This is a genomic window from uncultured Desulfobulbus sp. (genome assembly GCF_963662935.2).
Lineage (GTDB): Bacteria > Desulfobacterota > Desulfobulbia > Desulfobulbales > Desulfobulbaceae > Desulfobulbus.
In genome coordinates this window covers 288,358-345,910 of the sequence record NZ_CAXXTL010000003.1, presented here as the reverse complement: position 1 = coordinate 345,910, position 57,553 = coordinate 288,358, and the positions used below count along the sequence as shown (strand labels likewise).

The following is a 57,553-nucleotide window of genomic DNA, read 5'->3' as shown; positions in this document are numbered from 1 at the left end:
TCTGCAGTTGATTGTCTACGCAGGGGCGATCATGTCGCTTATCGTCTTTATCATCATGTTTTTAAACATCCAACCAGATGACTTGCCCAAGGAGGAAACCAAGCTGCTGTATATTCTTGGAGGAGGCATAGTTGTTCTCCCCATAGGTCTTTTCCTGGCTAAAATTGTAAAAAGTCTGCCAGATCGTTCGACCGAGATTATTGGCAACAATTTTGGTGGAGTCAAAGAGGTTGGATTGCTCCTTTTCAAAGATTGGCTGGTGCCATTTGAAATTGTCTCAATCTTGCTTTTGGTGTCTTTAGTTGGAGCAGTTATCCTCGCGGGCAAAAGGGGGACCATTAAATGATTCATAGCTATCTTTATCTCAGCATTATCCTTTTTTGTCTTGGAATTGTTGGTGTTATTTCGAGAAGGAATGTTTTTACGGTCTTTATGTCCATTGAATTGATGTTGAATGCTGCCAATCTCGTTTTTGTCGCATTCGCCAGAGTTCATGAAAGCATGGATGGGCATGTTCTTGCAATGATGGTTATGGCAGTCGCCGCGGCAGAAGCTGCTTTGGCACTGGCCGTCGTGATTTTACTGCACAAACATAAGGGCAAACTCGACACCAACGTGTTCAGTCTGCTGAAAGGGTGATTCCATGGAACAAAGTGTAAATTATTTGGGTCTAATTCCGCTTTTTCCATTGATGGGAGCGGTTTTTATCGGCCTCCTTCATGTTTTTACCTGCAAGAGGACCAAGCTTCCGGAGAAAATATACGGAATACTTGCATGCATTGGACCGGTTCTGTCTTTTGTCATGGCATTGAAGGTCTTTGTCGCCCTTAAAGCCTTGCCTGCAGATTCCCGATTTCTGAGCCATAAAGCCTTTACATGGTTTAGCGTCGGCGACCTCCATATAGATATGGGCTTCCTTGCCGATCCTCTTAGTTGTTTGATGTTGCTGTTTGTTACCTTCATTGGTTCGCTCATCCATATCTACTCAATTGGGTATATGGGCGGCGATAAGAACTACGGCAAGTTTTTTGCCTACATGAACCTCTTTCTCGGCAGCATGCTGGTGTTGGTCCTCGGTGACAGTCCAGTTGTTATGTTTGTCGGTTGGGAAGGTGTAGGGCTTTGTTCGTACTTGCTGATCAGTTTTTATAGCGAAGATACCAACAATGTACTGGCTGGAAATAAAGCTTTTATTGTCAATCGTATTGGTGATCTCGGCTTTGTTCTGGGCATGGCCTTCCTTTTTTGGGGAATTGGTGCCCAAGGCTTCGATTATCTTTCGCTTAAAGCAAATGTCCAACATCTTGAACCCGCCATCGCTTTGACGGTCTGTTTGCTCCTTTTTGTCGGCGCCACCGGTAAATCAGCGCAAATCCCACTCTATGTGTGGCTTCCTGATGCTATGGCTGGACCCACACCTGTTTCAGCTCTCATCCACGCCGCCACCATGGTCACCGCTGGTGTCTATATGGTGGCACGCTTCAGTTTTCTTTATGCGGGTGTTGAACTGGCGGGCAACATTGTCGCTTGGGTCGGTATCCTTACAGCTTTACTGGCTGCCATCTTTGGTATGTTTCAGGAAGACATCAAAAAAATTCTGGCCTACTCAACCGTCAGTCAGTTGGGCTACATGTTTGCCGGAGTTGGTGTGGCCGCCTATTCCGCCGGTATATTTCACGTCTTTACGCACGCTTTTTTTAAAGCCCTCCTCTTCCTAGGTGCTGGTTCAGTTATTTACGCTCTGCATCACCAGCAAAATATTTGGAAGATGGGCGGTTTGAAGTCTAAATTACCCAAGACCTATATCACCATGGTTATCGGTGCATTGGCCTTATCAGGATGTCCACCGTTTTCCGGTTTTTTCAGTAAAGACGAAATCCTCTACAGTGCATTGGCCAGCGGGCATTATGGTATCTGGGCTGTAGGCGTACTCGTTGCCGGCATGACGGCTTACTACACATTCAGAATGATTTTCGTCGTCTTTCATGGCACACCTCGTGATCAGCATGCCTTTGATCATGCCCATGAAGCACCATCAGTCATGACTGTTCCTTTGATCATTCTGGCGATTGGAGCCCTTTTAGCCGGTTTTCTCAATCTTCCCGCAATTTTTGGTGGCAACCAGATGGTCTCGCATTGGCTGGCCCCTAGCTTGACTGAACAACATCCTCATTCCAGTCTATTTGTCGAAATCATTGCTATTGGGGCCAGTGTGGTCGCCTTTGTCATTGGTATCAAGATTGCCTACGCAAAATTTGCTCAAGGTGCTGCTGAGCCATCCTTCAAAGGATTTGCAGATTTTGCGTATCATAAATTTTACGTTGACGAGTTGTACAACGCCATCATAGTTCAACCGTATAAAGCAATCGGTACCAGTATTTGGAAATTGATCGAACCGAATGTCACTGATGCTCCTGTTCAAGGGGTGTCAAGACTGTATATGCTTCTAGGAGCAGCCTTCAAAGTATTCCAGGTCGGCTACGTTCGAGTGTATGCCATATACATGGTTGTAGGGCTGAGTCTCATGAGCCTGATCCTCTCTCAATCGTTGAACTGATAAGGTGAAAGAATGTTCGAACATGTCCTTTCTGTCATAATTTTTTTACCCATGCTTGCAGGGTTGTTGCTGCTTGCCACCCCTGCGAGCAAGACAATTGCTCGCTTTACAGGGCTGGTTATTTCTTTGGCAACACTTGTCTTGAGCCTTGACTTGTATGCTGGATTTGCGGCGACTGGTCACTTGGAATTCGTTGAGAGCATCGCGTGGATACCGTCTTTGGGGGTTTCCTATTTCCTTGGAGTGGATGGTATCAGTCTTTTTATCCTGATGTCCAGTTCCGTACTTCTGCCGATGGTCTACTTCATCTTTGCGACCAAGGAAAAAGGCTACTATGCTAATCTCCTCATCGTCCAAGGAGCCATGGCCGGAGCTATTTGTGCTGCTGACATGATTTTGTTTTACATTTTCTGGGAAGTCATGCTGTTGCCGGTTTTTTTCATGCTTGGATTATATGGCGGGCCCAAGAAATTACCAGCCACTTTGAAAATTACTCTTTATACCATAGCCGGCTCCTTGCTCATGCTAGCCGCTATTGTCTATCTAGGGGTCAGTTACCATGCCCAGTTTAACGAGTGGAGCTTTGCAATCGACAAAATGGCGCAGCTGAACCTCTCAGGCAGGGTAGCCGCGATTGCTTTCTTTGGTTTCATGATTGCCTTTGCCATCAAAATCCCACTTTTTCCTTTTCATACCTGGTTGCCTGATGCCTACACCGAGGCGCCTACAGCTGCAACCTTTGTGCTTTCTGCTATCATGGCCAAGATCGGTGTGTATGGCGTTATCCGTTTTGTGGTCCCGGTCTTTGATCTTGAGTTTGCCCGTTTCGCCATCTTGTTGGCCTATTCCGGGGTGATCGGTATGATGTACTGTGGCTTTGCTGCGATCACGCAAAAGGATTTCAAACGCATGCTCGCCTTTTCTTCCGCCTCTCACATGGGGATCATTGCGCTGGGTGTTTTTTGTATGAACGTGCAGGCATTAACCGGTAGCATCTATCAAATCGTCGCCCATGCTACAAGTACAGGCGTTCTTTTTCTTTTTGCCGGCATCCTTGAAGAGCGCACGAACACTCGGACTATTGCGGACCTCGGCGGCATAGCCGCAAAAGCCCCTATTTTTGCGTTGTATTTTGCCATCGCCATGCTTGCTTCCGTCGGGCTTCCCGGGACAAGCGGATTTATCGGTGAATTTATGATTATTCTTGGAGCCGTTAAATTCAACACTGTGATTGGTGTGCTTGCCGGTACCACTTTGATTGTCGGCGTCTGTTATATGTTATGGATGTTTCAACGGGTTTTCTTTGAAAAACCGACTCACCGCTCCGAGAATTTTAAGGATTTGAGCCTTGTTGAAGGTTTGACCTTTTTGCCGGTGATCATCTTGATCATCCTGATGGGTGTTTATCCTCAGCCTTTTCTCAGCAAGATTACTCCATCGACTGCGTTACAGTTTACACAATCTCAACCAGTCGTCGCGCATGCAGCAGCAACTAACGCTCAGAATTTTGGGCTCACCATTGAACAGAAATAAGGCCGGATTTTAATCATGACGAACGATTTAATGTTATTAATGCCACTGATCATTGTTGGTGCCGGGGCGATTCTGTTGATGATTGCCTCTACCTATGACAAACTCAATCATGAAATAGCGGCCTACGGAAGCGCTGGCATTTTTGCACTGGCCTTCCTCGTTCAGTTAACCTCCTGTATTTCAGGAAACGCCGCCCTTTTCTCCGAAACGTTTAACGGCATTTTGGTTGTAAGTAATTTTTCCAAGGCTGCCGGACTGATTATTCTTGCCTGCGGATTTTTTACCTCAATGAGTTCGCAAACCTATTTCAAACAGAATTCCTTCTGTACTTCGGAATTTTATAGTCTGACTGTTTTTGCCGCATCCGGGATGCTGCTTCTGACCATGGCGCAAGAATTGATTTCTGTATTTATCGCTCTTGAAATCATGTCGCTGGCCATCTACATCCTCGTTGGGTATGACCGGAAAAACGTGATTAGCACCGAGGCTGTCTTGAAATATCTCCTTCTCGGAGCCTTCGCCGGTGCTTTTTTTACCATGGGAAGCGCTTTTGTTTATGGGGCTGTCGGCAGCACTAAATTTGTCAAAATAGGACAATTCCTTGCTGCACATGGTTTCCTCCACTCTTCGGCCATGGTTGGTGGCGCCTTTTTTATTTTGGTTGCCTTTCTGTTCAAAGCTGCCGCGTTCCCCTTTCATGCATGGGTGATTGATGTTTACGATGGCGCCTCAGTTCCGGTAACCGGTTATATGGCGACTGGGTTAAAAACTGCCATTTTCGCAGTGTTTGCCAATTTTCTTGTTCTCGACGACTCACTGCAGAAGGGGTGGGTCACGTATCTGTTTTACATATCGGTTTTCACCATGTTTGTTGGCAACCTCATTGCCATTGGCCAACAGTCGTTGAAACGGATGTTAGCTGCTTCTGGTATTGTCCATACCGGATATCTTCTCATTGCTCTAGTGGCCATCAGCAGTAGGGCCTTTACCGGCAGTGTCATAGCTTTTTATCTTGCCGCCTACGCAATCGGAACATTGGGTATCTTTTGTGCACTGTCCTATCTTGGCGGAACCGGTGAGTCGCGGAAAACTTTTGAAGATTTTAAAGGTCTTGCCCAAACCCGACCCTACTCTGCGGCAGCGATTTCTATCTTTTTATTGTCTATGGCTGGCATTCCTCCGACAGCTGGTTTTATGGGTAAATTTTACATTATTACCAGTGCAATTGATTCCGGTCAAATTACATTGGCTGTACTTGGAATAATCAGCAGTATTATTTCCATGTGGTATTATTTGCGCCTCATTATCAATATGTATTTTCACGAAGCTGAGGATCAGTTCAACGAACCAGTGGCTTCTCTAATGGCTCCGATCTGTACCTTTGTTCTTGTTATCTGTGTTTTTGCTATCAGTCTCTATCCTATAGTGATCTGAAAATAATCTTGTAACTTTTTTTGCCTATTCGGTCAGGTAAAAGGCTTAACCTACTCTTTAGAGGAGTTTTAATATGAAAGTTAAAGACATACTCAAGGTGAAAGGCAGTAAAGTTTATACAATTTCTGAGACCAGCACCCTTATGGCTGCGACCGCGAAATTTTTTAGCAATAAAATTGGTTCGCTTGTCGTTGTCGATGATAATGGGATCATTACCGGTATCGTTTCTCCCAATGATATCCTCAAAGCTATTCACGAAGGATGCACCGAAAATTGTGCCTTGCAAAAAGTTGGTGAAGTCATGAGCAGGAACATTATCTGTGCCTCTGAAGAAGATAGCATTGACTATATCCAGGCGGTTATGACCGAAAACAGGGTTCGGCATATACCCATAATGGATAAGAAAGAATTGAAGGGGCTTATTTCTATTGGAGACGTCGTCAGTGCGCAGATCACGATTCGAGAAGTTGAAAACCGTTACTTGATAGATTATATAGAAGGAAAATATCCGGCCTGAGGCCGACGAACGATCACCTTTTTTTAGCTCTTTATGAAGGAAGAAGATGCACTAGCACCTTCTTCCTTCTTTTATTTTTCTCTCTTCTCAAGCAGGACTACCAAATCGTACTGTTTCTAACCTTCATCTGCCTGAATAGCCCCTTCAATTCACACTGATGGATGCCTATGTTAAGGTCCTCTTGTAGGTGTATGAATGCAGCAAAAAACAGCAGAACTTCCTCAAAAGAGCAATCAATCCTCGTACTATAGTTCTCGTTCCAAAATCAGGGTAGTTATTATAACCCTCCTCACCCTCCTAGTCACGATTCTTGTTTATTTTACCTGTGATCAGGTTTCGTTGATGATGCATCGTCGGCAGCAACAACCCCTCACTGAAAACCTTGCGGTTGAGCTAAACACCTTCATCATTCAATTTTTTTCCGATGCTGTTCAAAAAATAGCTGCAAGTGAAGATGTTGCAGCGGTTTGTTCCGGTGCAACCCTTACCGATAATGCTTCTCTACTCCGTGTCCTCAACACGGCCCAATGTGCATTGAATGTGTCATTGGTGTATGTCATGAATCGTGAGGGAACTGTGGTCGGCAGTTCCAATGCTCCTGAAGAAATGAGCTTAACAGGTCACAATTATCGTTTTCGCCCCTACTTTGTTCATGCCATTTCCGGTATGCCCCACCTCTTTCCTGCAGTTGGTGTCACCACCAATAGAAAAGGCTTTTATTTTAGTGCCCCGGTTTATGGCATAGAAAAAGATAAACCCATTGGGGTGATGGTCATTAAAACCAAGAGTAATGCTCTTGATTTATTTTTGGCGTCCAGGCGGGGAAAAATAGATGCTTTTCTTCTTTCTCCTGACGGGGTTATTTTTGCTTCCACCCAAGACCAATGGAATTTCCGGACAGCATGGCCAATTCACCCGAACAGAGTTCAAGAAATCAAAACATCCAAGCAATTTGGTAACGACGAACTGTCGCCACTTCCTTTTTCCTTAGAGCATGCAATCGTTCATTATAACGGTCTTCGGGCTACCGTTGATTTTCATCCTCTCAATATCAATGGTTGGAACTTGGCCACCTTGGAGTCAGTTCCCTTTCCCTGGCTTGCTGTCATTTTGCTTTGGTGCGTTGTTTGGTCTTTGGGAGCGATGACTGCAGTTATCGCCCTGCATGCTCACAAAGAAGAGCAACTAGCCGGACAGGTATTGGCCGGCATGGAAGCGAGCCATCTCGCTCAGGCTGCACACCGGACATCAGTTTTAGAGTTAGAAACAATTTTCAGTACCAGTCTCGTGGGTATTATTTTGGTTCGAGAAGGGCGAATTGTGAACGCCAATAAACGCATGTGTGAAATGTTCGGCTATGCCCGAGAGGAAATGATCAATGGCGATGTTCGGCAATTCTTTTCTGGTCGCCGCGCTTTTCGACGATTTATCCGCAGGCATTTACATCTCTTGATTGATAGCAATATAGAACAAGTGGAATATGATCTCAAAAGGAAAGACGGTTCTTTTGTTGCCTGCACTCTCAGCGGCAAGGCCATTGATCAATCCAACCTTGCCCAGGGAACGGTGTGGGTCATTGAAGATATTTCGAGAAGAAAGGCCGCCGAGTACGAGCTCGAGCACGCCCGAGAGGCTGCAGAGGCGGCAAGTGTGGCCAAGGGAGAATTTCTTGCTAATATGAGTCATGAGATCCGTACTCCCATGAATGGTATTATCGGATTAACCAATATTCTCCTCCAACAAAACATGCCAGACTCGCAACACGAACATTTAGTTTTAATTCAGCGGTCCGCGATTAGGCTTATGACCATCATCAACGATATCCTAGATTTTTCTAAACTTGAGGCGGGGCGTTTTGAACTCGAGCACCAGCCTTTTTCTCTGCGTGACCTATTGCGCGAAGTTATCCAGCCAATGGAGCCTACCGCGCGAAAAAAGAACGTGCAGCTCACTTTAGAGGTAGACCCGGCTGTTCCGAATATTATTCAGGGTGATCAGACCAAGGTCATGCAGGTGTTAACCAATTTGATAGATAATAGTTTGAAATTTACTAAACTTGGGTTTGTGCGTGTTGAAGTCCTGCTGAATCAGCAAGATGCATCTTTTTCCGGCAACCTCTTGTTCAAGGTGGCCGATAGCGGTATTGGTATTGCTCCATCTTATTGCACCAAGGTTTTTGAATCATTCTCTCAGGCGGACTCCTCTCACAGCCGCAAATTTGGTGGCACTGGCCTTGGTCTTTCCATTTCTAAAGGTCTGGTTGAGTTGATGGGAGGAGAAATTTGGTTTCAGAGTGAACCCGAGAGAGAAACTTGTTTTTATTTTACCTTGCCATTGACAGCACCGGAGAAAAATGCGGCACAATCTACGGACAGGAGCACAACCTATCAATGGAACGACAGTGTCCCGGCACAAGGAAACGGCAAGCGAATATTGGTTGCCGAGGATGAGTATATTAATACAATCCTTATCAGTACCCTGCTCAAACAGGCCAACTACCGCGTCACTATGGTGCGAAACGGTCGTGAAGCGGTTGATGCTTGGCGAGGCGGTGTCTTTGACTGCATTCTCATGGATATTCAGATGCCGGAAATGGATGGCTATGAAGCAGTGGCCCGTATCCGGGAGGCGGAACCGGCCGATGAACACATTCCGATAATTGCCATGACCGCACATGCCATGGTTGGTGATCGACAAAAGTGTCTAGCCGCAGGCATGGATGACTATATCAGCAAGCCAATTGACGGCGTCATGGTGTTGCAACTGCTGCGGCAACACCTTGATGCTCCCAACGAGAGCCAATCTGTCATGACCCCATCGGCCCGGTTATGACCCGTCTGCTAGGCTTGCTCCTCTTGTGTTTGGTCGCAGGCGGGAGCAGTTATCTGCTGATCGTCCATCCCTCCCCTGCTGTTGAAATTACAGAGTATCTTCCGGTAGACACACTTGCATTGGCCGAATGGGAAAACTTTGCCCAATCATGGGAGGGGGGGCAGTACAGTGCAGTCGGTGAGAAATCGTACCGGTCGCATTTTTTTAAGGTTTTGGCCCAATTCGGTTTGCCGGAAGCCTTTATCGAGGAAACGAAGAAGACCTCTGCTTTTCTGGAGAATTTCACCCAGCAAGCTTCTTTTCAACGCCTCTTCGGCAAAAAAGTGGTGCTGGCCCTTCTACCCACCTCAGTAGATCCCTCAACCGTCTCTTCACTTTTGCTTAAAAACCTGGTGGTCATTCTTCAGTTCGAAAATGATATCGCCCCCCAGCAGGGGTTGCAGGAATTTTTGGGACCCGTCCAATCGCAAAAAGTCACCGTTTACCAAGGCGAATCCTTGGTGACCCTTGTTTTCAGAGAAGGATACACCCTGTCCTACTGGCTGCAACCGGGAGTGTTGATCTGTGCCCAGGATGCCGCTCTTGTGCAGCGGTGTATAGATCAGACCTTGCAACGGAAGGTGCGGGCGCATTCAGGGCTCCAGTTGAATGCAGCGTATCAGCGTCTGAAACAACAGAACAACACGAATGTATTTTTCTATACCGATTTGGCAAGACTGCAACACCAGTTGCCGATCCTAGGGGAAATTGACACCGGTAGTGGCGGGTGGCTCCCTCGGCATCTTGCCCTTTTTCATCATACCGAGGCGGGAGTTGTCCGGTTAGGACTCATTGCTCTGGTCGGCGAGGAGGCGATGGCTGCCTTTACTGCTCAGCACCAGTTGCCGGCGCCGGCAGATGAGTCGGCAACCCTGCAATTTTTCCCGGAAACTGAGTTTTCGCTCTGGACCAATTGGTTCAAGGCAAAGAAATTATGGGATTTCGGCCTGCAAAGCAGCGACCCCGATGTCAGTGCTTTGTTGACCTCGGTGGCGCAGCAACTTTCCGAAGCAACAGGTAGGCCCGGTGACACTTTTTTTAATGTATTTGGCAGTGGATTAGGGGTATTCATAAACGAACAGGTCGTCCCACACCAGGCGAATCGGTCCATGGGCTGCCTCGCCATTGAAGTACGGGATAGACCCGCAGTCCTCGCCATGATCAAACAGTTGGTTGCCAACCTGCAGGTGATTACTGTGAAGTCCGAGGAAACGGAAATATCCTCTGTGATGTTGGCTGAGGGGCTGCTGCAACCGGCCTATGCGCTGGTGGGCAACTATTTGCTCCTTGCCGACAGCGTGGAATTGATTGAGCAGGGGCGGCTGCAGATCAGACCGTATTTGGATGGTGGAAAGAAGGAGGAGCATCGGGTTGACGGGAGAGGCGACAATCTGTTTTTGTTTGTTCGGACCGGGGATATGGTCAAGCGATTGATGCCGTTTCTCACCTTATTGGCCAAGGAGAACGGTGAACGAACCCGGATATTGCCGCCTGAGAGCAGGCTGCTGGTCCGGGAGCTTGGCCTCCCTCTGCTTTCAAGCTTGCTCGACATTACGACCAGCCGTCTTCGGGGCTCCGCCGCCGGCGATACAATCCGCTTAGAAGTCGACTACTCCTTGCGCCAGGAATAAACCGCTCTTCCCATGGGGCAAGACCCTTCAACAACGAACATCCAGATTTCGGACAAAAGCCATTATGGAACAACTGGTAGCTGAGCTTAAGAAAATTCTTCCTTTTAAAGAGACGACCGTCTCTGGTGACATTGTATTGGTCGTCGCCAAAAAACCGCAGATGCTCCTCTACGCTGCAGTCGGAGATATTGAACGCGACGAGACCCGCAAGGAAGAGTGGTGGCATGTGACCCTGCACCTGCTCTCCATCCCGATGCAGAGTGTGACCTGGACCCTGCGCACATCTCAATTTACCGGCCAGGAGATCTTTACCATGGGCGGTGAAGGGCGTTTTATCAAGGCAGTGCGGTTTGATGACGTGCGGTCCGGGCCTTCGCCCAGCCCCGGAAAGGAGGACAAGGGAAGGGGAGGGGAGCGAAAGCCGGGCCTGCGTATTGTCAAATGATCCAGCAGAAGAGAGATCTGATTGTCGGCAATAGGCGGGGAGTTCATGGCCGGGTGGCCACCCGATTGGCGGAAATCGCCCTGGAATATGACGTAATTTTTCGAATTCAACGAGGAAAGAAGAGCGTCGAGTGTTCTTCCATCCTCGATGTGCTGGCGCTGGCTTTGGTGGAAGGGACAGCGATCAATCTGCAGGCAGAGGGCGCACGCGCCGAGGCGGCACTGGCAGTGGCCGCCCATCTTATAACCGCTCAGGACGATCCGTAATATGACGAGCACGGAAAAAGACGAGAAGAACGCATCCCTTTCCCGCACGCTGCAGGGCATCGGCGTTTCTCCCGGAATAGTGGCTGCCAGGGTTGTGGTGCTCAAACGCCAGACCATGAGGGCCGGCTGGTATCATCTGCCGGCTGAGCATATCGAAAAAGAGGTGGAGCGCTTTTCCGGGGCGATCAATGCCGCGGTTGAGGAGCTCGTCCAGGTACGGGAGAAACTCGCCGGCGATCTGGCCGACGCCCTGTCGATCATCGATTCTCATCTGTTGATGCTCAAGGATCGGATGATCCTTGAGCGCACCAAAGTGATTATCCGCCGCAACAATGTGAATGCCGAATGGGCTTTGGCTCAGGCCCTGAACGAGATCAAGGAACGTTTCGACCGGATCAACGACGTCTACCTCAAGGAGCGATACGCGGACATCAAGCATGTGGCGGATCGGGTCTTCGGGTTGCTCGCCGGCCGGGAACACGACCCGCTTATCGAGGGTGATGAGCCCGTCATTCTGGTGGCCAATGATTTTTCTCCCGAAGACACTCTCCGGATGCAGGCCGGCAATGTTCAGGGATTCCTTAGTGAAAAAGGCGGCACGACTTCCCATACCGCCATCGTCGCCCGGTCGCTCAGTCTCCCCGCAGTGGTCGGGATTGAACATGCAACCTCCATTTTTGCCACCGGCGACCTGATTGTTATTGATGGGGGTACGGGGCGAGTCATCCTCCATCCTGCGCCCGCCGAGATCCAACACGGCCAGGAGAATGACCGGCGCAACCGGGCCTTGGCCGGTGAGTTGGATCGCTATATCCATCTTGCCTCGGAGACCGTGGATGGCTATGCGGTCAGATTAAGCGCCAATATTGAGATGCGGGAGGAGCTGCCCGCTGTGCTTCGCTACGGCTCCGAGGGCATTGGCCTCTTCCGCAGCGAGTTCGATTATTTTCATGGCCGCCGGCCGCCGACCGAAGAACAGCTGCTTGCCACCTACCGCCAGTTACTGGAAACTATGGCGCCGCATCCGGTGACCGTCCGTACCCTCGATGTTGGCGGCGATAAATTTCTCAACCGATTTCCGGGCAACAAGGCGTGGCTTGACCGGGAACGGAACCCAGCTCTTGGGCTTCGTTCGATTCGTTTTTCGCTCTATGAACGAGACCTGTTCCGCATCCAGTTGCGGGCCTTGCTCAGGGCCTCGGTGTACGGCCGCTTGCGGATTCTGCTCCCCCTGATTTCCGCTCCAATCGAATTGCGCCAGGTCAGGACCATCCTCCAGGCATTGATGGCCGAATTGGAAAAAGAAGGGCAGCCCTTTGCCGCGGATGTCGAAGTCGGCATGATGGTCGAGGTGCCCAGCGCCGTGGTCATGGCTGATATCTTTGCCGCTGAAGTCGATTTCTTTGCCATCGGCACCAATGATCTGATCCAGTATTCGCTGGCCATTGATCGGGGCAACCAATATGTCGCCCATCTCTACGATCCCTTTCATCCAGCGGTGCTGCGGATGATCAAGCAGACAGTCGACGCCGGTCATGCCTGTAATATTCCGGTTTCGCTCTGTGGTGAGATGGCAGGTGACCCGCTGTGCGCCCCAGTGTTAATGGGCTTGGGGCTGGATGAGCTGTCGATGCGGCCAGCTGTCATTCCCCGGATCAAACGACTCCTCCGGCATGCCCGCAGCAACGAGTTACAACAGTTGAGCAAACAGATTCTGCAATGCCCAGACAGCGACCAGGTTCGCGAGTTTCTGGCAGCGGCGCTGCCCAATTTTTACCCCAAGGACTTTTATCAGTCGTGAACGAGCGTCAGATTATCGAGTACATTGCAGCACTTGCCGGTCCGGACGATGCACGCCTGCTCAAGGGGATCGGCGACGATTGTGCCGTGATTCAAAAAGACGGCAATCATGTCTGGCTCCTGACCATGGATACCCTGATCGAAGGCGTGCATTTTGATTGTGCCTTTCATCCGCCTGAGAAGCTCGGCCGTAAAGCGGTTTCGGTCAATGTCAGCGATATCGGGGCCATGGGTGGCAAGCCGATGTTTGTTCTGCTTTCGGTGGGGATGCCCAAGGGGTTTGATCCCTCCTGGTTTCATGACTTTGCGCGAGGATTGACCGATGCCTGCCGGGAATACGGCTGTCTGCTGATCGGCGGTGACACGGTTGCCAGTCCGCTGGGGCTCACTTTTACCCTGACCGTCATCGGCGAGACGGCGACCGGCCGGGTCGTCTATCGCAGCGGGGCTCGTCCCGGCGACACCATCTGGGTGAGCGGTTCCTTGGGCTTTGCCAACGCCGGTCTGGAGTTGTTGCGCCGGGGGATTGATCCCGGTAACGCCGCCTTTAAACTCTTTTATGAACAGCATCTCAATCCTCGGGCCAGGGTTGAACTCGGTAGCCGCCTGGGCGCCAGCGGCCTGGTTCAGGCGATGATGGACCTCTCCGATGGTCTGGCCACCGATCTGGCCCATCTCTGCAAACAATCCGGGGTAGGGGCGCACCTGTTAGCCCACGATTTACCTGGTGTCACCGCCCTGGTCGAAGCAGCGCGCTTGACCGGTGGCGATCCCGAACAATGGGCCATCGGCGGCGGTGAAGATTATGAGTTGTTGTTTACCGCCCGGCCGGAGGCGCATTCACGTCTGCTCGACCTTGGCCGTCAGTGCGGGTTGCCGCTCACGCCGGTTGGGACCGTGGTCGAGGGCGAGGGCGTCACCCTGATCCGGCAGCGGCCTGAGGGAGGGCGGGAAGAGATCGCCATCGCCTATCAGGGGTTTGATCATTTCCGCAACAGGGCAGGGGGGTAAGATGCCGGTCGGCGCCCTGTTCAAGCATTGGTCGCTGCGGCTGCTCGCCCCAGATCGGGTGTTGCAGCACACCTACGAGGCCTTTAAGCTCCTGCTTGGCTTTGACGCGAGAAGCCATGAACTGATGGCCGAATTCGAGGCCCTCTACCATGAAGGCAGACGGGAAGATCTGGCCCGAACCCGGATCCGGTACCGGCATTTTGCCGAGGCGGTGGCAGGCATGATTGCCGCCTTGGAGGCAATGCACCCCGGTCAGGCCGGTGCACTCCGCGACTATTTCAACAAATACGATTTTTACGTCCGCCTGCTGCTGGCCCCGCCCGAAGAGTTTCTTATCCCGCCTTATGCCCTCGCCCACGACAGCCTGGTCGAACCCTCACTTGTGGGCAATAAGAGCCATCACCTGTTGCTCCTTAAACACGCTGCTAAGGCACATATACCGGATGGATTTACCATCGCCGCTCCCACCTTCGGCCTGTTGGTGGCACATAACCGGTTGCGCCCGGCCCTTGACCTCCTTCTGTCCGGGATCGATCCGGATTCGGCCGCCAGCCTGGAAGAGGTCTCGCAGGCGTTGATGACTCTGGTGCGGCGGATGGAAATTCCTGACCAAGTGGGGCAGGCCGTGTTTGCCGAATATGATAGGCTGGCTGTCCTGTCGTCCGACAAGGCTCCGCGAGTGGCCGTCCGCTCCTCGGCTCTGCACGAGGATGGCGCCCACAGTTTTGCCGGTCAGTATCACTCTGTGCTCGGAGTAGACCGGGAAGGGCTACTGACAGCCTATCTTGAAGTGGTGGCCTCCAAGTACACGCCCCAGGCCCTCCTGTACCGGATTCACGCCGGAATTGGCGATGAGGAGGCGGCAATGGCGGTGCTGGTTCTGGTCATGATCGATGCTGTGGCCAGTGGTGTTGTTTACACCCGGGACCCGGCCGTCAGTGATAACGCGGCCCTGCTTGTGCATTCCATCCATGGTTTAGGCCTACCCTTGGTGGGTGGCGAGACGGTACCGGATATCTTTGTGTTTCCACCGGAGAGCGATGTGCCCGTCCAGGTGGTTGCTGGTTCGCAACAACGGCAATTGGTCCTGCGCGGGGGGCATACCATTGAGGAACCGCTCAATGGGAGGCAAAGGCAACAACTCTCGCTCAGCCGGGAGCAGGCCACGCACCTTGCCGCCGTCGCCCGAGAGGTCGAGGGGTTTTTCAAATTACCCCAGGATATCGAGTGGGCCCTGGATGCCGAGCACAACCTGTTTATCCTACAGTCGCGTCCGTTGCGGCTGGAAAGCGACCTGTTGCCTCAAGGGGAGGCGATTGCCCTTCCCGACGATCTCCTGCCGTTGCTCACCGGGGCCAGACGGGCCGCTGGCGGAGTTGCCCACGGGATAATTCATCATCTCGACAAGGGTGTGATGGCACCTCTTGCCGATGGGGCTGTCCTGGTCACCCGCCACATTGCCCCTTCTCTGGTTCGCTACATCGCCAAGCTGGGGGCAGTGATCTGTGAACAGGGATCGGTCACCGGCCATTTTGCCACGGTCTGCCGGGAATTCGGCGTGGTCTTGCTAGTGGAGGCCTCCGACGCACTCGCCCTGCTGCCTCAGGGCCTGGGGGTGACTGTGGATGGCTATGCGGGGAAGATCTACGCCGGCAAAGTCTCCAGCCTGCTGGTTCGCCAGCAGGAAAGGCGGAAGACCGATGATTCAGCCTATAGCCGCAAACTCCGGGCCTTGCTGGACCATATCACTCCGCTGCATCTTCTTGATCCTGGCGATCCCGGCTTTCGGCCCCAATCCTGCCGTTCATTGCACGACATCATCCGCTATGCCCACGAGAAGGCGGTACAGACTATGTTCGGTCTGGGGGATATTGCTGGAGGTGCCTCTTCCCGCTGCCGCAAATTGGCCACCACTCTGCCGCTCGACATCTACCTGCTCGATGTTGGCGGAGCTTTTACCGACGGCGGCCAGGGGGCAGTGGCACCGGAAACCCTCCGGTCTGCCCCCTTTCTCGCTCTCTGGCAGGGACTGAGTCACTCGGAGATCGACTGGCAAAGCCACCTCCATTTTGACTGGAAGGGGTTTGGCGATATGGCCCTGTCCGGTGGTATCGCCTCCGGCGGCTCCAAGGATTTCGCCTCCTATGCGGTGGTTGGCACCGACTATCTCAACCTCAACATGCGTTTTGGTTTTCATTTTACTCTGATCGATTGCCTGTGCGGTGGTGAGAGTCGAGCCAACTACTGCCAATTGCGCTTTGCCGGCGGTGGCGGCGATTACCAGGGCCGGTCGGTGCGGATTGACCTGCTGCAGCGGATTCTCTGCCGGTTGGGATTTGAGGTTAGTGTCCGAGGCGATCTGCTCGATGCCCGACTGATCGGCTACCCCGCCGAAGAACTCCGCACCCTGCTGGTCGAGGTTGGCCGCCTGCTCGGCATGACCAAATTGCTGGATATGGTGGTGCGCGAAGAGGAAATCGAACAGCGAGTCGAACAGTTTTTTCATGGGGCCGGTCGCTTCGACGGTCCCTCCACCTCTTGCCATGAAGAGCCATGTACCAACTGAACTGGATCACCGATCATTTGGCCACTGGCCACGCTCCCATGTCCTACGAGGATCTGGACTCCATTCGTGAACAGGGCATTCGCGCCATCGTCAATCTCTGCGGTGAATTCTGCGATCTCCATCAGGTCGAGGAGGGCAGCGGTTTTGAAGTGTATTACCTGCCGGTGGTCGATGAATGCGCTCCAGACCTGGGAGCTATGGAAAAGGCCTTGGACTGGATGGATGAGAGCATCTACCTCGACAAAAAAGTGCTGGTGCACTGCCGTCTTGGTCATGGCCGCACAGGCACCTTCATTGCTGCCTACCTGCTGCGTCGGGGCTTTGATTTCAAGCTGGCCGAAAAGACCATGAAGGGCAGGAATGCCAAGCCCGCTACCTATGAACAACGCAGTTTTTTGAAAAAGTACGGCAAGCAGGTGGGGGCGCTGCAAATCGCGCCTCCCAAGATCGACAACCGTCCGGCCCTGGATGTTTCACCCCTGCTTCAAGCGTATGAGCAACTGATCGCGCGTCTCGATGCGCAAATCGGCCTCACGGAACGGATGGAGTGCTGCGGTCGCGATCTGAACGAATGCTGCCGGCAACCGTTTGATCTCGTGTTGATTGAAAGCATGCATCTCAGTCAGGCGATCAACAGGAGCCTTAAGCAGGAGCAACGGCAGGCAGTGATCGAACGGGCGCTTAACCTGGCGCACCGCCTGCAGGAATTGCATCATCGGCAACCAGGTCTGGGCACCGCTGCAGTGGCTACAAGCTTTCCCGAAGAACCGCTCCAGTGTCCGCTCCTGGAAGAAGGCCAATGTTTGATCTTCGCCGAGCGGCCGCCGCGTTGCCGTTACTGGGGCGGACTCTCCAGTGAGGCTCAGACACAAGAAATCGACCAGGCTGTCGTCGATCTTTCCCGGCAAGCCTATCAAACCCTCACCGGTAGGATGGCACCGCCGGGCGATCTGCGGTTTTCCTCGGCCGACACCATCTCCGGCAAGTTCGTTCAGCTCTATTTTCAAGCTATGACCGTTGAAAACGGGTAGAGCAAGAGCATGAGCGAGATAATCCAACCCAAGATCCTGGTCGTTGACGATGAGCGCGACATGCTCAATTTTTTGGCCAAGATGCTGACCAAGAAAGGCGGCTACATCGTCGAGACCGCCGTTTCGGCCGAGGAGGCCCTGGCAAAGGTCCAAGCCGATCCGCCCGATGCTGTGCTCACCGACATCAAGATGCCGGGCATGGATGGGCTTGAATTTTTACAGCGGATGAGCATGGTTGATCCGGCCGTCACCACCATCCTCATGACCGGCTACGGCACCATCGAGATGGCGGTGCAGGCCCTTAAGGACGGGGCCTATGATTTCATTGAGAAGCCCTTTGACAACGAGCGGATTCTCCGCACTCTTGGCCGGGCAATTGAACGGACCCGGCTCTGGCGGGAGAATGTCCAACTCCAGCACAAGCTCTCTGTTCAGGATACCCTCTATGGTTTCATCGGCCGTTCGCGCCGGTTGGTGCAAACAATGGAACGGCTGCGCCGGATCGCCCAAAGCAATGTTACCGTGCTGATTCGCGGTGAATCGGGCACTGGCAAGGAACTGGCGGCTAAGGCCCTGCATGCCATGTCGCCCCGGGCCAGCCGGCCGATGATCACGGTCAACTGCCCGGCCCTGCCCGAGCATATCCTGGAAAGCGAGTTGTTCGGCTACCGCAAGGGGGCCTTCACCGGTGCCGACCGGGATAAGACCGGATTGTTTGTCGAAGCTGAAGGATCGACCATTCTTCTTGATGAGATTGCCGATATCCCGGTGAGCGTGCAGACCAAGTTGTTGCGGGTCTTGCAAGAAAAAGAAGTACAGCCTCTGGGGCAAAACAAGACCTTCAGTGTTGATGTGCGCGTGATCGCCTCCACCAATCAGGATCTGGAGGCCAAGATCCGACGGGGTGAATTCCGTGAGGATCTCTTCTACCGGCTCAATGTCATGTCCGTCACCATGCCGAATCTGGCGGCCATGGCTGGAGATATCCCCCTGTTGGCCCAACATTTCCTGGAACGTTACAGTCGGGAGCACGGTCGTGAGAATCTGGAATTTAGTGCCGAGGCCCTGCAAGCCCTGATGCAGCATCCATGGCAGGGCAATGTTCGTGAATTGCAGAATGCGGTCAATCGGGCGGTTCTTCTCTGCGAGCATGCGGTCATTGAGGCGGACGACCTCTGGGATGCCCCTGAAAATATGGAACCGCCGGATGATGAAGCGGTTTCGGCAGCAATCGATGCGGCGGCATTGAGTCAATTGCCCTACCGGGAGGCCAAAGAAAAACTGTTGCACCGGTTCAACGCTGCCTATCTCGCCCAAGCCCTGCAAGCGGCGGGCGGCAACGTCACCGTGGCAGCCCGCGCCTGCGATATGGAACGGCAGGCTTTTCAACGTCTGTTGCGGCGTTATAACATTGAATCGAGGAGTTTCCGCTGATGCAGCATCCACCGGCAGGCTACATCCTGGCCCGCAACAAGTTGTTTTGCAACTACTGTCCTGGATACTGCTGTTACCGGCTTCCCGGGGCCACGCTCTATCTCGACGCCGAAGACATCAATCGCCTAGCCCGTCATTTGAGCATCAGCGACGGTGAGGTGCGCCGCCGCTTCCTGGAAAACAAAAACACCTTTAAAACCAGGGAAGACGGCTCCTGCATCCTGTTGGCCAACGGCCGTATGTGCAAACGCTGCACCATCCATGAGGCCCGGCCCAGACAATGCCGTGACTTTCCCTATGAAAAGCCCTGCCCCTACCTGGAGAATCCCGGCCTGCTCGAGATCATCCAGTCCCGGGTGGAGCAGAGTCTCTTCGGCAAGAATAGCGACCTTTAGTTTCCGGATTATCTCCCCTTCAGAGCACCTTGACGCCCGCCCGGCGCAATCTTTTTGTTTCACCTGCAACATTTTTGTTGCACTTGGAGTGGACTTCGAGCAGCCACTCAGCGTTTCCTGCTGGTCGGTATCCCCCAATAGAGCCTGTTTTTAGGTGGATACCCCGTCTTTGTTCTGTGCTCATTTTCTGGCACTCGATATGCTATGGGCAAGCAAAGGACAATTGTGCAGTGAACGACATCTCTTCGGACGGGTTGATGATTAAGGGAACACTCAACAGTGCATGGCTTTGTTTGCTGCTGCTTCTTGGCATTCTGCTGCCCGGCGAGGCTCTTGCCCTCCAGGTGCACGGCGAGCCCGAGGGCTTGTATGTCCACCAGATGGCGCATCTGTTTTATATTCTGGCGCTCGGCTATTTTTACTGGGATATCAGGCGCACCTCTTTTACCGGCCGCGGGTGGCGATTTCTCCAGATGTTCTGTGTTCTTATGGCATGCTGGAACACCCTTGCCTTTACCGGGCATCTCGCCGGGTTGTATTTGGATCCGCAGTCACTGGCCCAAACCGACTGTTATCTGCAAACCCAACTGCTCAGCCCCTTTACCCTTAACAAATACCTGTATTTCATCACTAAGCTGGATCATCTCATCTATGTGCCGGCCCTTTTCTGCCTGTTCCTCGGCCTGCGCTCCTTCTACCATTGCGCGGCAAAAACAACCCTTGGGGAAAGCAAATGAATGGCTTGCCCATGTTGCCGACCATTATCGTCGACATCATCGGCTCGGCCGCCAATATTCTTTTTTCCTTTCTTTCTCTTTGGTATGCCTTCCGCCTGACCCGGCTTAAGCCCGACAATTTTCTGTGGGGCTATCTTTTCTACGTCACCTTGGCCATTACCGCCTTTGCTATCTCCAGGGCTGTCGGCCATATTGCCAAGGAATTTCTCTCTATCGCCGGCAGGGCCGATCTCTGGCAGTTGCTGGCCCCGTATTCCGGCGGGTTTAATACCCTGTGTATGATTTCGGTGTCGGCGGTCATGATTTTTTATCATAAGGGCGTGCAGGCCTATGAGGCCATTGAGCAGGAAGCGGCAAAGCTGAAACAGTCAAAGGTTCGCTTGACCCAGGCCGCCAACGAACTCAAGGCGTTGAATCTTAGCCTCGAGGACAAGGTCGAGGAACGGACCGCAGAGCTGTCCAAGTCGGAAAAGAAATTCCGCCACCTGTTCACCGCTTCCAAGGATATGGTGTTTTTTTCGGACAGCAAGCACGCCATCCTCGATATGAACGCCTCCGGTTCAGAAATGCTCGGCTATTCGCGGCACGAAACCTCGCTGCTTGCCCTGCGGGATATTTTTCGTCACGAGGGCGAGGTGACGATGTACGCCAAGATGCTGGAACTTGATGGCTATATTCTTGATCTTGAGGCTGAGTTCAAAAAGAAGGATGGCTCAACCCTCTATGTGCTGATTTCAGCCACCGCTCTTTACGACGAGCAAGGGCATGTGGTTGGTTCCGAAGGCATAGCCAAGGATCTGACCCGGTTGAAAAGCATGATGGAGCAACTGATTTCCAGCGAAAAGATGGCCTCGGTCGGCCAGATGGCGGCGGGTATTGCCCATGAGATCAACACACCGCTCGGTATCATCCTCGGTTATTCCCAGTTGATGTTGGAAGATTTTAACAAGGATTCGGAAATCTATCAGAATCTTGAAGTGATTGAACGCCAGACTCAGGCCAGTCGTAAAATAGTTGCCGACCTGCTCAAATATTCCCGTCAGTCGGGCAGTGCCCGGGAATCGCTCGATCTCAACGAGATTTTTAATGATGCCGTCGCGGTTACCGAGCATAACCTCAATCTCAATCACATCAAGGTGGTACTCGAACTGGCACGGGATCTCCCGCCGATCATCGGCGATCCGGAAAAATTACGACAGGTGGTGGTCAATCTGATCAATAACGCCCATCACGCTATGGAAAAGAAGGGGGAGGGCGGGCAATTACTGCTCCGCACCCGCTGGGACATGGAATCAGCCAAGGTCATTGCCGAGGTGCAGGACAACGGCCATGGCATCCCCGAACATATTAATGCTCGGATTTTTGATCCCTTTTTTACCACCAAACCGGTGGGTAAGGGGACTGGCTTGGGCCTCTCGGTTTCCTACGGCATTATCCAGGAACACGGTGGAACCATCGCAATAGAAAGCCCCGTACCCGGTCCAGGAAACACCCGAATCCAGGGAACCCTGTTCCGGTTGGTGCTGCCGATGGCCATGGAACCGGCTGCTTTAAAGAAAGAATCGATTGTATCAATTGGTTGATGGAGGAAGAAATGGCTGAAATACTGACCCTAGACGATGTCCTTGACGCCACTGTGCTGGTCGGCAAGATTTTGAAGAAAAAAGGGCATGTTGTCCACACCTTCACCGAGGAAGATGAAGCCATTGCCTTTGCCCGCCAGCATCCCATTGATCTGGCAATCCTCGATATCAAGCTGAAAAAGATGAGCGGCATCGAGGTCCTGGCCATACTGAAGGAGGACAATCCGGCCCTGCGAGCCATCATGCTCACCGGCTATCCGACCGTGGAGACCGCGCGTGAGGCCATTAGCCTGGGGGCGGATGAGTACTGCGTCAAGCCGATCGACCGGATTGAACTGGAAGAAAAGGTGGAAAAGGTCCTGGCGGCTAAACCTCGAGCCTGATCGGATTTTTCTGGCAGGGCCATTATGGACACGCACATTGCAGAAGATGGGATGACAGAGAACGGCACCCAGTCCCGTGAACAGCAGTTTCTTGGGGTATTCCAGAAGATTACCCGGCTGACCTCCATGGTATTTGACCATCAGGAGGTGATGGACACCATTGTTCGCGGCCTGCCGGACTTGATGACCATCGATGCCTGCACCATCAGACTGCTCGACAGCTCCATCGGTTCCTTTGTGCTCGGCGCCGCCCACGGGGTGTCCCTGGAGTATCTCTCGCGTGAGGTGATCGACACCGAAGAGACCCTCTCCATGATCCGATCTGGCTATCCGGTGTACAACGCTCATGTCGACGAAGATCCCTTTCTGCCCCTTCGCGAGGCCGCCAGCCGCGAGGGCATCAAGAGCGTGCTCACCTTGCCGATCCTTTACCAGGCGGAATTGATCGGGTTAATGCGCCTCTTGACCCGGAGCGCCCGCAGCTTCTCGTCCGGAGAAATCTCTTTTGCCATGGCTTTGGCCGAGCAGGTGGGGATCGCCATTTCCCATGGTCGGATGTTTAAGGAGATGGAGGCCCAGTTAACCTTCCTTCGCGAAATCCAGTCCATCTCCACTCTAGTCAATTCGACCCTGGATCTGGATGGCATTCTTGCCTCCCTTGCTGAACGGGCGGCGGTGACCATGGGCGCCAAAGGGTGCACTCTGCGGTTGGTCGATCCCGAATCGGGCCACCTGGAACTAGCTGCTTCTTATGGTGTTTCCAGCCAATACCTGCAGCGTGGCGAGGTGGAAAACGAGCGCAATATAAAGTTGGTGCTGAGCGGGCAACCGGTGGCGATCTATGACGTCTGCCACGACCAGCGCATCGAATATCATCAGCAGATGGCGGTCGAGGGCATTGTCTCGTTGCTGGCCGTACCGGTGAAGGTCAACGGCGAGGTGATCGGTGTTATGCGCATCATCACCGATGCACCCCGGGTGTTCACCGACACCGAGGTTCGGTTTGCGGTCACCTTGGCCGAAGTCGGCGGCACCGCCATTCGCAATGCGCGTAATTACCAGCGAATTAATCTCCTGGTTGAGCAGGCCAGGGCGCACGAGAAATTCTTCGCTGACATCATAAATAGCCTGCAGCATCAGTTGCTGGTACTTGACCACGACCGCCGGGTGGTGCTCGCCAACCAGGTGTATCTCGATGCGGTGGGTAAAAAAGAGAGCGAGGTGTTGGGCACCCATTACGGCGACCTGTGCCGGGCCGCTGAGGGGGTCTGCCCGGTCGACCAGATCCTTCAGGGCGAAGAAATGCGGCCTTTTGTTCAGGAATTTCGATCCGATGATCAGTCGCACTGGCTCGAGCGCACCGCCTCGCCGATTCACGATGCCGGCGGCAGCGTCGAATACGTTATCGAGATCATCCGAGACATTACCAGCGAGCACCTGCTGGCTGAAGAGAAGAGCCAAAGCGGCAAGCTGCAGGCAATCATCGAGCTGGCCGGAACCGTGGCCCATGAGATCAACAGTCCCCTGTTCGCCGCTCTGGGGACAGCCCAACTGCTTCCCGAAGACAATCTGCAGCCCGAGTTGAGCGAAGAGTTAGCAGTGATTGTCCGTAACTTGAAACAGATCGGCGAGTTGACCCGGAAGATGGCTTCCATGACCGGGTTTACCAGCCGGGACTATGTAGGTGAGAGCAAAATATTGTCATTTACGCAAGACCAAGAGTGAGTGCCGTTGATCGGCGCAAAGGAGGTGCGGGGGCAACTTCATGGGGGAGGAGATTCTGCCGGCAGGCTGAGGGTGAGAGTGCCTTGGAGAGGCCGCCTAGGCCGGGGTGGAAGACAACTTACAGTGCCGCTCGGTGTCGGAAACGATGCCGGGTGGATCGAATTGAATACAATCAGAGGAGAATGAGCATGAAAAAGAGGACAGGGATCCGGCCATGGCTTTTTGCGGCAATGGTGATGCTTTTAGGAGTCAATGTAGCGGTTGGGGCAGAACCCGACACCCAGGCGGCGGGACAACCGGCGGCAATGGCCGCGCCGACGATCACTCTCGATAAAGCCGAGATCAATAACGGCGGCACCATCAAGGTCAGCGGTCAGGCACCAGCCGGTAAGCCGGTGTTTCTTGAAGTCTGGGCGGACGAGCACGATGTGCGCGCCAATCGTTTTGATAGTGAAGTCGATAAAGAGACCGGCAAGCGACCCTATATTTTTTACATAACCGACGAAATGCCGGCCTACTACAAGACCTTTGTGCCCAAAGAGTTGCAGCCGAAGATCGACGCCGCCAAGAAGGATGGCAAGAAGTGGAGCTACTCTGCCTTGCTCAAGGATTTGGGGGCCGATATTGCCTATTCCGTCCCGGCCAAGGTTAAACTTGAAAGTTACCAATCCACTCTGATGGCCAGCGTCATCGGCAGTCGAGGCGATCTGCTGCCGGCCATGGACGAGAAGGAAACCCGGAAACGATCCATGCAGCTGGTCAAGGCCCGTTTCCAGAGCATTGATAAGGTGGTGGCGGCCGTAGTTGATGTCAAACCCGACGGTTCCTATAGCGCCGATATCAAGATTCGTGATGGCCTGGCTCCCGGCAAGTACAAGATTGTTGCCGTGGTCGACAAGAAGGTGAAGAGTGAGGTCGCGACCTTTGAGAACAAGATTGCCTTTCCCCTCGTCTATTTGGAGAATGCCGGTACCAGCCTCAATATTTTTTATCCCTTTGTCCTCTCTCTGTTCGTTGCCATCTTCGGTGTGCTCATGGGTGCGGGCGGTGGCTTTATCATGAATCCGCTCCTCCTCGCCTTGTTTTCGTCCCTGCCGCATACCGTGGTAGCCGGTACCGTCACCCCGACAGTGCTCTTCTCTCAGGGCAGCGGTATTTTTAACTACTCGAAGATTAAATTTATCAGTTGGAAACTGGGTTGCGGCATTGGTTGTTCCATGCTGCTTGGGGCTTTTATCGGACCGAAACTGACCGAGATGATCACCTTGGATCAGTTCAAATTCGCCTTTGGCTGGATTCTGATCATTTTGGCCGCCTTGATGCTCTGGCAGACAATGCCTGGCTATCTGGCCAAGAACAAGAAAGAGCAGGCTATTCTCAAAGAATTCAAGAAGCGTGCTGAAGTATCTGCCAAGGGCAAAAACTAAGGATCATTCGAGGAGGAATCGATTATGAAAGTAGATTTTTGGGGACAGGAATTTGAGGTCAATATGGTGGTCGGTTGCATCGGCGGATTTATTATTGCCGTTGTGTCCTCGATGTTCGGCTTCGGCGGTGGGCCTTTCATGGTGCCGTTGATGAGTGTAGCCTTGCGTCTGCCCATGTACCTGGTTGTCGGTAGTTCACTTCTGGCTATCTTTTTTAGCACTACAGTCAGTTCTGTGCGCCATTATCAGTTCGGCAACTTCGACCTGTATTTCTTCCTGGCCATGTTCCCCGCCGCCATTCTTGGTGGCTACATTGCGCCGCAGATCGCCAAGCGGGTCAGCCCGCTGGTGGTCAAGCGGATCGCTTGCGTCGGCCTGGTCGTGCTTGCCCTGAACCTGCTGGGAGTGTATTGATACCCTGAGGTGAGGTCTCTTGACCATGTCATCGGTTAATTGACCCATTTTTACCGTATTTATCAGAAAGACAACGCCAGGACGGAAATTCCGTCCTGGCGTTGTTGTTGCCACATGGAAAAGGCTCCGCCAATAGGAGAATCCCTCCCCGTCGGTTCCTTATCTCACAGCCTGTCCTGAACTTTGCCTGCAATGATCCCTTCTGTTTTAATTCTCCGCCGTGCTATACTGCTGCAAATATCAACAACGGATGGCCTAACCATGAACGGCGGACGGACAACTCATGCTAATTAACTTCAGGTGCGCATGAATAAAAGCATTGTTTCTTTGTTTTTTTTGGTGGCGATCATTCTTTTAGGGGCTACTGGCTACCATTATATCGAACGCTTCCCAGTGATCGATGCTTTGTACATGGCGGTGATCACCATCTCCACCGTGGGCTTTGGTGAAATTTACCCGCTTTCCACGATGGGGCGATTGTTCACCATTGGACTCATCCTGGTGGGATTTGTGGTGCTTGGTTTTTTCGGCAGTTCTCTGGTCGAGTTGCTGATGGAGAGGGTGTGGAGTGGCAAATACAGGGGGAAGAAGATGAAGAAACAGATAAATCGATTGAAAAAGCACCACATTATCTGCGGCTTTGGCCGAGTCGGTAAGGTAGCGGTCCAGCATCTTTCCGAGGCCGGGGCCAGCTTTGTGGTCATCGATTCCTCTGCCGCCGCTTGCGAGCAGATGCGCGAATTGGGCTATTTCTGCATCGAGGGAGACGCTACCCGGGAGTCGATCCTCATGGATGCCCGCATCAAGGAGGCCAGCGGTTTACTGGCCCTGATGCCATCCGATCCGCACAACCTTTTCATCGCGTTGAACGCCAGAGAACTGAATCCGACGCTTTACATCATTGCCCGCTCCGAAGACAAACACACCGAAAAGAAGATTCTCAAGGCTGGCGCCGACGCTATTATTTGCCCCTTTGACTCTGCAGGCCGGCAGATAGCCGACAATCTTCTTGCCGCCACAGGAGGAAACGCAAAAATTTTCATGGAGGATCAGGTCAACCTACGGCCTGAATGGATCATCGTTCAAGAAGGTTCAGGGATGATCAATAAAACCATCGGCGAGATTGCCCGGTCGATGCGCCACGACATCATCGGCTTGCGTCGGTCCGGTGCTGACCGATTGCAGCCTCCGGATGAGACCGTTATTCTTCAGGGTGATCAACTGTTGATCATTTCGGAGCGGAATGATCTGACCGTAGCGGAAGAGGTGCAGGCTGTTCCCCAAAAAATTGTGATTATTGACGATAATCCAGTGATTGTCCGGCTCTATGCCCGCCTGTTTCAGAAGGCTGGGTTTCATCCGCTCACCGCTGATAGCGGTGATGGCGGCCTGGCTTTGATTTTGAAGGAAAAACCGGCCGCCGCTGTGGTGGATTTCATGTTGCCCGGATTGTCCGGGCTGGAGGTGTGCAGGCACGTTCGTCAGGCCGTTCCCCATGAATCGATGAAGCTTGTTGTCTTTACCGCAGACGATACGCCTCTTGTACGGGAACAGTGCCTGGCGGCAGGGGCGGACGAGGTGATTGTCAAGAGTTCCGAGGCGTCGCAAATCATCGGTGTTGTCAGTCGGCTTCTTCATCCTTGACTTTTTTTCCTGTAAGGAGAAATAACCAGGTTTTCTTAAGGGGCACGTCGGATTTGCAAACCAGATGAACAAGCATTTGATCGGCTTACAAAAAGCGAATTACTGCTTGCCATAATTTTTGGGGGATGCGATACTAAGCACAAATTTACTAAAAAATTACTTTTCCCTTGAGGGCCGGAGATGACGACTGCAGGGCCATCAGCATTTAATCCTGAAAAACGCCGGCATACCAGGGTGATATTTACCCGGAGCGTAAAGGTTTTCATTCAAGATAAACTGCAAGGCCAATTCCCGGCAAGAAACCTGAGCCTGGGCGGCCTCTTTATTGAGGGAGAGGTCAATCTATCTATTGGCGAGGATTGCCGTCTGGAATTGCATGAAACTGGACGCCGATCCAGCCTTATTCTGAATTTTTGCGGGACAGTTCTCAGAAGGGAAAAGGGTGGTATCGGAGTAAAGTTCACCAACATGGAAGAAGACAGCTTTATGTTTCTTCAGACCATGGTGCTGTACTCATCCGATGATCCCATAGGGGTAGCTGAAAATTTTCTTGAGGATTTTATCCAAAAGCCTGCGTCAACCTGTTAATTTCATATATAAAAGACAAAAAAGAAGTTCTTGCCCTAGTCATGTGGCATGAACTTCTTTTTCTTGTTAGAAAACCGGTTCCGAGATATCCCTCGCGTGAACCGGAGAGACGACTGCAGAGTGCATGAATCAAGCTGAAAAAGAACCAACATCGTTCCTCCGCATCGTTGGCGGTATAGGTGACCAAGCGCTCTACATCCTGACCGATCTCGGTCGAATGGGGACGTTTTTGTTTTTTGCCCTACTCGGCGTGTTTAAACGGCCCTTTCGTTTTAAAGAGTTGATCAAACAGCTGGAGTTCATCGGTGCGGGATCTATCACCGTTATATTTTTTACGGCCCTGTCCTCGGGCATGGTGCTTGGTCTGCAAGGGTACTATTCCCTCCATAAATTCGGTGCTGAGGGCATGCTGGGATCGGCGGTTTCCCTGACTCTGATCATGGAACTTGGTCCGGTGCTGACCGCGCTGATGGTAGCTGGCCGTGCTGGATCGGCAATGTGTGCCGAAATCGGCATAATGCGGATTTCTGAACAAGTCGATGCGCTGGAATGTATGGCGATCGATCCCTTCCGTTATCTCATCTCCCCCAAATTTCTGGCGGCCTTGATCTCGATCCCCCTGCTGACCGCTGTTTTTGATGTGGTGGGCATCATGGGCGGCTATCTAGCTGGAGTCAAGTTGATGGGGGTCAACGGGGGCTCTTTTTTTGCGGGTATGCAGCAGAGTGTCACCAACCACGATATCCGTTTAGGCGTGATCAAATCTATTGTTTTTGCCTTGCTTCTTGTTTGGATCTGCACGGGCCGCGGGTATTTTGTCCAGAAGATTCGTGGCGCAGGTTTTGGGGCTGAAAGCGTCAGTAAGGTGACGACCCAGGCAGTGGTCTTTTCATCAATTTCAGTCTTGATTTTTGATTACCTGCTGACTGCGGTGTTTTTATGAGTGCCGAGAACATTGTGGCCCCCGAGTTTGCCATCCGTTTTGTCGATGTCTGCAAATCCTTTGGTGAGCGGGCGAGGCGGCACCTCGTGCTTGATCGGGTTAGTTTTTCAGTGCCCATGGGAAAAACGACGGTCATCGCCGGCGGCAGCGGGCAGGGAAAAAGCGTTATCCTCAAGTTGATCCTTGGTTTGTTGCGGCCGGAGTCAGGACAGGTATTGGTCGGGGAAAAAAATGTATCCACAATGGGCTATAAGGCTCTGCAAGAATTGAGGATGCTGTTTGGTGTTCTTTTTCAGGGTTCTGCTCTGTTTGATTCATTGACCGTCTTCGAAAATATTGCGCTTCCCTTACAGGAACGGACAAAATTGACCGAGGGGGAGATTCGAAACCGGGTTGCGGCGACGCTGGAGCAACTTGAACTGACCGGGCATGAGGAAAAATTTCCGGCGCAGCTCAGCGGTGGTATGAAAAAAAGAGTCGGTCTGGCAAGGGCGCTGCAGTTGGAACCGAAGATTGTCTTGTTTGATGAACCTACGACCGGACTCGATCCGGTGATGACCAAGGAGATCTACGAGCTCTTTGCCCAGACACAGCAAAGACTCGGGTATACGGCGGTGATTGTCAGTCATGATATTCCGCAGATTTTTGCCCTAGCCGATCAAATTATTTTGTTGAATAAAGGCGAGTTAGATGTGTTCACCGAGGCGTCCCAGATCCCTTTTTCAACCAAGCTCAATATTCGCGAATTTGCCCGGCAGGTCATGGGACAGCACACCGTTTAAGGGACAAGGAGAATTACTATGGGAAATTCCCGGGTGGAAATATTTGTCGGTTTTTTTCTAATTGTCGGCTTTTTGGCACTTGGCTGGCTGGCGCTGCAACTCGGAGAGGTTCCATGGTTGACCGGCTCGAAAACCTACGTCATCAGGGCTGCGTTCAATAACATTTCCGGGGTCAAGTCCGGGGCTGATGTCCAGATAGCGGGGGTCACTGTGGGCAAGGTCCAGCAGCTTGAGTTGAGTAAGGAGAATCAAGCCATGGTTGGTATGCAGATCAATCGTGAGGTGGCCATTCCGGTTGATTCAATAGCCTCGGTTAAATCCCAGGGGATCATTGGCGATAAGTACATCCAGATCACCCTAGGGGGGGATGAATCTCTCTATAAACCTGGAGAAACCATCGTTGATACCGAATCAGCCGTTGACCTGGAATCGCTTATCTCCAAATTTGCCTTTGGTCAGGTTAATAAATAACGACGGTGGAATGTATGCGTTGGAAGAATTGTCTTCTTGGAACCGCTGGCCTGATTGTTGGCGTGGCGGTCACGGTTCTTTGCTGGACCTCCCGTGCCCGTGCGGTCGATTTCCTCAGTGACGAGAGCTATGAGAAGCCGACGGCCGACGTACAAGTCGCCGATCCCATCGAACCATTCAACCGGGCGATGTTCAAGGTGAACGACAAGGTGTACCTTTGGATGATTGAACCCGTTGCCACCGGCTACAGCAAGGTGCTGCCCGCAGACATTCGAGGATGTATCGGCAACTTTTTCTATAATCTTGGGGAACCGGTTCGATCCGTCAATTGCCTTCTACAGGGGAGAGTCCGCGATGCCGGCCGTACCCTTGGTCGTTTTTTCCTCAACAGTATCTGCGGGGTCTTCGGTTTGGCCGATCCTGCCGGGCACGAGTTCGATATTGCGCCAGTGTATGCCAGCTTCGGGGAAACCCTGTCGGTCTGGGGTTTGGGAGACGGTTTTTATCTGGTCGTTCCCCTCTTGGGGCCTTCGACTTTGCGGGATTTTTCCGGAACCGTGGTTGACGGAGCTGCCATGGCGACCTATTCTCCCTGGAACGATGACGGGCTGACCTCGGCTACCGTCCAGGGAGCCAAGACGGTGAACCACACCTCGTTGCATCTTGGTGAGTATGTGGAAATCAAGTCCATGAGTTTTGATTCCTATGTGGCCTTCCGAAACGGATACTATCAGATGCGCAGTAAGCAGTACGATCATTCCAATACCTCTCGATAACAAAGAACCGGCTCTCCGCTGGACGCATGGTGCAGTATGCAACGCAAGAATTTAATGCCTTCCCTTATCGTTTCCGCCCTAGCTACTTTGGTTGTAGTGTTGTGCACGCAGTCGGCGGTTCTCGCATCCCCCGACCCTACCGAGCAGTTACGTCCTTTTTTGAACAAAGTGACCGCGACCCTGGCAGACCCCGGACTCAAAGCCCTGCCCAAGCACGAACAGAGCCGCCGGGTTATCGCCGTGGTCCGCGAGCGGTTTGATTTCCGCGAGATGAGCAAGCGGGTGATCGGGCAACAGTGGCGGAGTCTCTCGGAAATGGAACAGGGAGAATTCGAATCCTTGTTTACCCAATTGCTGCAATATGCTTATGTCGGCAAGATCGACGAATATTCGGGGCAACAAGTGCAATTCACCCAGCAACGGATCAAGGGCGAACGAGCGGAAGTGCAGACTTTGCTGGTGGACAAGGACAAGTCCATTCCGGTTTTCTATATTATGCTGCTCCGAGGCGATCAGTGGATGGCTTATGATGTGGTCGTCGAAGGAGTGAGTCTTGTTCGTAATTATATGGAACAATTCAGTGAAATTTTACGGAAGGATGGGTATCCCGGTTTGGTGAAACAGATTGAGCAGAAAATTGCTGAATTGGAAAAAGGCATAAAAAAGACCTGAGTTGTTGCTTGCATTCTTGCTTCCTCATCCGGAGCACTCTTTTATCAAGGACCTTTTTTTGCGCCTGTTGCGTTGTTGGCATTCAGTTTGCGAGGATTGGTTCTCCCTAATTGCCCCTTGTTTTTCTTTTTACTTGGCGAAGATAGTTTTCTTTTGTATAATTTTCCGTTTTGCATGGAAGTGTAGGCTGGATTTTTAAGGTGCGTCCGTCATGCTGATTCGGTTCAATGAAGTCTCTGTTCTTGGCAATAGGTACGAGATTCGGGAGGTTGACGGGCTCAACACTTCACAGGATTTTGTGGTAAAAGGTCCTGTGGATGCGCGTTGCACGCTCAAACGAAAGGGCGACCACAAGGTGGAAGTGCAAGGCCATGTGCAGGCGACCTTGATTCTGACTTGTGATCGATGTCTTTCAGCGTATGACTGGGAGGTCGACACCGAATTGCAGATTCTGTTCGAGGTCGAATCCGGGGCTTCCTGGCATTTAAAAGATTTGGAGTACAATATACCTGATCTGGATACGGTCTCCCTCGAGGAGCCGCTCATTGATCTTGACGATGTTTTACGGCAGCAGTTATATTTAGCGCTTCCCATGAAAAACCTCTGCACAGAACACTGCAGAGGGATCTGTTCCCGGTGCGGAGCAAATCTAAATAATGCGGAATGCGGATGTGCCGACGAAAACAAGGAGTCGCCTTTCGCGGTCCTTGCCCAATTGAAAAAATAAGCAAAATCATCCGATGAGCGCTTGGTTTCACGAGTTGAGACCGGGTGATGATACGGATTAATGGAGGAGCACAATGGCTTTACCGAAACGTAGACATTCCTATTCACGGACAAGACTCCGTCGGGCACACGATTTTTTGACCAAGCCGAACGTTGGCCAGTGTCCTGAATGTGGCGAACCAAAAATGCCCCACCAGTTGTGCAGCGGCTGCGGGATGTATAAAGGCCGGAGTGTTATCCGTCTTGAGGAAGAACTGAACTAGGCACTGTTGTGAGGATAGCCCTTGACGCCATGGGTGGCGACGGGGGGTCAGAGATGGCGATCCGAGGCGCTCTTGCTGCGGTTCGAGACCGGAGCGATCTGCGTGTCATCTTAGTGGGCCCTCGTATTCTTTTAGAACAACAAATCGGTGACAATTCGTCTGGTTACGACGACGTGTTGGAGCGAATTAGCGTTCATCACGCCTCCGAAGTCATCACCATGGACGATTCGCCGGTTGAGGCCGTCCGTAAAAAGAAAGAAGCAACCATCATGGTTGGCTTCGATTTGGTGAAAAACGGTGAGGCAGATGCGGTGGTTTCAGCCGGCAACTCCGGCGCCACCATGGCTGCGGCGATCAGGAAACTCGGCAGGCTACCGGGTGTTTCCAGGCCGGGCCTCGCTAGTTTTTTTCCAACGGTGAAGAAGCCGGTGATGCTGATGGATATCGGGGCCAATGTCGATTGCCGGCCACAGCATCTTTACCAGTTTGCTGTCATGGCTTCTTCCTGTTCCCGGCTGCTGCTCAACTATGACCGTCCCCGTATCGGTTTGCTCAGTATTGGTGAAGAGACGGGTAAGGGGAACGCTCTAGTTAAGGAAACCTATGATCTTCTGAAGCAGAGTCCGCTCAATTTTATTGGTAATGTTGAAGGGCGTGATGTGTATAAGGGAGATGTTGACGTCATTGTCTGCGACGGCTTTGTCGGCAATATTTCCTTGAAAATAAGCGAAGGGCTGGCCGAAGCAGCCATGCAGATGCTTAAACGGGAGATCCTGAAAACCTGGCGCGCAAAACTCGGTTATCTCCTTATGCGCGACGCCATAGCCGGATTTAAAAAACAGGTGGATTATGCCGAATACGGCGGGGCTCCCTTGTTGGGTATCGACGGTACCGGTATCATCTGCCATGGCGCCTCTAACGCCGTTGCTATTCGTAATGCCATTGAAGTTGCAGCGAACATGGTGCGCAACCGGATCAATGAGGCAATAGTTCAGGCGCTTGGCGAAAACGCTGCCTGAAAACAGGTTTTTTCATGACAAAAGCTGTTATTCTCGGAACCGGATCCTGTCTTCCGGAGCGAACACTTACCAATGCCGATCTTGAGCAGATGGTCGAAACCTCTGACGAATGGATCACCTCAAGAACAGGAATCCGCAACAGGCGGATCGCCGGCAAGAATGAACAAAATTACCAATTAGCGACTAGGGCAGCTCGTCGAGCCCTTGCGGTCACAGGCGTTGATGCCGAAGAACTGGATCTGATCATTGTCGCCACTATTTCGTCCCACATGATCATGCCGTCCACGGCCTGTTTTGTGCAGGCCGAGCTAGGCGCGGTGAATGCCTTTGCCTATGATATCAATGCTGCTTGTGCTGGTTTTACCTACGGACTGGATCTAGCGAGTAACTATATCCAAAACCGCCCGGACATGAAAATTCTGCTGATCGGTGCGGAAACACTCTCTGCGCGAGTCAACTGGGAAGACCGGAACACCTGCGTGCTGTTTGGCGATGGTGCGGGCGCGGTAATTCTTACGGGATCAAATGACGGTAGAGGCGTCTTTGGCAGTAGCCTACACGCCGATGGTAAACTGTGGAATTTGCTGTGCATGGACAGTCCGGAAAGCCTAAATCCGGAATTGCGACGCGACGATTGGCAGGGGGCTCACATCCGGATGAATGGTGTTGATATCTTCAAACATGCTGTTCGGTTGATGGAAGACGCTGTTACCAGCCTGCTCAGGAAACATGACCTCACTATTAACGATATTGGCCTGATGATTCCTCATCAGGCCAATATTCGCATTCTCAAAAATCTGAAAGAAAGATTGGGATTGCCCGAGGATAAAATTTTTATCAATCTCAGCCAATATGGCAACACCTCTGCGGCCAGTATCCCTATAGCCTTGGACGAAGCGCATCGGCTGGGACGGTTGGTGCGGGGAGATATTGTGCTTTTATGTACCTTTGGTGGCGGCCTCACCTGGGGCTCTCTGCTTATGCGTTGGTAAGACACTAAGGAGTGTATTTGTGGATTATTTTTTCACTGAACAACAACAGATGATCATCGATACCGCCCGGGAAATCACCAATGAAAAGATTATTCCGGTACGGGCGGAACTTGATGAGAAAAACCAATTCCCTCGGGAAATCCTGCAGGACATTGCCAAGGCCGATCTTTTTAGTGTGTTTGTACCCGAAGAGTACGGTGGATTTGGCGGTGGTTGCTTCGAAGTTGTCTTGGCCTTGGAAGAATTGGCCCGGGGATGCGTCGGCGTGGCCACCAGTTTTGCCGCCAGCGCCTTGGGTATTTTCCCGGTAATGATAGCCGGCAGTGAGGCGCAGAAACAAAAATACCTACCCGATATCGCCAGTGGTGCGCGTTGGGCCGCTTTTGGTCTTACCGAGTCCAACGCGGGGAGCGATGCTTCGGGCATTCGGACCACCGCTGTCGAAGATGGGGAAGAGTGGGTGCTCAACGGCACCAAACAATGGATTACCAACGGCGGCGAATCTCAGATTTACACAATCATTGCTCTCACCGATCCCAACAAAGGCGCGCGTGGGGCATCCATTTTTGTAGTTGAGGAAGGCGATCCCGGTTTTACGTATGGTAAAAAAGAAGACAAAATGGGTATCCGTTCTTCTGCAACCCGGGAGCTGATTCTCAAGGATTGCCGAATACCCAAGGATCGGCTGGTAGGCAGAAAAGGAACAGGTTTTATCACCGTGATGAAAACCCTGGATATGTCGCGTCCAGGTATTGCCTCCCTCGGTATCGGTCTTGCCCAAGCTGCTTTGGACGAGGCAGTTGTTTACGCTAAACAGCGAGTCCAATTCGGCAAGCCAATTATTTCTTTCCAGGCCGTGCAGCATATTCTGGCCGATATGGCCATCCAACTTGAAGCCGGTCGAGCTTTGGTTTATGGCGCGGCAAAGCACATTGATGCGCATCCTAAAGACATGTCCAAGGTTTCGTCGATGTGTAAGGTTTTTGCTACCGATATGGCCATGAAGGTTACCACCGATGCAGTGCAGGTCCTTGGCGGTTACGGGTACATGAAAGAGTATCCTGTTGAGAAGATGATGCGTGATGCCAAGATTCTCCAGATCTACGAAGGTACCAACCAGATCCAACGCAATGTTATTGGCCAGGAACTGAACAAAGAATACTCCTGAGAGATTCACGGGTCATGAAGATTATTGTCTGCGTCAAACAGGTTCCGGACGCCAAAGATGTCCGGCTCGACCCCAAAACTAATACCTTGGCACGCGAAGGGGTGGATTCGATCATGAACCCTTATGATCGCCATGCCCTGGAAGAAGCGGTCGCCATCAAGGAAAAGCAGGGCGGCACGGTAACAGTGATTACCATGGGACCGCCGCAGGCCGAGGCGGTGCTCCGCGAGGCCATCGCCTGTGGAGCCGATGATGGAGTGCTGATTTCTGATCGAGCCTTTGCCGGGGCTGACACCTGGGCTACTGCTTATACACTGGCTAAGGCCGTGCAAACGCTTGACGGGGCCGACCTCATTCTCTGTGGCAAGCAGGCGATCGATGGTGATACTGCCCAGGTCGGACCAGGGTTAGCTTGCCGCTTACAGGTGCCGTACGCCACCTGCGTCCAGAAAACGCGCAATGTAACCGCTGGCACTATTGAGGTGGAGCGGATGATGGACGACGGTTTTGATGTTCTCCGCCTGCCTCTACCTGCCTTGATGACGGTGGTCAAAGATATCAACGAGCCCCGGGTCGCGTCGTTAAAAGGTAAGATGAAGGCAAAAAAAGCAGAAATTCGACAACTCTCCGCCGCTGCTATTGGTGCTGATCCGCAGTGCATCGGACTAGCCGGATCGCCGACGCAAGTCGTGCGCGTCTTTCCTCCAGAACCTCGGGGAAACCGCAAGATATTCTCGGGAAGCGTCGAGGAGCAGGTCGACCAACTGGTTGCCTGTCTCAAGGCGCATCTCTAGGCAAAGAAGAGCTTCACCTTTACAATCGAGTTTTTTTCTATGCTGATTATCGATAGTGAGAAATGTACGGCCTGCGGCATCTGCGAGACCAGTTGCGCTTTCGGGGCTATCAGCGTCGTGTCAGATTGTGCGGTGGTCACCGAATCCTGCACACTCTGCGGTGCTTGTGTTGACAATTGTCCGGTCGATGCCCTGCGTATTGAAATTGCGGAGAAACGTACACAGGTCGACATCATTGAGTATGTGGGGATTATGGTGTTCGCCGAGTATCGCCACGGTAAGGTCGCGCCAGTGAGTTATGAGTTATTGGGCATAGGCCGCAAACTCGCTGATAAGCGCGGGGTCAAACTCAGCGTGGTGCTGCCCGGTGGCACAGTGGCCGGTTATGCGGGCGACCTCATTGCTGCCGGAGCAGACACCGTTTTCCTCGCCGAACACCCGGTGTTGGAGCAGTTTCGCGAGGACGTGTATGCCAGGGTCTTGGAGCAGGTGATCCGGGAACAAAAACCCGAGGTGGTTCTTGCTGGGGCCACCGCCATCGGCCGGTCGGTCATTCCTTTTGTGGCCACCGCCATCGACGCTGGTTTGACCGCTGATTGCACTCACCTGGAAATCAGAGAAGAAGACGGCATGTTGCTACAGACGCGACCCGCCTTTGGAGGCAATATCATGGCGACCATCGAATGCCCACACACCCGGCCACAGATGGCCACCGTCCGGCCAAAGGTTATGGCACCAGCTGAACCCGATTTTTCCCGTAAAGGTGTAGTTATTTCGGTGGAGCTACCGCCAGGTCTGGTGCAGTCCAAGATTGAAGTACTTGAAACAGTGGTCAACACCGAAGATCAAGTCAATATTCAGGAAATGGAAACCCTGGTCGCTGGTGGCCGTGGCCTCGATTCACCCAAGGGATTTGCGTTGATCCGGGAACTGGCCTCTGAACTCGGAGGTGCGGTGGCCGCTTCGCGAGCCGCCGTCGATTCCGGTTGGATTCCTTATCCGCATCAGGTCGGCCAGACAGGCAAGACAGTCAGCCCCAAGCTCTACATAGCCTGCGGGATATCCGGCGCCGTGCAACATGCAGTGGGCATGCAGTCCGCTGAAATCGTGGTCGCCATTAATCGTGACAAGAGCGCGCCTATTTTTGATATCGCCACCTATGGCGTGGTTGGAGATCTGTATGAGGTTGTGCCTCAGTTGATTAAACGGCTTCAGGAGATCAAAAAATGATGCTGGAGAAGATGATTGCCGTAGTCACCGGCGGTAGCCGCGGCATCGGGCGGGCTATCTGTGTGAAATTGGCCTCTATGGGTGCCATCGTCGGTATTAATTATGTATCCAATCCGGCGGCAGCCGAAGAAACTTTGAAACAGATCGAGGCTCTGGGAGGTAAAGGGTTTACGGTCCGTTTTGATGTTGCCGATGGCGAAGCGGTCCAGGAAAATTTCAAAGAAATTATCGCTACTCATGGCCAAATTGACATTCTTATCAACAATGCTGGCATCACCCGCGATGGCTTGATGGCGCGCATGAAAGAGGATGACTGGGACAGCGTACTTGATACCAATCTGAAAGGTGCGTTTCTCTGCAGTAAGGCAGTGATGCGGACCATGATGAAAAAAAGGTGGGGTCGGATCATCAATGTATCGTCGGTGGTTGGTTTTGTCGGCAACAGTGGCCAGGTTAATTACGGTGCGGCCAAAGCTGGTTTGACCGGTTTGACCAAATCCATGGCGAGGGAGCTGGCTGGACGGAACATCACTGTCAACTGTGTTGCTCCCGGATATATCGTCACCGACATGACGGACGGCCTTACCGAAGATGTCCAGGAAGCACTCAAGGCCCAAATACCTCTGGGCACCTTGGGAACACCGGAAGATGTTGCCGCTTCAGTGGGTTTCTTGGCATCAACTGGCAGTAATTACGTTACTGGTCAGACCCTGCACGTCAATGGCGGGATGTATATGGGACATTGACAAGAGATACCCGAATGTCTACTCTTTCGGGCATTGTTTTATAACAGAACAATCACAAGACTATTTTGAGGAGAATAACAATGGCTGTTGAAGATAAAATGATTGATATCATCGTCGAACAACTGAGTGTCGACCGCGACAAAGTCGTCCCAGGCGCTTCCTTTGTCGACGATCTTGGTGCTGATTCATTGGACTTGGTCGAACTGATCATGGCTATGGAAGAGGAATTTGATGTCGAAATTCCTGACGAAGAGGCTGAGAAGATCGTAACGGTGCAAAACGCCATCGATTTTGTCTCGAAAATTCAGAACTGAGTCGAGGCTTGCAAGCGTGAAACGACGGGTCGTTGTAACTGGGATTGGCTTGGTCACGCCACTTGGTATTGGGACCGAGCAGACGTGGAATGCTCTGATCAACGGACAAAGCGGCATCGGACCGATCACCCGCTTTGATGCCTCTGATCAGGCTTCGCAGATTGCTGCTGAGGTAAAAGGTTTTAATCCTGAGGATTGGTTTGAAAAAAAGCAGGTGAAAAATCTGGATCCCTTTGTGCAATACGCTGTTGCAGCAGCAGACATTGCCTGGAAAAGCAGCGGCCTGTCGATTACCGATGACAATGTCAATCGGGTTGGGGTCATAACCGGCTGTGGTATGGGCGGTCTCCCCACCATTGAAGAGTATCATAGTGTTCTACTTAATAAGGGGCCGCGCAAAATAACGCCTTTTTTCATACCCAGGGTTATACCTAACATGCCCTCTGGCCATATTTCCATGCGAATAGGCTGCAAGGGCCCCAATCTTTCCCAGACTACGGCCTGTGCGGCCGGGACCCACGCGGTGGGCGAAGCTTTTCGTCATATCGTTTATGGCGATTGCGATGTGGCCATAACCGGCGGTACCGAATCGGTTATATGTCCGCTGGCTGTGGGTGGATTCAGTGCGATGAAAGCCCTCTCGACCCGAAATGACGATCCGACAGCTGCCTCCAGGCCCTTTGATCGCGATCGGGATGGGTTCGTTATCTCCGAAGGGTCCGGCATGTTGGTTCTTGAGGAACTGGAGTCAGCGAAACGTCGTGGAGCCACCATTTATGCTGAGATCATTGGTTACGGTCAGACCAGCGATGCCTACCATATAGCCGCTCCACCAGAAGATGGTGAAGGAGCTGCTCGCTGCATGGCCGCAGCCTTGCGGGATGCGGGACTTAATCCCGAAAATATCGATTATATCAACGCCCACGGCACCTCGACTCCGCTCAATGATAAATGCGAGACTCTGGCCATCAAAACTGTTTTTGGTGTACACGCCAACAAGTTGGCTGTCAGTTCCACCAAATCGATGACCGGTCACATGTTGGGCGCAGCTGGAGGGATTGAGGCAGCATTCACTGCCTTGAGCCTCTATCATGGCATCCTCCCGCCCACTGCCAATCTGCAGAACCCGGATCCTGATTGTGACTTGGATTATGTGCCCCTCACAGCCCGGGAGGTACGGATTGAAACAGCCATGTCGAACTCCTTTGGATTCGGTGGTACCAATGGGGTGGTTGTCTTCCGGCGGTTTAAATAATTTGAAAGTTATGGAGCAAACACTTGAATGTTGCATTGGGGTGTGACCATGGCGGATTTGCTCTTAAACGAGAGCTGGTCCAATTGCTTGAACAGTCCAACCATACGGTCATCGATCTGGGGAGTTATTCCGAGGAATCGGTCGATTATCCTGACATTGCCGACAAGGTCTGTGCGGCAATCAAGAATAGGTTCTGTACGCATGGTATTCTGATCTGTGGGACGGGTATCGGGATGTCGATAGCCGCCAACCGGCACCGGCACATTCGGGCAGCACTTTGCCATGAGGCCTTCTCCGCCAGAATGAGCCGAGAACACAATGACGCCAATGTTCTCTGTCTCGGTGCACGAGTAGTTGGGATTGCCATTGCTTTGGATATCGTCAAGATCTGGCTCGAAACCAAGTTTGCCGGCGGGCGTCATCTGCGAAGGATCAGCATGATGGGGTAGTCGGTTGACACCTGTTTCGAGTTTTTCAAACCGGTATGCTTTTGCACAAAGCTGCCGGTTTTTTTTTTGGAAATAATTTACTCTCTTTTTTCAAATTATGCAGGGTGTGTCATGAAATGTCCCTATTGCGGTCATTTGGATAGTCGGGTGATTGATTCGCGGATCAATAAAGACAAGACGATCACCCGACGTCGACGGGAGTGTGATTCCTGCCAACGCAGGTTCACCACCTATGAACGCATTGAGTTGACACTGCCGATGCTAATAAAAAAAGACGGCCGGCGAGAGCCTTGGGACCGAGGGAAAATCGTCGTTGGATTGGAAAAGGCCTGCGAAAAGCTGGCGGTCAGCATGACTGATATCGATCTTTTTGTCGATGCTATCGAGCAGAAATTACAGGACTATGGAGGCAAGGAAATTCCCACCAGTCAAATAGGTGAATGGGTGATGGAGGCATTGCCTGCGCTGGATGAGGTGGCCTATGTTCGATTTGCTTCGGTCTACCGACAGTTCAAGGATGTCAATGAGTTTATGGACGAACTGAAATTCTTCCTTGGAGAAAAAGGAAAACACTGACCACTCGGGCTACGCATGCAAAACGATCACATCTATTTTATGGAGTTAGCCTTGGTCGAGGCGAGAAAGGGTCTCGGGCGAACCTCGCCGAATCCGGCGGTGGGCGCTGTCATTGTCTATAATGGCAAGATCGTAGGCAGGGGATATCATAAAAAAGCCGGAACTCCCCATGCCGAGATTAATGCCATTTTCGACGCCGGTGAGCAGACGAACAACGCTACGCTCTATGTTACCCTGGAACCCTGTAATCATACGGGGAGAACACCTCCCTGTACCGAAGCCATTGTTCGTAGCGGAATTGCGCGAGTTGTCATCGGTATGTCCGACCCTAATCCGCAGGTGACCGGGGGGGGAGGGGACTTTTTGAGAGCAAGGGGGATTGAAGTATGCAGCGGGGTGCTAGAGCAGCAGTGCAGAGAGCTCAATTACCCCTTTATCAAGCACAGCGCCACGGGATTGCCATGGATCATTATGAAGGCGGGATTGAGTCTCGATGGCAAAATCACCTTTCATCCCCGGCAAGCAGGCGCACTGACGGGTCCTGAGTCGAAACGATATGTACATCAAATACGCAATCAGGTTGACGCGATTTTAATCGGTGTTGAAACGGCAATAATCGATAATCCCAATTTGACCACCCGGCTTGAAGACGCAGGGCAGACGCGTGATCCACTCCGCATCGTCCTTGATTCTTTTTTGCGTTTACCGGTGGACGCGCGCATGCTCACCCAAGATTCCGTCGCTGAAACATGGGTCATCTGCGGTGAAGGGGCCTCCATGGAAAAAGAAGCCCGATTGGTTGCAAGGGGAGCAAAGGTTTTTCGGCTCCCAGGCAGCGATGTCGGAAGGGTTGAATTGTCGGCCTTGCTCATTTTTCTAGGGGGGAAGAATGTTACCTCAGTGCTTGTAGAAGGAGGAGCACAAGTGCATGGAGCCTTTTATCGTCACAATCTTGTTGATGAATTAGTTCTGTTGTATGCACCGCTCATTATTGGTGATGACGGCACACCTCTGGTTCGCGGGTATGGTCTTGGTAGCCGGGAGGATGCGCCACTCTTGCACAACGTATCCCTGCAATTATTGGGGAAAGATCTGCTGTTTAAAGCCATTGTGCAACGATAAAAAAATTATTGCTGGCTAAGAGCCTTCATTTCCCCCCATTTCTCCTTCAAAGCCTCTATGTTAGCAAAGCGAAAACACATCTCTACGCTGTCGTCCTCAAAAAATGGGCTTGGCTTGATGGACGTCCCTTCTGGAACTTGCAATCCTTGAACAATTTGCTGAAAGGTTTTTTCCATAGCTGATTTTTCTGGCCAATACATTTCATACAGTGTTTGCAGAAGCCCTTGCAACCGTTGAGGAACATTTTTTACCACAAATGCTTGATCCGCAGGTAGCCATTCTCGGATAAGTACCTGAACAGGCGTGTTTTCCCTCAAGGATAATTCCGTGACCATTTCAACCAGTTTTTGTTGCTTTGATCCACCAAGTTGGTAGGTGCTAATAAGCCGGACCAAAACCCCTTGGTCTTCATGTGAGAGAAATTTAAACAGTTTCCCCGTTTTAAGTGACAGGATTCCCTGATGCAAGGCCGCGATGGCCAATGGGGAAAGTCGAAGAAGGTCGGTGAGTTCATCGAGTTTGTAGAGCTGAGGCTTGTGTCCCATCAAGGAGAGGAGGGAGAACGTCTCCTTGTCGGCGAGTTTTTGTCGCGCCTGTTGTAAAAGATACGCCTGTAGAATGGGGCTGGCCTGGGGAGCATCGAGCCCGTGGAGGATCTGCAGAGAATAGAGTTGGAGCGGGGGAGTGGAGCGGGGGAGAACTTGACAGGCGGCTTTCTCTATCCCCAGCGAAGTGATCGCAGAGAAAGATGAATAACCGGCAATGATCTGATATTGTTTCTCTGCTTGTTGCCAGACCAGCAAAGGGACTGTTTGACCAAATAGTTGTAATCTTTCAACAAGCAGAGAGTCAGGGCGTTCATGAAGCGACCGGATAAAATCGTCGGGATGATCAATGAACTGACAACTAATCGTTTTGAATGGGTAACTCGGCTGCATTGCAATATTTTTTTAAATGCAAATATAGATATGGAAAGTGGAAGAGTTAAATGTCAGCTATATGAACTTTTCATGCTGCTATGAAGCAGCCGCTATCGAGGATTAGGGAAAAACAAAAAAGGCGCCGCTTGCAGCAGGCGCCTTGGTCAAACTCGATACAAAATTAGTTTTAATCGGAATTAATGCGAGAGCGAAGTATTCCAGAGGGTTTGAAAGTAACGACCCGTCTGGCATCAAGTGTGAGTTCGCTCCCTGTCTGTGGGTTTCGACCTCGACGGGATTTTTTATCTTTGATATTGAACTTGCCAAATCCACTAAGAAGTAAGTCTTCGCCTATAATTAAGGAAGATTTGGACAATGAGAGAAAGGTTTCGACAGAATCCGTGGACTGCGATTTTGTCAGGTTGGGATGCGCCTTGTACACCTGCTGCACCAGATCAGCCTTTGTTAGAGTCATTTTTGTACCTCCAGGATAACTCGTGAAGAGAGGATCATTTTTTTAAATACTTGCTCTATAATAGGAAGTAATACAGCAGGTTGTCAACCTGGTTTATGAAAGAAAAGAAAAGGCCGAGATTCCCGCAAACTGTGCCACCCGTCCCAGTTCCTCCTCAATCCGTAAGAGCTGGTTGTATTTCGCTACTCTATCGCTTCGTGATGGAGCCCCAGTTTTTATTTGTCCTGTGTTTAGAGCGACAGCCAGATCCGCAATGGTTGCATCTTCGGTTTCACCTGATCGGTGCGAAATAACAGCGGTATATGCGGCCCGATGGGCCATGTCAACAGCATCGATGGTCTCGGTGACGGAGCCGATTTGGTTAAGTTTTATCAAAATGGAGTTGGCAATTTTCTGGGCTATGCCTTTCTTTAGAATACTGGTGTTGGTGACAAAAATATCGTCTCCAACCAGCTGGATCTTCTTTCCAAGGGCATTCGTCAGCTGCTTCCACCCTTCCCAGTCTGATTCATCCAAACCGTCTTCAATGGAAATCAGGGGATATTTATTCACCCAGTCCGTATAAAAGGCGATCATCTGCTCGGCTGTTTTATTCGGATTTGACTCTGCCCCCAGAACATAGGTTTTTTTATCTCCGGAATAAAATTCACTCGCAGCCGCATCAATACCGATAAAAATATCCTTGCCTGGAGAATATCCTGCGTGAACAATCCCTTCGAGAATTGATTCCATGGCTTCTTCGTTCGAGCGCAGGTTGGGGGCAAAGCCTCCCTCGTCACCTCCGGCGGTGAGCAGGCCTCTTTTCTTTAAGACAGTTTTCAGGGCATGGAAGGTTTCAGCTCCCATGCGCAGTGCTTCAGAAAAGGAGTGTGCTCCTGCAGGCAGGATCATGAATTCTTGGATGTCCACGTTGTTATCTGCATGTGCCCCTCCGTTGAGGATATTCATCATAGGCACAGGCAGCACCTTGGCATTGACACCGCCAAGATAATTGTAGAGCGGTAGGTCAAGTTCCATGGCCGTCGCTTTGGCAACTGCCATGGAAACACCAAGAATAGCATTCGCTCCAAGATTTTCTTTGTTGGCAGTCCCGTCGAGCGCAAGCATGGTACTGTCTATGACCACTTGCTGTGAGGATTCAAATCCAAGCAAGGCTGGGGTGATGCGTTCGTTGACATTCTCTACTGCTTGCAGTACACCCTTGCCGCCATACCGTTTGTTGTCCTTGGTGTCTCGCAACTCCAAGGCTTCCCTTGTTCCGGTGGAGGCCCCTGAGGGAACGGCGGCCCTTCCCATGGCACCGGTTTCAAGATGCACTTCGACTTCGACAGTTGGGTTTCCCCTGGAATCAAGAATTTCTCTAGCAAGTATGCCGGTGATCTCGCTCATACGGATAAAAGCTCCTAATGCGGTTGTTGAAATATTAGATTTTTCCAGCCATTTGAAAAATTGGCAGATACATAGCTACTACAAGTCCGCCAATCATGCCACCGAGAAAAACCATCATAAATGGTTCGATCATTGCCGTCAGATTTTCTACGGCCTGATCAACTTCTTCGTCATAAAAATCGGCAATTTTTTCGAGCATGGTATCGAGCGCGCCGACTGATTCTCCAACATTGATCATTTGAACAACCATGTTGGGGAAAACCCCCGATTCTTCCAATGGTTCAGCTATCGGTCGCCCCTCGGCAATGCTTTCCGACACTCTAAGAACGGCTCGTTCCACCACTTTATTGCCTGATGTTCTCGCAACAACTTGAAGCGCATCTAAAATGGGTACGCCGCTTTGCAACATTGTGCTGAGAGTCCGAGTGAATTTCGAAACAGCTACTTTTCTCGTCAATTGACCAATAACAGGGGCCTTGAGAACAAACGAATCGATTTTGAATCGACCTTTTTCCGTAGCGTAGATTTTTTTAACTCCATAAAATAAAAGTATAAAAACTATTATGATGTACAAAATATTGTGTTTGACGAAATCACTCATGTCTACAACAAGTTGGGTGATAGCCGGAAGGGCTGAGTTCAGGCTGGCAAACATTTCGACGAAAACGGGGATAACAAAAACCAGAATAACAACGAGGATCAGAATGGAGATGGCTAAACAGATAACCGGATAAGTCATGGCTCCCTTGATCTTTTTCTGCAAAGCCATAGCCTTCTCTTTGAAAGCGGCCAACCTTGAAAGAATAGTGTCGAGGATACCGCCCAGTTCACCCGCTTCAATCATGTTGGCATACAAATTATCAAAGACTTTTGGATGTTTCCTCATGGAATCAGCCAAGGTCGTGCCACTCTCAACATCGTTTTGAATGGCAGTGAGCACCGATTTGAAGGTTGGGTTGCTTTGCTGTTTACCTAAAATTTGCAGGCATTGAACGAGCGGTAAACCTGCATCGATCATGGTAGAGAGTTGTCGCGTGAAGATGACAATGTCTTTCCCGGTAACTGTCGGTTTAAAGAGCTTGATATTTTCAAAAATATCTTTTGGTTTTATTTTTATCGTCGGGTTGTCAATCCGCATACGCCTGAGTTGAGCACGTACTCCGGTTTCATCGACAGCTTCGATTTCGCCCTTGCGTTTTTCACCAAAACTATTTTTTCCCTTCCAAACATAGATCGGCATGAAGAGGTCTCCGGCAATTTCTTGAAATTTTGTAAAAAGTAGCAGCGATAAGGTGTTGACAGATACTTCTTTAGTTTTTATAAATAGCGCCTTTGAATATCGAGAATGGCGTTAGACACTTATTTTTTATTGTATGGAAGATTTTTTTCTGATTCAAGAAAAAGTTTATATTTTTTCAGGAGTTGGCAATATGCAAACAAGCAATGCGGCTAAATTCAACGATGGATCGTTTCTGCCGGTAGTTGAGCAGTGCGAAGGATGTGAGCGAATCGTTGAGGCGGAAGGTGGTAAATTCTGTGATACCTACATGAATCCAGGGGCAAAATGGCGGCTGGGCATATGTAATTTTGCAACTCATGCAAAACCGGAAGTCACAATTGTAAAAATTCGTGTCAACCCGCTGAAGGCTGCGAAGAGGGCATCTCGCCGTAAGTAGGCCCCGTTTTTTTAAAGAGAGAAAGAATGCTGTGCTCTTCGCATATATATTTTGTGTGAAGGCAGAATACGCAACTTCTTCACACCCCCTCTAGCTGCCCCCTATTTTTAACGCTCTCAAAATCCAGTTCCCTTCAGTCTAAAAGGTGAAGGGAATTGGATAGTTCCCCCCCATCTTTGCCCCACTGTACCCCCTGTATATATAAAATCCAGCATCATGCATGGTGGTCTGGGTTATGAAACATGGCGAAGCGCACCGAATAATGCTGTGCCAACTCGAACAATAGTGGCTCCTTCCTCAATAGCCACCGGATAATCACCGGACATGCCCATTGAAAGCTCAACATGCGAATTATCCGCGAAAAGATTGAGAGCGGCAAGTCGTTTGGCACAATCTTTCAATTCCCGGAAATAGGACCTGCTGCTCTCTGGATTGGAACAGAAGGGGGGCATTGTCATCAGTCCAAGAATGCGGAGATTGGTTTCCTGGGAAATCTGGTAAAGCAGTGCCTCCGCCTCTTCAGGGAGCACCCCTGATTTTTGTTTTTCTCTGCCAGTATTGATCTGGATGAGCACAGATAATTTTTTTTTGAGCATTTTTGCATGGCTGTCTAAAGCCTTCGCAACCTTCAATCGGTCCACCGTTTCGATTACGTCGAAAAGCTCCACTGCCTGTTTAACCTTATTACTTTGCAAATGGCCTATGAAATGCCAGCTGACGGTGGGGGGGAGGAGGGCGATTTTGCCTGCAGCCTCCTGGAGGTAATTTTCTCCGAAAAGCATTTGGCCATTTTCTATGGCTTGCCGCATAAGGTCGACGTTGATCATCTTGCTGACAGCCACCAGCTTGATGTCTTGTGGGTCTCTATCGACCCTTCTGGCCGCTTGTGCAATTGTCTCCAGGATTTGGGCAAGATTGTCATGAATCATGAGTCTTCTCCGAGAGGTTGAAAAGCCGAACGGCGTTGGCTGTGGTTGTTTGGGCGACCTCGTCAAGGGAGACCTGCTTTAGTTCCGCCACCTTCTGTGCCGTATACAGCATCAATTTTGGTTCGTTTCGTTTTCCCCGAAAGGGCACCGGAGCCAGATACGGTCCATCTGTTTCCAGCAGCAGGTGCCGGAGGTCGATGGTGCGAATAACCTCATGGAGAGTGTGGGCATTGGTAAAGGTGGCCACACCTGGGATCGAGATGTGGAAGCCCAGATCGATCATCTCTTCGGCCAGTTGCAGGTCGCCGGAGAAACAATGCATCACGCCCCCTTGAGGAAAAGGACCGACTGACCGGATCAAGCCGCAGACATCGTCATGGGCTTCGCGATCATGGATCACAACCGGCAAGTCAAGATCCTTGGCTAGGTGGAGCTGCTCGGAAAAAATTTTGAGTTGTACATCGCGCGGGGCATAATTTTTAACGTAATCAAGGCCAATTTCCCCGTATCCGACCACGGATCGATGAGATGCCAGGTCGGCAAGCATCTTCAGGGCGCCGGATGTGGCTTGATGCGCATCGTGGGGATGGAACCCGATGGTCGCAAAGATATTGGGGTAGCGATCAGACAGGGCCACCGCCTCTTTGGAACTTAGATAATCAATTCCAATGGTGACAATGCGCTTGATGCCGTGTTGAAGAGCCGATTGGATGACGTCTTCTAGGTCAGGCTGGTAGGCTCCCATGTCGAGATGGCAGTGGGTGTCGATGAGCTCAGCCTGATCAGATAGTTTGGGGAGCGGGAATGTTTGTTGTTGCATCGGGAGATGGTGTTAAAGGAATACTTGTTGCTGAATGGATCAAGAGTAGCTGGAAAAATTGAAATCGATTTGTTTTCATCCCGCAGGCTAGGACAATACATCTGTACCATAGTGAATGTTTATTGACATTAAAACCTTTATTTTTTACAACTGTTTGGCTCGGTTTTTTCTTTTCGCCCTTCCTCGCCGTCTTGCCCTCTAGATTGATGAGTCTCAGCCTGGTTTACAGAGCTTCTGGCCTGAAGGCGCCCAGAGTTCGAGCCGTTGCCTGGAAAAATTGGGTTATTGTATCGTTGTCGGAGTCGAAAAAACGTTGATGATTGGAAAGAGAAGAGCGTCTGCTTTCTTTCGCGGGGCCTTTTTCGGCTCCGAGGTCATACTGTTGCAGGATAAGTGCATGTTTATTACTAGAACCGGAGGATGAGTCAAATGAAAAAAAGTAATGAAATGAAGTGGTTTGTTTTCCTTGGTGTGGCGCTGCTCCTCATTTCCGCCGGCTGTGCTTCGAATAAGAGTATGGTGGGATCCGATGCTGCCGGCTTGCCGCAAATCAGCAATTTTGCTGATGATATCAAAGATATTACCCTGCCCACCGAGCTTGCTTGGGATCGGAAAAATTCGATGGTCATTAAGACCGAATCGTTTCGAGGCGGTATTTTTACTTATAAAGGAAGAGTGGAGGTTATGTCCTTGAAGGATTATATGGTCGCCTCCATGCAGGATAATAAATGGCGATTGGTGGGCGAGACCGCCTCAAAAGATATTATGCTTGCTTTTGTCAAACCTAACAAGACCTGCATGATGGTGATTTCCGAAGGTGTTCTTGGAAAAACCGAGCTCAAGTTGTATGTGGCCATCGACAAAACGGCCGGAGCCAACGCCAGCGCTTCCAGTAATTCTTTTTCCCAGTAAGTTTAATTTGCATGTCTGGTCTTCAAGGGAAAAGAGTTCTCCTCGGGGTTACCGGATCCATTGCCGCCTATAAGGCTGCGGAATGGGTCCGGTTGTTGGTCAAGGAGGAGGCGATGGTGACGGTTGTCATGACCGAGGCTGCCGAACGATTTATTGCGCCCCTGACTTTTTCTGCCCTTTCCGGGAATCCGGTCCATCGCGATATGTTTGACGAGACCCCTGACCGGGTCATGGCGCACATTAATCTGTCTCGGGAGGCTGACGTCATATTGGTTGCTCCTGCCACAGCGCAAACCATTGGCCGGCTCGCGCACGGCATGGCTGATAATCTGTTGGCAACGGTTGTTCTGGCTGCCCGAATTCCCGTGGTTGTCTGTCCCGCGATGAACTCGGCCATGCTGTCCCATCCTGCCACACTGGCGAATATCAGTCGCCTGGAACAATTCGGCTATCATCTGGTACAACCTGGTAGCGGTTCCCTTGCCTGTGGCGATACGGGAGACGGGCGTTTGGCCGATTGGGATGTCGCTCGGGAAGAACTGCTGGCCCTGTTTCAACCGGCGGATCTCAAAGGGCGAAAAATTCTGATCACCGCCGGTCCAACCAGGGAACCGCTGGATCCTGCTCGTTTTCTCAGTAATCGTTCGAGCGGCAAAATGGGCTTTGCCCTGGCGCGCGCGGCTCGGCGCAGAGGGGCGGAGGTTACACTGGTGACAGGTCCGGTTCACCTGCCCGACCCGCCTGGCATAGAAGTGGTTCGAGTGACTACCGCAGCAGAAATGGCAGCGGCTGTTTTTGAGCGGGCGAAGACAATGGAGGTTATTGTTAAATCAGCGGCAGTTGCCGATTTCAAGCCGTCCACCTATGCGTCACATAAAATTAAGAAGGCGCAGCAAGGGTTCCATCTGGATCTGGTCAAAAATACTGACATCTTGACTGAACTAGGAAAAAATCGTTTTCCGGGACAGGTTCTGGTTGGTTTTGCGGCTGAAAGTCGAGATCATGTTAGCGAGGGGCAACGAAAACTTCGGGAAAAAAATCTGGATCTGATAGTGGTCAACGATATCCTTGGCTCAAAAACAGGTTTTGATGTGGAAACCAATCAAGTAACGTTAATCGACCGGCAAGCAAGTGCTTCCTTGCCGTTGTTGTCCAAAGAAGCCACCGCCAACCGGATTTGGGATAAGGTCGTCCTGTTGCTCGAGAAGTCCGATAATGAAGTATAACCAAGGTCAGGCGATCAGGCAGTCATGCAAATAAGTCGATCAGAGCAGAAAAGACGCATCAAGGAGATTGAGAAACTCGTCTCTGAGTTGGTGGCTTTGCCACCACAGGTGCTCGGCCAGGCGCCGGTTCCAGAGGAACTCCGGGAGATGCTGCTTGAAACGGCCAAGCTGCAGGGCAGCGTTAAACAACGCCAAGTGAAATACCTCACCAAGCTGGTGCAGGAGCATCCTCTCGAAGATCTGTACGCATTGGTTGGCAGGCATCGCGGCAAAACTCTGTCGGCCCAAAAGCAGTTGCACACACTGGAATTCTATCGCGATGCTTTGGTCAATGAAGCTCTGGAAAAACAGCGAATTTGTCGTCAAAACAACGAGGAGTGGGGGGAAAGCTGGGCAAGCGATACCCTGATTGACCTCAAAAATCACTTGCCTGAGATAGATGAGCTCACCCTTTCCCGACTCTCCTATTTATTCTCCCGTACCCGAAATCCTCGATACAGTCGGGAAATTTTCCGCTACCTCCGTGCTGTGCAGGAATTGCAGCAACGAAGCAGTCGGCGCCCTGAAGAGGCATAATCCTGCATCAGGAATCGATCAGTGTTTTCTTCTTTCGTCATTAGGCTAACCGGGTAAGCATTTTTCCATGTTTCTGTGCCTCTTGTTTTTAAGAGGTTGAGACTGGTCAGTCAGTTCGCCCACCAATCCTGGAGTCCGATCATTCCGCCTGCCTTATTTTCCTGGCATAGGTGGCTGCCTCCATTCCGGCAACGCACCCCTCCCCAACGGCCTTGGCCATCTGGTAAGGAGGGCCAACAATGTCGCCCGCAGCATAAATGCCAGCAATGTTGGTTCCCTGTTGCCGGTTGGTGGCAATGTACTTGAACGATTCCGTGTCGAGTTGTACGCCGATCTGGGTTGCGAGCTCTAAAGCACCCTTGGAACCCAATTCGATGAAAATACCTTCTGTCTCAAGGGATTGGCCATTAGCCAGCAGTAACGAGGTAACCACCCGGTCACCGTTGATCTGTTTGATTGAACTGGCAACGTGTTCCACCTTGCTCGCCTCCAGTCGAGCAAACAATTCTTTCGAGACGTGGAGTTCTTCTGCAACGAGATAAACCTTGGAGGCATAATCAAGCAGAGTTAAAGCGCCGTCCACAGCAGCACTGCGGTCACCAGTGACGGTTACGACTGCACCCCGGTAAAAATTGGCGTCACAATCCACGCAATAGGAGACCCCCCGGCCGGAAAGCTCTTTCTCGCCGGGAACACTGAGTTTCTTTTTTGATACACCCATGCAGAAAATAAGGGAACGAGCGGTGATGGTCGTACCGCTTTCCAATTCGAGATGAAAAAGATTTTCTTCCTGGGAAATTTTAAGTACGTCTTCGGCCGAGGTCTCAGCCCCGAAATTTTTGGCCTGCTCCAGGCCGACGCGGAGGAGGTCGGCTCCCGTGGAAATACCGGCAACAAAGGCGTAATTTTCGATATGGGCATTATAAAGAGCAGAATTTTCTATACGTCCCAGCACCAAAACCCGGGTTTTTTTCCGGGAGGCATGAATGGCGGCCTGAATGCCGGCCGGACCGGCTCCTATGATGACGACATCGTACGGCTGTCCTGACATGTGCGGCTCCTTTTTGCGAGATAATTCGAGGAAGGGATTTCGCCACCGATGATGCCTTTCGATCGTTACGAATCCCTAGCGATTTGTACAGCATCTCCAGATCAAGGTCGACAGAATTATTGATTTCGTATATAATTTGGGGTTATTGTGATCGACTTCTCCAGTCGGTCCGACCCCTGCAACGAAGGCAGACCTAATGGGGTGCACCCTCTCTTTTGGCCCGCTTGCAGATCTTGCCGAAACCGGCAGATCATCGGTTGCAGAGCGGGTTATGTTTTGTGCACTTGTCTCGGCTGCGTTGAAATGGGTATAAAGACTCTTTCTCGTAGGTGTTGGGAACAACGCAAGATTAACTTCAACAAGAAGGAACGTCGTGGATTTATCTATCTTTGAAATTATGAAACATGCCGGGATGATGGGCAAGTTGATCATGTTCATTCTGCTCATCTTTTCGGTCATTTCATGGTCCATTGTCATTATGAAATTTCTTATGTTCAGGAAGGCACGGAACGCTTCCTTGGATTTTCTCGATGCTTTCTGGGACAGCAAAACCTTGAACGAGGCTCACGAAGCAGCACGGGAATTTCCACTCAGCCCCGAAGCCACGGTTTTTGTTACCGGATACAATGAGTTAAAAAAGATCAGCGCCGCACGGAGCACCGGACAAACCCCAGCCACCTTGGAGATGCAGTTGGCGACCATGGACAACCTCAAGCGGGCGGTTCGAAAAGCCCAGTTTCTGGAGTCTGATCGCTTGGCCAATTCGCTTGCTATCTTAGCTACCACCGGCAGCGCTACCCCGTTCATTGGTCTGTTTGGCACCGTTTGGGGCATTATGGCCTCTTTTCAGAGTATCGGCGAACGTGGGTCAGCCTCATTGGCGGTTGTTGCTCCAGGTATTTCTGAGGCGCTCGTGGCCACCGCCGCCGGTCTTGCCGTCGCTATTCCGGCTGTTATTTTCTATAACTATTTTGCTAATAAGGTCGCCGAATTCGATTCCAATGTGGAAAGTTTCAGCACGGATTTTATCAACCTGATTGAAAGAGACATTCTCACCAGGACGTGATTGTATGGGACCTTTAGGAAATAATAAGGGCAAGCGGGGATTGGTTGCCGATATCAACGTCACGCCGCTTGTTGATGTCATGCTTGTTTTATTGATCATATTTATGGTTACCGCCCCAATGATGACCCAGGGGCTTGAGGTTGAACTCCCGGAAGCGACCACCAAGGCACTTCGTCAGCAGGAGGAGCCGCTTGTGGTGACGATCAAAAAAGAAGGGGATGTCTATCTCAAAAAAGAAAAAGTCACCTCCCTTGCCTTGCAGCAGCAGTTGCGTGACATGCCGCCTGAGGTAAAAAAACAGGGGATATTTCTCCGTGCAGATAAAAATGTTCCCTACGGTGTGGTGACATTGGCCATGGCCGATATCCATGCTGCAGGGTTCGAAAAGCTGGGAATGATCACCGTGCCGGCTGAAAAAGTGAAGCAATAGGGACTGGTTGGACAGCTGTGCACTATACCGAATCAGAATTTTTTTTCCAACAGCAGGAGGCTGATCGACGATGGTGGCTGGCCTCGACGCTGGCTATTGGGGTGCATGTGGCTGTTGTTGTGATGGTCATGTTTATGCCTTCTCTTTTTGAGGTCAAACCCATCATCGAGGAAGTGGTCTCCGTGAGTCTCGTTGCCATGCCGGATTCCGGTGGTGCCGCGTCCCCCCCACCTGCGGCAGCCACTAAGGCCAGCCAACCCGTTGCCGAAAAAAAAGTGGAGCCTCCTCCGCCTCCCCCACCTCGATCTGAACCGGCAGCCCCGCCAGAACCGGTGGCGCCACCTGAACCCGTTTCTCTGCCATCGACGCCGAAGGAGAAAGTTGCGGTGCAACCTGAAACCGTCGCCCCTGAACCTGTTGAAACAAAAAACCCGATTTCCCTTGCTCCCGATAAACGAAAGATCAAGAAAGCCCAGGATACCCGGCTGGAAGAGGAGAAGGTGAAGGAGCGCGAGCAGGAACAGCGCAAACAGGAAGAGAAGGAACTGCAGAAAAAAATTGAGGAACGCAAGCGGGAAGCGGATCAACGGAAACAGGAAGAGAACGAGCTGCAGAAAAAGATCGAGGAGCGTAAGCGCGAAGCCGAACGTAAGGAAACGCAGCGGCGTGAAGATGAGCGGCAAAAGGTCATCGCCCAGGCTCGGGCTGAACAAGCCAAAGCTGAAAGTGAGGCGCGTGCGGCTGCAGCCGAAGCTCGCGACCTTGCCGCGCAAGCCAATGCCGCTGCCAACGCTGCCGCGGCAGTTCGTGCCGACGCCGCTCGAAAGTCGCAGGCCATGCAAAGTGCGGTCACGGGAGGCTCCGCCGGTAGGCAACATGCCCAATCGATTGTTGAGCAGACCTACTGGGGGGCTGTGGCGCAAAGGGTGAAGACCTTCTGGGTCTTGCCGGAAATGCGAAAGTGGGATGCGGGTCTGCTTGCTCAGGTCGTCATTACCATCAATAAAAACGGCGAGGTGACCAATATTCAGTTCGATCAACGCTCGAAAGATCCCCTCTTTGACCAGTTGGTGGAAAAAACCATAAAGAATGCGGCTCCGATGCCTCGTTTTCCGGCGCTGATGCAACAGGAAACGACTGAAGTCGGGTTTAAATTCAGACCCGGTGAGCTTGGCAATCTGTAAGAGATCGTGTATATACAAAAGGCTCATTATCTCTCTTCCTTCTAAACATCTTTTCACAAACGGTTATGATGCATAAACGACATGTTGCAACGGTCCTGGCTCTGGTCGCGTGTTTTTTTGTCTGCTCTTTGACAAAGGAGAGCATGGCGGAGCGTGCATACTTTGATATCACCGCCTCTGATGTGCGCAAAATTATGGTGGCGGTCCCTAATTTTTCTGGAGATGGCCAGGGGCCAACGGTCGCGCAGCTGCTCACCAAGGGATTTGCCCTGCATGGTTTTATCAGCGTCATTGATTCGAGCCGGTATGGCGGCGGCAAGGATGGCGATTGGAAGAGTCTCGGTGCCGATTACGTGGTCATGGGACAGGTGGGTGCTGATCCCGCCGGCATCGTGATTGAGGGACAAATTCTCGATGTTGCCAGTAATAAGCTCCTTGCCGGCAGGCGTTATAAAGGTGCCGCTGCCCAGCTCGAAGATATGACGCTGCGGCTTTGCGATGCCTTGATTGAGGATTTCACCGGAGAAATGGGTGTCGCTCGAACCCGCATGGCCTTTGTTTCCGACGCCACAGGTCGGAAAGAGGTGTATATCACCGATATCCTCGGTCGACACCCGCGTCAGGTAACCAGCCATCGGGCCCTGTGTGTGTCTCCTCGTTTTACCCCGGACGGCAATTTTCTGGCTTATTCCACTTACCACCGTGGCAACCAAGATCTCTACATTACCGATCTGCGGCAGAACGCCAGTACCAATGCTCTTTCCCGTCGCAAAGGGCTCAATCTGGCTCCCGCCTTTTCTCCTGATGGCCGCTCCATGGTGCTCACTTTGAGCAAGGGCGGCAATCCTGACCTGTACAGCATGGATCGGCAGGGGGAGAGTCTCCAGCAGTTGACCTCCGGCGCTGGAATCAACGTTTCGCCCTCCTTTTCTCCCGACGGCCAGTCGATCGCTTTTGTTTCCGATCGTAGTGGCAAACCTAATGTGTATGTCATGAGCGCGGCTGGCGGTCAGGCTAAACGGTTGACCTTCAAAAACTCGGAAAACAGTGAGCCGGCATGGTCGCCAAAAGGCGATGAGATCGCTTTTACCGGCCTGCAAGGTGGGGCGTATCAGCTTTTTATCATGGACCGTAACGGCGGCAATCCGCGCCAATTGAGTGCTGGGGGAGGGAATTATGAATCGCCCACCTGGTCGCCTGATGGCCGCTTGATAGCCGTTACCCGGAAAAGCGGCAGCCACTCTGAAATTTGTGTTGTCAGTAAAAACGGTAAAGATGTTCGGACCCTCTTTACCCTGAAAGGAAATCAATCCTATCCGCAATGGTCCGGCCGTTTGCCCTGATGGGATGCGACAAAGAAGGATATTCGCCCTCCGCGCTATCCTATGTAACGAGCCGAATATGTTGATGGCCTCTGAGAGAAAGGGAGTATGAGCATTATGAAAACCATTAAAAATATCGCACTGGCCGGTTGTTCGCTGCTGTTGTTGACTCAATGCGCCTCGCAGGATGAGGTGCAAAATTTGCAGTATCAACTTCGGGCGGTTAATCAGAAGCTTGAGGACGTCAAAAGCACCACCGTCAACCAGATGCAAAAAAAACAAGCCAGTTCTGTCAGCAAAATTGATCAGGTTGAGGATGAAACCCAGAGAATTAAATCGAGTATAGAGGAAAACGCCAGCCAAACCAGCCAGTTTCGTGACCATGTAAATCAAAACATATCCAAAGTGCAATCCTCGGTTGATACGATGAAGACCGATCATGATGCCAAGATTTCCGAGCTCAATCAGAAGGTTGCGGTTCTGGAGGAAAAATTGGCCTTGGTGAGCGAGAATTTTAGCAAGGCGCAGCAGGACCGGATCACCGATGCTGAAAAACGGGCACAGGCCGCCTCGCAAAAGGCTGAGGCAGCCAAACAAAAGGCTGCCCAGGCGAGTGCTGCCACAGTCACCCCGCCACCGGCTACCCCGACTGCACCTCCGGCCGCTGCGACAACAACTGCCGGCGTGGTTAAGGTGAACCCCGATACCAAAAAGACCAAGGTTGCCGCCGTAACACCAGTCGTTGCCGAGCCTACTCCGGCTAAAAAGACGGCTGAGCCAGCAAAAGAACCGGCCGCCGCTCAGCCTGCTACGACAGCCGCTTCAGGAAAAAGCGCCAGTGCCACTCCCGCCGCCACCGGAAAAAGCGCAAGCCCGGTCCCAGCTCCCGCCACCGAGAAAAGTGCGGCGCCTGCTGCTGCCCCGGCTGCCGCCGCTTCTTCCGACCCCTTTTCTCAAGGGATGAACCAGTACAAGGCAAAAAATTACAAAGAGGCCTATAAATCCTTTGAGCAGTCGCTTTCGGCCAATCCTAACGGATCTCAAGCTGCCAAGACGCTGTATTATATGGGTGAAACCTTGTATAGCCAGGGCGAATATGATCTCGCTATTCTCGATTACCAGAAAGTTATTTCTAACCACGGTAAAGACGCCCTCACCCCTGGTGCTCTCCTCAAGCAGGGCATGTCTTTTGAGAAGCTGACCGACCACGAGACCGCAAAAATTATCTATAAAAAATTGATCAGCGACCATGGCGGCAGCGCCGAAGCAGCACAGGCCAAGGAAAGA

58 protein-coding genes (2 of these 58 running past the window's edge) are annotated in these 57,553 nt (G+C 51.6%); 51 read left to right on the top strand and 7 right to left on the bottom strand.

What is annotated here, in order from left to right; all coding sequences use genetic code 11:
• The 42 genes from ACHZCX_RS20320 to ribD all read left to right on the top strand — a co-directional run.
• Positions 1-346, top strand: partial view of an NADH-quinone oxidoreductase subunit J gene (locus ACHZCX_RS20320; protein ID WP_319589033.1) — the 3' portion only. The gene continues 164 nt to the left of window position 1, outside the view; the window shows 346 of its 510 coding nt (coding positions 165-510); its start codon lies beyond the left edge, outside the window; the stop codon is at positions 344-346.
• Positions 343-639 (top strand): NADH-quinone oxidoreductase subunit NuoK, encoded by a 297-nt coding sequence (gene nuoK, locus ACHZCX_RS20315; protein WP_319589032.1) that lies wholly within the window; start codon positions 343-345, stop codon positions 637-639. Before ACHZCX_RS20320 ends, nuoK begins: the two co-directional genes overlap by 4 nt.
• A 4-nt stretch (positions 640-643) precedes the next feature.
• A complete protein-coding gene (nuoL, locus tag ACHZCX_RS20310; RefSeq protein WP_319589031.1) occupies positions 644-2,557 on the top strand; it encodes an NADH-quinone oxidoreductase subunit L in 1,914 nt (637 codons plus the stop codon).
• Between the two features lie 12 nt (positions 2,558-2,569).
• On the top strand, positions 2,570-4,090 hold the full coding sequence (locus ACHZCX_RS20305) for an NADH-quinone oxidoreductase subunit M (protein ID WP_319589030.1): 1,521 nt from the start codon (positions 2,570-2,572) through the stop codon (positions 4,088-4,090).
• A gap of 15 nt (positions 4,091-4,105) precedes the next feature.
• Positions 4,106-5,524, top strand: a complete 1,419-nt coding sequence (locus ACHZCX_RS20300; RefSeq protein WP_319589029.1) for an NADH-quinone oxidoreductase subunit N — start codon at positions 4,106-4,108, stop codon at positions 5,522-5,524.
• Between the two features lie 73 nt (positions 5,525-5,597).
• Positions 5,598-6,041, top strand: coding sequence for a CBS domain-containing protein (locus tag ACHZCX_RS20295; RefSeq protein ID WP_319589028.1), 444 nt, complete (start codon positions 5,598-5,600; stop codon positions 6,039-6,041).
• Positions 6,042-6,236: 195 nt separating this feature from the next.
• Positions 6,237-8,873, top strand: a complete 2,637-nt coding sequence (locus tag ACHZCX_RS20290) for a response regulator (protein ID WP_319589027.1) — start codon at positions 6,237-6,239, stop codon at positions 8,871-8,873.
• Positions 8,870-10,543 (top strand): hypothetical protein, encoded by a 1,674-nt coding sequence (locus ACHZCX_RS20285; protein ID WP_319589026.1) that lies wholly within the window; start codon positions 8,870-8,872, stop codon positions 10,541-10,543. Before ACHZCX_RS20290 ends, ACHZCX_RS20285 begins: the two co-directional genes overlap by 4 nt.
• A gap of 64 nt (positions 10,544-10,607) precedes the next feature.
• A complete protein-coding gene (locus tag ACHZCX_RS20280; protein ID WP_319589025.1) occupies positions 10,608-10,988 on the top strand; it encodes a hypothetical protein in 381 nt (126 codons plus the stop codon).
• The gene (locus ACHZCX_RS20275; RefSeq protein WP_319589024.1) at positions 10,985-11,254 is read left to right on the top strand and encodes an HPr family phosphocarrier protein; all 270 of its coding nucleotides are present in this window, start codon (positions 10,985-10,987) and stop codon (positions 11,252-11,254) included. Before ACHZCX_RS20280 ends, ACHZCX_RS20275 begins: the two co-directional genes overlap by 4 nt.
• Position 11,255: 1 nt before the next feature.
• A complete protein-coding gene (gene ptsP / locus ACHZCX_RS20270; protein ID WP_319589023.1) occupies positions 11,256-13,055 on the top strand; it encodes a phosphoenolpyruvate--protein phosphotransferase in 1,800 nt (599 codons plus the stop codon).
• The gene (gene thiL / locus ACHZCX_RS20265) at positions 13,052-14,065 is read left to right on the top strand and encodes a thiamine-phosphate kinase (RefSeq protein ID WP_319589022.1); all 1,014 of its coding nucleotides are present in this window, start codon (positions 13,052-13,054) and stop codon (positions 14,063-14,065) included. Before ptsP ends, thiL begins: the two co-directional genes overlap by 4 nt.
• A gap of 1 nt (position 14,066) precedes the next feature.
• Positions 14,067-16,631, top strand: a complete 2,565-nt coding sequence (locus tag ACHZCX_RS20260) for a PEP/pyruvate-binding domain-containing protein (protein WP_319589021.1) — start codon at positions 14,067-14,069, stop codon at positions 16,629-16,631.
• On the top strand, positions 16,619-17,662 hold the full coding sequence (locus ACHZCX_RS20255; RefSeq protein WP_319589020.1) for a dual specificity protein phosphatase family protein: 1,044 nt from the start codon (positions 16,619-16,621) through the stop codon (positions 17,660-17,662). The genes ACHZCX_RS20260 and ACHZCX_RS20255 overlap by 13 nt, the downstream gene beginning before the upstream one ends.
• A gap of 9 nt (positions 17,663-17,671) precedes the next feature.
• Positions 17,672-19,096, top strand: coding sequence for a sigma-54 dependent transcriptional regulator (locus tag ACHZCX_RS20250; protein WP_319589019.1), 1,425 nt, complete (start codon positions 17,672-17,674; stop codon positions 19,094-19,096).
• The gene (locus ACHZCX_RS20245; protein ID WP_319589018.1) at positions 19,096-19,491 is read left to right on the top strand and encodes a YkgJ family cysteine cluster protein; all 396 of its coding nucleotides are present in this window, start codon (positions 19,096-19,098) and stop codon (positions 19,489-19,491) included. Before ACHZCX_RS20250 ends, ACHZCX_RS20245 begins: the two co-directional genes overlap by 1 nt.
• A 230-nt stretch (positions 19,492-19,721) precedes the next feature.
• Positions 19,722-20,228: a hypothetical protein gene (locus ACHZCX_RS20240; protein WP_319589017.1), complete on the top strand. Its 507-nt coding sequence runs from the start codon at positions 19,722-19,724 to the stop codon at positions 20,226-20,228.
• On the top strand, positions 20,225-21,811 hold the full coding sequence (locus ACHZCX_RS20235) for an ATP-binding protein (protein WP_319589016.1): 1,587 nt from the start codon (positions 20,225-20,227) through the stop codon (positions 21,809-21,811). Before ACHZCX_RS20240 ends, ACHZCX_RS20235 begins: the two co-directional genes overlap by 4 nt.
• Before the next feature lie 11 nt (positions 21,812-21,822).
• Entirely contained in the window at positions 21,823-22,194 is a 372-nt protein-coding gene (locus tag ACHZCX_RS20230; protein ID WP_319589015.1) for a response regulator, read from the top strand.
• A 24-nt stretch (positions 22,195-22,218) separates the two neighbouring features.
• Complete coding sequence (locus tag ACHZCX_RS20225; RefSeq protein ID WP_319589014.1) at positions 22,219-23,919, top strand: GAF domain-containing protein; 1,701 nt, start codon at positions 22,219-22,221, stop codon at positions 23,917-23,919.
• A 188-nt stretch (positions 23,920-24,107) separates the two neighbouring features.
• Positions 24,108-25,346 (top strand): sulfite exporter TauE/SafE family protein, encoded by a 1,239-nt coding sequence (locus ACHZCX_RS20220; protein ID WP_324292499.1) that lies wholly within the window; start codon positions 24,108-24,110, stop codon positions 25,344-25,346.
• 24 nt (positions 25,347-25,370) lie between these two features.
• Positions 25,371-25,760 carry a sulfite exporter TauE/SafE family protein gene (locus ACHZCX_RS20215; protein ID WP_324292498.1) on the top strand — a complete coding sequence of 130 codons (390 nt, stop codon included), beginning with the start codon at positions 25,371-25,373 and terminating at the stop codon, positions 25,758-25,760.
• A gap of 306 nt (positions 25,761-26,066) precedes the next feature.
• On the top strand, positions 26,067-27,404 hold the full coding sequence (locus ACHZCX_RS20210) for an NAD-binding protein (protein WP_319589013.1): 1,338 nt from the start codon (positions 26,067-26,069) through the stop codon (positions 27,402-27,404).
• Positions 27,405-27,584: 180 nt separating this feature from the next.
• Positions 27,585-27,992 carry a PilZ domain-containing protein gene (locus tag ACHZCX_RS20205; protein WP_319589012.1) on the top strand — a complete coding sequence of 136 codons (408 nt, stop codon included), beginning with the start codon at positions 27,585-27,587 and terminating at the stop codon, positions 27,990-27,992.
• A 124-nt stretch (positions 27,993-28,116) separates the two neighbouring features.
• The gene (locus tag ACHZCX_RS20200; protein ID WP_319589011.1) at positions 28,117-28,935 is read left to right on the top strand and encodes an MlaE family lipid ABC transporter permease subunit; all 819 of its coding nucleotides are present in this window, start codon (positions 28,117-28,119) and stop codon (positions 28,933-28,935) included.
• Positions 28,932-29,717 carry an ATP-binding cassette domain-containing protein gene (locus tag ACHZCX_RS20195; RefSeq protein WP_319589010.1) on the top strand — a complete coding sequence of 262 codons (786 nt, stop codon included), beginning with the start codon at positions 28,932-28,934 and terminating at the stop codon, positions 29,715-29,717. The genes ACHZCX_RS20200 and ACHZCX_RS20195 overlap by 4 nt, the downstream gene beginning before the upstream one ends.
• A gap of 18 nt (positions 29,718-29,735) precedes the next feature.
• Entirely contained in the window at positions 29,736-30,188 is a 453-nt protein-coding gene (gene mlaD / locus ACHZCX_RS20190) for an outer membrane lipid asymmetry maintenance protein MlaD (protein WP_319589009.1), read from the top strand.
• Positions 30,189-30,202: 14 nt separating this feature from the next.
• Entirely contained in the window at positions 30,203-30,964 is a 762-nt protein-coding gene (locus ACHZCX_RS20185; protein ID WP_319589008.1) for a VacJ family lipoprotein, read from the top strand.
• Between the two features lie 36 nt (positions 30,965-31,000).
• On the top strand, positions 31,001-31,636 hold the full coding sequence (locus ACHZCX_RS20180; protein ID WP_319589007.1) for an ABC transporter substrate-binding protein: 636 nt from the start codon (positions 31,001-31,003) through the stop codon (positions 31,634-31,636).
• Between the two features lie 211 nt (positions 31,637-31,847).
• The gene (locus ACHZCX_RS20175; RefSeq protein ID WP_319589006.1) at positions 31,848-32,363 is read left to right on the top strand and encodes a DUF177 domain-containing protein; all 516 of its coding nucleotides are present in this window, start codon (positions 31,848-31,850) and stop codon (positions 32,361-32,363) included.
• A gap of 73 nt (positions 32,364-32,436) precedes the next feature.
• Positions 32,437-32,625 (top strand): 50S ribosomal protein L32, encoded by a 189-nt coding sequence (gene rpmF / locus ACHZCX_RS20170; RefSeq protein ID WP_319589005.1) that lies wholly within the window; start codon positions 32,437-32,439, stop codon positions 32,623-32,625.
• Positions 32,626-32,633: 8 nt separating this feature from the next.
• A complete protein-coding gene (gene plsX / locus ACHZCX_RS20165) occupies positions 32,634-33,644 on the top strand; it encodes a phosphate acyltransferase PlsX (RefSeq protein WP_319589004.1) in 1,011 nt (336 codons plus the stop codon).
• Positions 33,645-33,658: 14 nt separating this feature from the next.
• The gene (locus ACHZCX_RS20160) at positions 33,659-34,636 is read left to right on the top strand and encodes a beta-ketoacyl-ACP synthase III (RefSeq protein ID WP_319589003.1); all 978 of its coding nucleotides are present in this window, start codon (positions 33,659-33,661) and stop codon (positions 34,634-34,636) included.
• A gap of 19 nt (positions 34,637-34,655) precedes the next feature.
• Entirely contained in the window at positions 34,656-35,804 is a 1,149-nt protein-coding gene (locus ACHZCX_RS20155) for an acyl-CoA dehydrogenase family protein (RefSeq protein WP_319589002.1), read from the top strand.
• 14 nt (positions 35,805-35,818) lie between these two features.
• Positions 35,819-36,598 (top strand): electron transfer flavoprotein subunit beta/FixA family protein, encoded by a 780-nt coding sequence (locus ACHZCX_RS20150; RefSeq protein WP_319589001.1) that lies wholly within the window; start codon positions 35,819-35,821, stop codon positions 36,596-36,598.
• A 39-nt stretch (positions 36,599-36,637) separates the two neighbouring features.
• Positions 36,638-37,828, top strand: coding sequence for an electron transfer flavoprotein subunit alpha (locus ACHZCX_RS20145; protein ID WP_319589000.1), 1,191 nt, complete (start codon positions 36,638-36,640; stop codon positions 37,826-37,828).
• On the top strand, positions 37,825-38,574 hold the full coding sequence (fabG, locus tag ACHZCX_RS20140; RefSeq protein WP_319588999.1) for a 3-oxoacyl-[acyl-carrier-protein] reductase: 750 nt from the start codon (positions 37,825-37,827) through the stop codon (positions 38,572-38,574). The genes ACHZCX_RS20145 and fabG overlap by 4 nt, the downstream gene beginning before the upstream one ends.
• A gap of 80 nt (positions 38,575-38,654) precedes the next feature.
• Positions 38,655-38,888 (top strand): acyl carrier protein, encoded by a 234-nt coding sequence (gene acpP / locus ACHZCX_RS20135; RefSeq protein WP_319588998.1) that lies wholly within the window; start codon positions 38,655-38,657, stop codon positions 38,886-38,888.
• Positions 38,889-38,904: 16 nt separating this feature from the next.
• Positions 38,905-40,143, top strand: a complete 1,239-nt coding sequence (gene fabF / locus ACHZCX_RS20130; protein WP_319588997.1) for a beta-ketoacyl-ACP synthase II — start codon at positions 38,905-38,907, stop codon at positions 40,141-40,143.
• A 23-nt stretch (positions 40,144-40,166) separates the two neighbouring features.
• The gene (gene rpiB, locus ACHZCX_RS20125; RefSeq protein ID WP_319588996.1) at positions 40,167-40,592 is read left to right on the top strand and encodes a ribose 5-phosphate isomerase B; all 426 of its coding nucleotides are present in this window, start codon (positions 40,167-40,169) and stop codon (positions 40,590-40,592) included.
• Between the two features lie 111 nt (positions 40,593-40,703).
• Complete coding sequence (gene nrdR, locus ACHZCX_RS20120; RefSeq protein WP_319588995.1) at positions 40,704-41,168, top strand: transcriptional regulator NrdR; 465 nt, start codon at positions 40,704-40,706, stop codon at positions 41,166-41,168.
• A gap of 15 nt (positions 41,169-41,183) precedes the next feature.
• Positions 41,184-42,290: a bifunctional diaminohydroxyphosphoribosylaminopyrimidine deaminase/5-amino-6-(5-phosphoribosylamino)uracil reductase RibD gene (gene ribD / locus ACHZCX_RS20115; protein WP_319588994.1), complete on the top strand. Its 1,107-nt coding sequence runs from the start codon at positions 41,184-41,186 to the stop codon at positions 42,288-42,290.
• A 5-nt stretch (positions 42,291-42,295) separates the two neighbouring features.
• Here ribD and ACHZCX_RS20110 read toward each other — a convergent pair whose 3' ends face one another.
• From ACHZCX_RS20110 to ACHZCX_RS20095, 4 genes are all read right to left on the bottom strand, one after another.
• A complete protein-coding gene (locus tag ACHZCX_RS20110; protein ID WP_319588993.1) occupies positions 42,296-43,228 on the bottom strand; it encodes a hypothetical protein in 933 nt (310 codons plus the stop codon).
• Positions 43,229-43,397: 169 nt separating this feature from the next.
• Positions 43,398-43,685 carry an integration host factor subunit alpha gene (locus ACHZCX_RS20105; protein ID WP_319588992.1) on the bottom strand — a complete coding sequence of 96 codons (288 nt, stop codon included), beginning with the start codon at positions 43,683-43,685 and terminating at the stop codon, positions 43,398-43,400.
• A gap of 93 nt (positions 43,686-43,778) precedes the next feature.
• The gene (gene eno / locus ACHZCX_RS20100; protein ID WP_319588991.1) at positions 43,779-45,074 is read right to left on the bottom strand and encodes a phosphopyruvate hydratase; all 1,296 of its coding nucleotides are present in this window, start codon (positions 45,072-45,074) and stop codon (positions 43,779-43,781) included.
• A 34-nt stretch (positions 45,075-45,108) separates the two neighbouring features.
• Complete coding sequence (locus tag ACHZCX_RS20095; protein WP_319588990.1) at positions 45,109-46,314, bottom strand: type II secretion system F family protein; 1,206 nt, start codon at positions 46,312-46,314, stop codon at positions 45,109-45,111.
• Positions 46,315-46,447: 133 nt separating this feature from the next.
• On the opposite strand from ACHZCX_RS20095, the gene ACHZCX_RS20090 reads away from it, so the two are divergent.
• Positions 46,448-46,750, top strand: coding sequence for a PxxKW family cysteine-rich protein (locus ACHZCX_RS20090; protein WP_319588989.1), 303 nt, complete (start codon positions 46,448-46,450; stop codon positions 46,748-46,750).
• Positions 46,751-46,983: 233 nt separating this feature from the next.
• Here ACHZCX_RS20090 and ACHZCX_RS20085 read toward each other — a convergent pair whose 3' ends face one another.
• Both ACHZCX_RS20085 and ACHZCX_RS20080 read right to left on the bottom strand, forming a co-directional pair.
• Complete coding sequence (locus ACHZCX_RS20085) at positions 46,984-47,679, bottom strand: YggS family pyridoxal phosphate-dependent enzyme (protein WP_319588988.1); 696 nt, start codon at positions 47,677-47,679, stop codon at positions 46,984-46,986.
• Positions 47,669-48,499: a TatD family hydrolase gene (locus ACHZCX_RS20080; RefSeq protein WP_319588987.1), complete on the bottom strand. Its 831-nt coding sequence runs from the start codon at positions 48,497-48,499 to the stop codon at positions 47,669-47,671. Before ACHZCX_RS20080 ends, ACHZCX_RS20085 begins: the two co-directional genes overlap by 11 nt.
• 420 nt (positions 48,500-48,919) lie before the next feature.
• On the opposite strand from ACHZCX_RS20080, the gene ACHZCX_RS20075 reads away from it, so the two are divergent.
• The 3 genes from ACHZCX_RS20075 to ACHZCX_RS20065 are packed head-to-tail and all read left to right on the top strand — an operon-like array spanning position 48,920 to position 51,213.
• Positions 48,920-49,411 (top strand): hypothetical protein, encoded by a 492-nt coding sequence (locus ACHZCX_RS20075; RefSeq protein ID WP_319588986.1) that lies wholly within the window; start codon positions 48,920-48,922, stop codon positions 49,409-49,411.
• Positions 49,412-49,422: 11 nt separating this feature from the next.
• Positions 49,423-50,637 (top strand): bifunctional phosphopantothenoylcysteine decarboxylase/phosphopantothenate--cysteine ligase CoaBC, encoded by a 1,215-nt coding sequence (gene coaBC / locus ACHZCX_RS20070; RefSeq protein ID WP_319588985.1) that lies wholly within the window; start codon positions 49,423-49,425, stop codon positions 50,635-50,637.
• 24 nt (positions 50,638-50,661) lie between these two features.
• On the top strand, positions 50,662-51,213 hold the full coding sequence (locus ACHZCX_RS20065; protein ID WP_319588984.1) for a DUF615 domain-containing protein: 552 nt from the start codon (positions 50,662-50,664) through the stop codon (positions 51,211-51,213).
• A 139-nt stretch (positions 51,214-51,352) separates the two neighbouring features.
• Here ACHZCX_RS20065 and ACHZCX_RS20060 read toward each other — a convergent pair whose 3' ends face one another.
• A complete protein-coding gene (locus tag ACHZCX_RS20060; protein WP_319588983.1) occupies positions 51,353-52,264 on the bottom strand; it encodes an FAD-dependent oxidoreductase in 912 nt (303 codons plus the stop codon).
• Positions 52,265-52,637: 373 nt separating this feature from the next.
• Between ACHZCX_RS20060 and tolQ the strand changes: the two genes are divergently transcribed.
• The 5 genes from tolQ to ACHZCX_RS20035 form a co-directional block, all read left to right on the top strand.
• Entirely contained in the window at positions 52,638-53,330 is a 693-nt protein-coding gene (gene tolQ / locus ACHZCX_RS20055) for a protein TolQ (protein ID WP_319588982.1), read from the top strand.
• 4 nt (positions 53,331-53,334) lie between these two features.
• On the top strand, positions 53,335-53,760 hold the full coding sequence (gene tolR / locus ACHZCX_RS20050; protein ID WP_319588981.1) for a protein TolR: 426 nt from the start codon (positions 53,335-53,337) through the stop codon (positions 53,758-53,760).
• 17 nt (positions 53,761-53,777) lie between these two features.
• Positions 53,778-54,944 (top strand): cell envelope integrity protein TolA, encoded by a 1,167-nt coding sequence (gene tolA / locus ACHZCX_RS20045; protein WP_319588980.1) that lies wholly within the window; start codon positions 53,778-53,780, stop codon positions 54,942-54,944.
• Between the two features lie 143 nt (positions 54,945-55,087).
• Positions 55,088-56,287 (top strand): Tol-Pal system beta propeller repeat protein TolB, encoded by a 1,200-nt coding sequence (tolB, locus tag ACHZCX_RS20040; protein WP_319588979.1) that lies wholly within the window; start codon positions 55,088-55,090, stop codon positions 56,285-56,287.
• 96 nt (positions 56,288-56,383) lie between these two features.
• Positions 56,384-57,553 carry the 5' portion of a tetratricopeptide repeat protein gene (locus ACHZCX_RS20035; RefSeq protein ID WP_319588978.1) on the top strand. Its footprint extends 15 nt past the window's final position, so the window shows 1,170 of its 1,185 coding nt (coding positions 1-1,170); it begins with the start codon at positions 56,384-56,386; the stop codon falls past the right edge of the window.

Coding starts and splice junctions, on each gene's coding strand:
- ACHZCX_RS20110 (WP_319588993.1), bottom strand. CDS start 43,228: ATGCAGCCGAGTTACCCATTCAAAACGATTAGTTGTCAGTTCATTGAT.
- ACHZCX_RS20285 (WP_319589026.1), top strand. CDS start 8,870: ATGACCCGTCTGCTAGGCTTGCTCCTCTTGTGTTTGGTCGCAGGCGGG.
- ACHZCX_RS20290 (WP_319589027.1), top strand. CDS start 6,237: ATGCAGCAAAAAACAGCAGAACTTCCTCAAAAGAGCAATCAATCCTCG.
- ACHZCX_RS20150 (WP_319589001.1), top strand. CDS start 35,819: ATGAAGATTATTGTCTGCGTCAAACAGGTTCCGGACGCCAAAGATGTC.
- acpP (WP_319588998.1), top strand. CDS start 38,655: ATGGCTGTTGAAGATAAAATGATTGATATCATCGTCGAACAACTGAGT.
- ACHZCX_RS20210 (WP_319589013.1), top strand. CDS start 26,067: ATGAATAAAAGCATTGTTTCTTTGTTTTTTTTGGTGGCGATCATTCTT.
- ACHZCX_RS20280 (WP_319589025.1), top strand. CDS start 10,608: ATGGAACAACTGGTAGCTGAGCTTAAGAAAATTCTTCCTTTTAAAGAG.
- nuoK (WP_319589032.1), top strand. CDS start 343: ATGATTCATAGCTATCTTTATCTCAGCATTATCCTTTTTTGTCTTGGA.
- ACHZCX_RS20305 (WP_319589030.1), top strand. CDS start 2,570: ATGTTCGAACATGTCCTTTCTGTCATAATTTTTTTACCCATGCTTGCA.
- tolB (WP_319588979.1), top strand. CDS start 55,088: ATGGCGGAGCGTGCATACTTTGATATCACCGCCTCTGATGTGCGCAAA.
- coaBC (WP_319588985.1), top strand. CDS start 49,423: ATGTCTGGTCTTCAAGGGAAAAGAGTTCTCCTCGGGGTTACCGGATCC.
- ACHZCX_RS20160 (WP_319589003.1), top strand. CDS start 33,659: ATGACAAAAGCTGTTATTCTCGGAACCGGATCCTGTCTTCCGGAGCGA.
- ACHZCX_RS20200 (WP_319589011.1), top strand. CDS start 28,117: ATGAATCAAGCTGAAAAAGAACCAACATCGTTCCTCCGCATCGTTGGC.
- ACHZCX_RS20215 (WP_324292498.1), top strand. CDS start 25,371: ATGAAAGTAGATTTTTGGGGACAGGAATTTGAGGTCAATATGGTGGTC.
- ACHZCX_RS20235 (WP_319589016.1), top strand. CDS start 20,225: ATGAATGGCTTGCCCATGTTGCCGACCATTATCGTCGACATCATCGGC.
- ACHZCX_RS20225 (WP_319589014.1), top strand. CDS start 22,219: ATGGACACGCACATTGCAGAAGATGGGATGACAGAGAACGGCACCCAG.
- ACHZCX_RS20185 (WP_319589008.1), top strand. CDS start 30,203: ATGCGTTGGAAGAATTGTCTTCTTGGAACCGCTGGCCTGATTGTTGGC.
- ACHZCX_RS20175 (WP_319589006.1), top strand. CDS start 31,848: ATGCTGATTCGGTTCAATGAAGTCTCTGTTCTTGGCAATAGGTACGAG.
- ACHZCX_RS20060 (WP_319588983.1), bottom strand. CDS start 52,264: ATGTCAGGACAGCCGTACGATGTCGTCATCATAGGAGCCGGTCCGGCC.
- ACHZCX_RS20230 (WP_319589015.1), top strand. CDS start 21,823: ATGGCTGAAATACTGACCCTAGACGATGTCCTTGACGCCACTGTGCTG.
- ACHZCX_RS20300 (WP_319589029.1), top strand. CDS start 4,106: ATGACGAACGATTTAATGTTATTAATGCCACTGATCATTGTTGGTGCC.
- ACHZCX_RS20080 (WP_319588987.1), bottom strand. CDS start 48,499: ATGCAACAACAAACATTCCCGCTCCCCAAACTATCTGATCAGGCTGAG.
- rpmF (WP_319589005.1), top strand. CDS start 32,437: ATGGCTTTACCGAAACGTAGACATTCCTATTCACGGACAAGACTCCGT.
- ACHZCX_RS20275 (WP_319589024.1), top strand. CDS start 10,985: ATGATCCAGCAGAAGAGAGATCTGATTGTCGGCAATAGGCGGGGAGTT.
- ACHZCX_RS20075 (WP_319588986.1), top strand. CDS start 48,920: ATGAGTCAAATGAAAAAAAGTAATGAAATGAAGTGGTTTGTTTTCCTT.
- mlaD (WP_319589009.1), top strand. CDS start 29,736: ATGGGAAATTCCCGGGTGGAAATATTTGTCGGTTTTTTTCTAATTGTC.
- ptsP (WP_319589023.1), top strand. CDS start 11,256: ATGACGAGCACGGAAAAAGACGAGAAGAACGCATCCCTTTCCCGCACG.
- ACHZCX_RS20220 (WP_324292499.1), top strand. CDS start 24,108: ATGAAAAAGAGGACAGGGATCCGGCCATGGCTTTTTGCGGCAATGGTG.
- ACHZCX_RS20295 (WP_319589028.1), top strand. CDS start 5,598: ATGAAAGTTAAAGACATACTCAAGGTGAAAGGCAGTAAAGTTTATACA.
- ACHZCX_RS20195 (WP_319589010.1), top strand. CDS start 28,932: ATGAGTGCCGAGAACATTGTGGCCCCCGAGTTTGCCATCCGTTTTGTC.
- ACHZCX_RS20065 (WP_319588984.1), top strand. CDS start 50,662: ATGCAAATAAGTCGATCAGAGCAGAAAAGACGCATCAAGGAGATTGAG.
- tolR (WP_319588981.1), top strand. CDS start 53,335: ATGGGACCTTTAGGAAATAATAAGGGCAAGCGGGGATTGGTTGCCGAT.
- nuoL (WP_319589031.1), top strand. CDS start 644: ATGGAACAAAGTGTAAATTATTTGGGTCTAATTCCGCTTTTTCCATTG.
- eno (WP_319588991.1), bottom strand. CDS start 45,074: ATGAGCGAGATCACCGGCATACTTGCTAGAGAAATTCTTGATTCCAGG.
- ribD (WP_319588994.1), top strand. CDS start 41,184: ATGCAAAACGATCACATCTATTTTATGGAGTTAGCCTTGGTCGAGGCG.
- ACHZCX_RS20245 (WP_319589018.1), top strand. CDS start 19,096: ATGCAGCATCCACCGGCAGGCTACATCCTGGCCCGCAACAAGTTGTTT.
- ACHZCX_RS20145 (WP_319589000.1), top strand. CDS start 36,638: ATGCTGATTATCGATAGTGAGAAATGTACGGCCTGCGGCATCTGCGAG.
- ACHZCX_RS20260 (WP_319589021.1), top strand. CDS start 14,067: ATGCCGGTCGGCGCCCTGTTCAAGCATTGGTCGCTGCGGCTGCTCGCC.
- fabG (WP_319588999.1), top strand. CDS start 37,825: ATGATGCTGGAGAAGATGATTGCCGTAGTCACCGGCGGTAGCCGCGGC.
- ACHZCX_RS20205 (WP_319589012.1), top strand. CDS start 27,585: ATGACGACTGCAGGGCCATCAGCATTTAATCCTGAAAAACGCCGGCAT.
- ACHZCX_RS20090 (WP_319588989.1), top strand. CDS start 46,448: ATGGAAGATTTTTTTCTGATTCAAGAAAAAGTTTATATTTTTTCAGGA.
- ACHZCX_RS20180 (WP_319589007.1), top strand. CDS start 31,001: ATGCAACGCAAGAATTTAATGCCTTCCCTTATCGTTTCCGCCCTAGCT.
- ACHZCX_RS20085 (WP_319588988.1), bottom strand. CDS start 47,679: ATGATTCATGACAATCTTGCCCAAATCCTGGAGACAATTGCACAAGCG.
- nrdR (WP_319588995.1), top strand. CDS start 40,704: ATGAAATGTCCCTATTGCGGTCATTTGGATAGTCGGGTGATTGATTCG.
- ACHZCX_RS20250 (WP_319589019.1), top strand. CDS start 17,672: ATGAGCGAGATAATCCAACCCAAGATCCTGGTCGTTGACGATGAGCGC.
- ACHZCX_RS20105 (WP_319588992.1), bottom strand. CDS start 43,685: ATGACTCTAACAAAGGCTGATCTGGTGCAGCAGGTGTACAAGGCGCAT.
- ACHZCX_RS20095 (WP_319588990.1), bottom strand. CDS start 46,314: ATGCCGATCTATGTTTGGAAGGGAAAAAATAGTTTTGGTGAAAAACGC.
- ACHZCX_RS20255 (WP_319589020.1), top strand. CDS start 16,619: ATGTACCAACTGAACTGGATCACCGATCATTTGGCCACTGGCCACGCT.